Annotated in this window: 46 protein-coding genes and 1 tRNA gene (1 of these 47 running past the window's edge); 26 read left to right on the plus strand and 21 right to left on the minus strand. The window is 63.5% G+C overall.

Features of this window, described 5'->3' with window-relative positions; all coding sequences use genetic code 11:
* The coding region (locus tag JSS27_12420; protein ID MBS0209746.1) for an FAD-dependent oxidoreductase at nucleotides 1-1,158 on the plus strand (1,158 nt) is incomplete at its 5' end.
* 24 nt (nucleotides 1,159-1,182) lie between these two features.
* Here the strand turns inward: JSS27_12420 and JSS27_12425 are convergent.
* Nucleotides 1,183-1,719 (minus strand): hypothetical protein, encoded by a 537-nt coding sequence (locus JSS27_12425; GenBank protein ID MBS0209747.1) that lies wholly within the window; start codon nucleotides 1,717-1,719, stop codon nucleotides 1,183-1,185.
* 433 nt (nucleotides 1,720-2,152) lie between these two features.
* Here JSS27_12425 and JSS27_12430 point away from each other — a divergent pair, with 433 nt between their 5' ends.
* The 3 genes from JSS27_12430 to JSS27_12440 all read left to right on the plus strand — a co-directional run bounded on the left by JSS27_12430 (nucleotide 2,153) and on the right by JSS27_12440 (nucleotide 5,930).
* Complete coding sequence (locus JSS27_12430; GenBank protein MBS0209748.1) at nucleotides 2,153-4,096, plus strand: adenylate/guanylate cyclase domain-containing protein; 1,944 nt, start codon at nucleotides 2,153-2,155, stop codon at nucleotides 4,094-4,096.
* Nucleotides 4,097-4,512: 416 nt separating this feature from the next.
* The gene (locus JSS27_12435) at nucleotides 4,513-5,265 is read left to right on the plus strand and encodes a TIM barrel protein (GenBank protein ID MBS0209749.1); all 753 of its coding nucleotides are present in this window, start codon (nucleotides 4,513-4,515) and stop codon (nucleotides 5,263-5,265) included.
* A gap of 83 nt (nucleotides 5,266-5,348) precedes the next feature.
* Nucleotides 5,349-5,930, plus strand: coding sequence for a hypothetical protein (locus JSS27_12440; protein ID MBS0209750.1), 582 nt, complete (start codon nucleotides 5,349-5,351; stop codon nucleotides 5,928-5,930).
* A 60-nt stretch (nucleotides 5,931-5,990) separates the two neighbouring features.
* On the opposite strand, the gene JSS27_12445 is transcribed toward JSS27_12440, so the two are convergent.
* Nucleotides 5,991-6,968: an SMP-30/gluconolactonase/LRE family protein gene (locus tag JSS27_12445; protein MBS0209751.1), complete on the minus strand. Its 978-nt coding sequence runs from the start codon at nucleotides 6,966-6,968 to the stop codon at nucleotides 5,991-5,993.
* A 476-nt stretch (nucleotides 6,969-7,444) separates the two neighbouring features.
* Here JSS27_12445 and JSS27_12450 point away from each other — a divergent pair, with 476 nt between their 5' ends.
* From JSS27_12450 to JSS27_12460, 3 genes are all read left to right on the plus strand, one after another.
* Nucleotides 7,445-8,422: a hypothetical protein gene (locus tag JSS27_12450; protein MBS0209752.1), complete on the plus strand. Its 978-nt coding sequence runs from the start codon at nucleotides 7,445-7,447 to the stop codon at nucleotides 8,420-8,422.
* A gap of 99 nt (nucleotides 8,423-8,521) precedes the next feature.
* Nucleotides 8,522-9,352: an NAD(+)/NADH kinase gene (locus tag JSS27_12455; protein ID MBS0209753.1), complete on the plus strand. Its 831-nt coding sequence runs from the start codon at nucleotides 8,522-8,524 to the stop codon at nucleotides 9,350-9,352.
* 73 nt (nucleotides 9,353-9,425) lie between these two features.
* Nucleotides 9,426-10,571 (plus strand): hypothetical protein, encoded by a 1,146-nt coding sequence (locus JSS27_12460; GenBank protein ID MBS0209754.1) that lies wholly within the window; start codon nucleotides 9,426-9,428, stop codon nucleotides 10,569-10,571.
* 242 nt (nucleotides 10,572-10,813) lie between these two features.
* Here the strand turns inward: JSS27_12460 and JSS27_12465 are convergent, their stop codons facing one another.
* Nucleotides 10,814-12,238, minus strand: a complete 1,425-nt coding sequence (locus tag JSS27_12465; protein MBS0209755.1) for a hypothetical protein — start codon at nucleotides 12,236-12,238, stop codon at nucleotides 10,814-10,816.
* The gene (locus JSS27_12470; GenBank protein MBS0209756.1) at nucleotides 12,235-13,542 is read right to left on the minus strand and encodes a hypothetical protein; all 1,308 of its coding nucleotides are present in this window, start codon (nucleotides 13,540-13,542) and stop codon (nucleotides 12,235-12,237) included. The genes JSS27_12465 and JSS27_12470 overlap by 4 nt, the downstream gene beginning before the upstream one ends.
* A 528-nt stretch (nucleotides 13,543-14,070) precedes the next feature.
* On the opposite strand from JSS27_12470, the gene JSS27_12475 reads away from it, so the two are divergent.
* From JSS27_12475 to JSS27_12495, 5 genes are all read left to right on the plus strand, one after another.
* Nucleotides 14,071-17,259: a hypothetical protein gene (locus JSS27_12475; GenBank protein ID MBS0209757.1), complete on the plus strand. Its 3,189-nt coding sequence runs from the start codon at nucleotides 14,071-14,073 to the stop codon at nucleotides 17,257-17,259.
* A 140-nt stretch (nucleotides 17,260-17,399) separates the two neighbouring features.
* The gene (locus tag JSS27_12480) at nucleotides 17,400-18,419 is read left to right on the plus strand and encodes a tetratricopeptide repeat protein (protein ID MBS0209758.1); all 1,020 of its coding nucleotides are present in this window, start codon (nucleotides 17,400-17,402) and stop codon (nucleotides 18,417-18,419) included.
* A 465-nt stretch (nucleotides 18,420-18,884) separates the two neighbouring features.
* A complete protein-coding gene (locus tag JSS27_12485; GenBank protein ID MBS0209759.1) occupies nucleotides 18,885-19,700 on the plus strand; it encodes a MotA/TolQ/ExbB proton channel family protein in 816 nt (271 codons plus the stop codon).
* A gap of 120 nt (nucleotides 19,701-19,820) precedes the next feature.
* Nucleotides 19,821-20,348 (plus strand): biopolymer transporter ExbD, encoded by a 528-nt coding sequence (locus JSS27_12490; protein ID MBS0209760.1) that lies wholly within the window; start codon nucleotides 19,821-19,823, stop codon nucleotides 20,346-20,348.
* Nucleotides 20,349-20,410: 62 nt separating this feature from the next.
* Nucleotides 20,411-20,872, plus strand: coding sequence for a biopolymer transporter ExbD (locus tag JSS27_12495; protein ID MBS0209761.1), 462 nt, complete (start codon nucleotides 20,411-20,413; stop codon nucleotides 20,870-20,872).
* 123 nt (nucleotides 20,873-20,995) lie between these two features.
* Here the strand turns inward: JSS27_12495 and JSS27_12500 are convergent, their stop codons facing one another.
* Complete coding sequence (locus tag JSS27_12500; protein MBS0209762.1) at nucleotides 20,996-21,739, minus strand: SDR family oxidoreductase; 744 nt, start codon at nucleotides 21,737-21,739, stop codon at nucleotides 20,996-20,998.
* Nucleotides 21,740-22,127: 388 nt separating this feature from the next.
* Here JSS27_12500 and JSS27_12505 point away from each other — a divergent pair, with 388 nt between their 5' ends.
* Nucleotides 22,128-23,282 (plus strand): aldose 1-epimerase family protein, encoded by a 1,155-nt coding sequence (locus JSS27_12505; GenBank protein MBS0209763.1) that lies wholly within the window; start codon nucleotides 22,128-22,130, stop codon nucleotides 23,280-23,282.
* A 410-nt stretch (nucleotides 23,283-23,692) separates the two neighbouring features.
* On the opposite strand, the gene JSS27_12510 is transcribed toward JSS27_12505, so the two are convergent.
* From JSS27_12510 to JSS27_12525, 4 genes are all read right to left on the minus strand, one after another.
* A complete protein-coding gene (locus tag JSS27_12510; GenBank protein MBS0209764.1) occupies nucleotides 23,693-23,971 on the minus strand; it encodes a hypothetical protein in 279 nt (92 codons plus the stop codon).
* A 126-nt stretch (nucleotides 23,972-24,097) separates the two neighbouring features.
* Nucleotides 24,098-24,607, minus strand: coding sequence for an HYExAFE family protein (locus JSS27_12515; protein ID MBS0209765.1), 510 nt, complete (start codon nucleotides 24,605-24,607; stop codon nucleotides 24,098-24,100).
* 166 nt (nucleotides 24,608-24,773) lie between these two features.
* Nucleotides 24,774-26,102: a histidine--tRNA ligase gene (gene hisS, locus JSS27_12520; protein ID MBS0209766.1), complete on the minus strand. Its 1,329-nt coding sequence runs from the start codon at nucleotides 26,100-26,102 to the stop codon at nucleotides 24,774-24,776.
* 324 nt (nucleotides 26,103-26,426) lie between these two features.
* Nucleotides 26,427-26,864: a YkgJ family cysteine cluster protein gene (locus tag JSS27_12525; GenBank protein MBS0209767.1), complete on the minus strand. Its 438-nt coding sequence runs from the start codon at nucleotides 26,862-26,864 to the stop codon at nucleotides 26,427-26,429.
* 435 nt (nucleotides 26,865-27,299) lie between these two features.
* On the opposite strand from JSS27_12525, the gene JSS27_12530 reads away from it, so the two are divergent.
* The 6 genes from JSS27_12530 (at nucleotide 27,300) to JSS27_12555 (ending at nucleotide 37,233) form a co-directional block, all read left to right on the plus strand.
* Entirely contained in the window at nucleotides 27,300-29,258 is a 1,959-nt protein-coding gene (locus JSS27_12530) for an FAD-dependent oxidoreductase (GenBank protein MBS0209768.1), read from the plus strand.
* 1,141 nt (nucleotides 29,259-30,399) lie between these two features.
* Nucleotides 30,400-30,630 (plus strand): CDGSH iron-sulfur domain-containing protein, encoded by a 231-nt coding sequence (locus tag JSS27_12535; protein MBS0209769.1) that lies wholly within the window; start codon nucleotides 30,400-30,402, stop codon nucleotides 30,628-30,630.
* 355 nt (nucleotides 30,631-30,985) lie between these two features.
* A complete protein-coding gene (locus tag JSS27_12540) occupies nucleotides 30,986-31,819 on the plus strand; it encodes a hypothetical protein (protein ID MBS0209770.1) in 834 nt (277 codons plus the stop codon).
* Nucleotides 31,820-32,140: 321 nt separating this feature from the next.
* On the plus strand, nucleotides 32,141-34,867 hold the full coding sequence (gyrA, locus tag JSS27_12545; protein MBS0209771.1) for a DNA gyrase subunit A: 2,727 nt from the start codon (nucleotides 32,141-32,143) through the stop codon (nucleotides 34,865-34,867).
* A gap of 18 nt (nucleotides 34,868-34,885) precedes the next feature.
* A complete protein-coding gene (locus JSS27_12550) occupies nucleotides 34,886-35,920 on the plus strand; it encodes a GDP-mannose 4,6-dehydratase (GenBank protein ID MBS0209772.1) in 1,035 nt (344 codons plus the stop codon).
* Nucleotides 35,917-37,233 (plus strand): UDP-glucose/GDP-mannose dehydrogenase family protein, encoded by a 1,317-nt coding sequence (locus JSS27_12555; GenBank protein MBS0209773.1) that lies wholly within the window; start codon nucleotides 35,917-35,919, stop codon nucleotides 37,231-37,233. Before JSS27_12550 ends, JSS27_12555 begins: the two co-directional genes overlap by 4 nt.
* 199 nt (nucleotides 37,234-37,432) lie before the next feature.
* Here the strand turns inward: JSS27_12555 and JSS27_12560 are convergent, their stop codons facing one another.
* The 6 genes from JSS27_12560 to JSS27_12585 all read right to left on the minus strand — a co-directional run bounded on the left by JSS27_12560 (nucleotide 37,433) and on the right by JSS27_12585 (nucleotide 44,386).
* Nucleotides 37,433-38,641 (minus strand): hypothetical protein, encoded by a 1,209-nt coding sequence (locus tag JSS27_12560; protein ID MBS0209774.1) that lies wholly within the window; start codon nucleotides 38,639-38,641, stop codon nucleotides 37,433-37,435.
* A gap of 408 nt (nucleotides 38,642-39,049) precedes the next feature.
* Complete coding sequence (locus JSS27_12565) at nucleotides 39,050-39,658, minus strand: ATP-dependent Clp protease proteolytic subunit (GenBank protein ID MBS0209775.1); 609 nt, start codon at nucleotides 39,656-39,658, stop codon at nucleotides 39,050-39,052.
* A gap of 4 nt (nucleotides 39,659-39,662) precedes the next feature.
* Nucleotides 39,663-40,295, minus strand: coding sequence for an ATP-dependent Clp protease proteolytic subunit (locus JSS27_12570; GenBank protein MBS0209776.1), 633 nt, complete (start codon nucleotides 40,293-40,295; stop codon nucleotides 39,663-39,665).
* Nucleotides 40,296-40,618: 323 nt separating this feature from the next.
* Nucleotides 40,619-42,067, minus strand: coding sequence for a trigger factor (tig, locus tag JSS27_12575; GenBank protein ID MBS0209777.1), 1,449 nt, complete (start codon nucleotides 42,065-42,067; stop codon nucleotides 40,619-40,621).
* 314 nt (nucleotides 42,068-42,381) lie between these two features.
* Nucleotides 42,382-42,453: transfer RNA gene (locus JSS27_12580), tRNA-Gly, on the minus strand.
* A gap of 373 nt (nucleotides 42,454-42,826) precedes the next feature.
* A complete protein-coding gene (locus JSS27_12585; GenBank protein MBS0209778.1) occupies nucleotides 42,827-44,386 on the minus strand; it encodes a GGDEF domain-containing protein in 1,560 nt (519 codons plus the stop codon).
* A gap of 296 nt (nucleotides 44,387-44,682) precedes the next feature.
* Here JSS27_12585 and JSS27_12590 point away from each other — a divergent pair, with 296 nt between their 5' ends.
* Together JSS27_12590 and JSS27_12595 are read left to right on the plus strand one after the other, a co-directional pair.
* A complete protein-coding gene (locus tag JSS27_12590; protein MBS0209779.1) occupies nucleotides 44,683-45,900 on the plus strand; it encodes a class I SAM-dependent rRNA methyltransferase in 1,218 nt (405 codons plus the stop codon).
* An 85-nt stretch (nucleotides 45,901-45,985) separates the two neighbouring features.
* Nucleotides 45,986-47,137 carry a lactonase family protein gene (locus tag JSS27_12595; GenBank protein ID MBS0209780.1) on the plus strand — a complete coding sequence of 384 codons (1,152 nt, stop codon included), beginning with the start codon at nucleotides 45,986-45,988 and terminating at the stop codon, nucleotides 47,135-47,137.
* 54 nt (nucleotides 47,138-47,191) lie between these two features.
* Here the strand turns inward: JSS27_12595 and JSS27_12600 are convergent, their stop codons facing one another.
* Nucleotides 47,192-47,911 (minus strand): glycosyltransferase, encoded by a 720-nt coding sequence (locus JSS27_12600; GenBank protein ID MBS0209781.1) that lies wholly within the window; start codon nucleotides 47,909-47,911, stop codon nucleotides 47,192-47,194.
* Between the two features lie 400 nt (nucleotides 47,912-48,311).
* On the opposite strand from JSS27_12600, the gene hisI reads away from it, so the two are divergent.
* The 3 genes from hisI to JSS27_12615 all read left to right on the plus strand — a co-directional run bounded on the left by hisI (nucleotide 48,312) and on the right by JSS27_12615 (nucleotide 50,637).
* Complete coding sequence (gene hisI, locus JSS27_12605; protein ID MBS0209782.1) at nucleotides 48,312-48,704, plus strand: phosphoribosyl-AMP cyclohydrolase; 393 nt, start codon at nucleotides 48,312-48,314, stop codon at nucleotides 48,702-48,704.
* Nucleotides 48,705-48,836: 132 nt separating this feature from the next.
* Nucleotides 48,837-49,307 carry a RidA family protein gene (locus JSS27_12610; GenBank protein ID MBS0209783.1) on the plus strand — a complete coding sequence of 157 codons (471 nt, stop codon included), beginning with the start codon at nucleotides 48,837-48,839 and terminating at the stop codon, nucleotides 49,305-49,307.
* A 94-nt stretch (nucleotides 49,308-49,401) separates the two neighbouring features.
* Nucleotides 49,402-50,637 carry an LL-diaminopimelate aminotransferase gene (locus tag JSS27_12615; GenBank protein MBS0209784.1) on the plus strand — a complete coding sequence of 412 codons (1,236 nt, stop codon included), beginning with the start codon at nucleotides 49,402-49,404 and terminating at the stop codon, nucleotides 50,635-50,637.
* Between the two features lie 16 nt (nucleotides 50,638-50,653).
* Here JSS27_12615 and JSS27_12620 read toward each other — a convergent pair whose 3' ends face one another.
* The 3 genes from JSS27_12620 to JSS27_12630 form a co-directional block, all read right to left on the minus strand.
* A complete protein-coding gene (locus JSS27_12620; GenBank protein MBS0209785.1) occupies nucleotides 50,654-51,073 on the minus strand; it encodes a type II toxin-antitoxin system VapC family toxin in 420 nt (139 codons plus the stop codon).
* On the minus strand, nucleotides 51,070-51,246 hold the full coding sequence (locus tag JSS27_12625; protein MBS0209786.1) for a hypothetical protein: 177 nt from the start codon (nucleotides 51,244-51,246) through the stop codon (nucleotides 51,070-51,072). The genes JSS27_12620 and JSS27_12625 overlap by 4 nt, the downstream gene beginning before the upstream one ends.
* A 156-nt stretch (nucleotides 51,247-51,402) precedes the next feature.
* Entirely contained in the window at nucleotides 51,403-51,594 is a 192-nt protein-coding gene (locus tag JSS27_12630) for a hypothetical protein (GenBank protein ID MBS0209787.1), read from the minus strand.
* A 397-nt stretch (nucleotides 51,595-51,991) separates the two neighbouring features.
* Here JSS27_12630 and JSS27_12635 point away from each other — a divergent pair, with 397 nt between their 5' ends.
* The gene (locus tag JSS27_12635; GenBank protein ID MBS0209788.1) at nucleotides 51,992-52,927 is read left to right on the plus strand and encodes a formylglycine-generating enzyme family protein; all 936 of its coding nucleotides are present in this window, start codon (nucleotides 51,992-51,994) and stop codon (nucleotides 52,925-52,927) included.
* Nucleotides 52,928-53,253: 326 nt separating this feature from the next.
* Here JSS27_12635 and JSS27_12640 read toward each other — a convergent pair whose 3' ends face one another.
* Together JSS27_12640 and JSS27_12645 are read right to left on the minus strand one after the other, a co-directional pair.
* Nucleotides 53,254-54,711, minus strand: coding sequence for a sodium:proton antiporter (locus JSS27_12640; GenBank protein ID MBS0209789.1), 1,458 nt, complete (start codon nucleotides 54,709-54,711; stop codon nucleotides 53,254-53,256).
* 192 nt (nucleotides 54,712-54,903) lie between these two features.
* Complete coding sequence (locus JSS27_12645) at nucleotides 54,904-56,670, minus strand: Nramp family divalent metal transporter (GenBank protein ID MBS0209790.1); 1,767 nt, start codon at nucleotides 56,668-56,670, stop codon at nucleotides 54,904-54,906.
* 614 nt (nucleotides 56,671-57,284) lie between these two features.
* On the opposite strand from JSS27_12645, the gene glgP reads away from it, so the two are divergent.
* On the plus strand, nucleotides 57,285-57,671 hold the 5' portion of the coding sequence (glgP, locus tag JSS27_12650) for an alpha-glucan family phosphorylase (GenBank protein MBS0209791.1). 1,767 nt of this gene lie beyond the right edge of the window; 387 of the gene's 2,154 nt are visible here — the first part of the coding sequence; it begins with the start codon at nucleotides 57,285-57,287; its stop codon lies off the right edge, out of view.

Raw genomic sequence — 57,671 nt, forward strand, 5'->3', positions numbered from 1 at the left:
GAGAACTTCGTCCATCGCGGCATCGCCACCACGTTGGTCGAACTGCAAGATCAAATCCTGCCGCCGCTCGACCGGGAAATGACCACGCCGCTGCGCCAGGCGCTGGCCGCCCGTGGGGTGACGCTGCTGTTGAACGAAGCGGCGGAAAGCTTCGCGGCCACCGACGGCGGGATCGCGGTTCGATTGAAGTCGGGGCGCGAGCTGGCGGCGCAGCTTGTCGTCTTGGGCATCGGCGTCCGCCCCGAGAACCAGTTGGCCGTGGCGGCCGGGCTCAAGGTGGGACCGCGCGGCGGTATTCGTGTGAACGAGTATTTGCAGACCAGCGATTCCAACATCTACGCCGCCGGCGACGCGATTGAAACGCGCGACATCATCTCGGGCAACGCCACGCAAGTGCCGCTGGCCGGGCCGGCCAATCGCCAGGGGCGGATCGCGGCCGACAACATCTTGGGCCGTTCGGTCAAGTTTCGCGGCGTGCAAGGGACCGCCATCGTCGGCGTGTTCGACAAGACGGCGGCCATGACCGGCGCGACCGAAAAGGTTCTCCGCCGCGACAACCGGCCGTTCCGCAAGATTTACATCCACCCGGCGCACCATGCCGGTTACTATCCCGGCGCCGAGCCGATGGCGCTCAAGCTGCTGTTCGCGCCCGACTCGGGCCAGATTCTCGGCGCGCAAGCCGTCGGCGGCGCGGGGGTCGACAAACGCATCGACGTGCTGGCCGTGGCCATTCAGGCAGGCCTGACGGTCTACGACCTGGAAGAGACCGAACTCTGCTACGCACCGCAATACGGCTCGGCCAAGGATCCGATCAACATGGCCGGCTTTGTGGCGGCGGGCTTGCTGCGCGGCGATCATCCGCAAACCGAGGTCGAGGCGGTGCTGGCCCAGCCGGCGGCCGAGCGGCCGCTGTTGCTCGACGTGCGAACCGTGCCAGAGTTCTCGCAAGGGCACTTACCCGGGGCGATCAATCTGCCGGTCGACGAGTTGCGCGGGCGGTTGAACGAATTGCCGCGCGACAAGCCGATTGCCGTTTATTGCCAAGTCGGCCAGCGTGGCTACCTGGCCACGCGCATTTTGCGACAGAACAACTTCGACGCATCGAACATCGCCGGCGGGTACAAGACGTACCAACTGTTCGCCGATTACTTGAAGTAACGCGGCAACACCTCGCGCGGTAGGTTACTTGGATTGCGGCCGAAGGGACGTTCGCTCGAGCGGGCGGTCGTCGTGGTTCTGTGGGGGCTGGGGCTGCACCGGCTGCTGGGGCGCGTCGGGGATTTTCAGGAATCCCTGGGCGGGTTGCCCGGGCGGGCAGATTTCGCCCACCTTGTTTGTGACACTACCCAGCGGGCAAACGTCCCCCATTTCTGAAACGTCGCGGCGTTGGCAGCCGACGAACGACGCGATGCCCAGCCAGGACATCGCCGCCAACAACACACGGCCTACTCGGGCGCGCACGCGCGCCAGTTGTCCCACCGGGCAATCCTTGGTCAGCACGCGGCCGTCGGCGCGGCGGTAGACGCGCCCACAGACCCGACCTTCGGACTGGGTCAGTAGCTCGACAGCTTCATCGCTCGACAACTGGGAGAAGTCGTACACCTTCAGGTCGCATTGCGCGCAGTGACGCACTCGCTCGTCGCCGGTCATCGCTTCCCAGCGAGCGGTGCAACGGCTAGCCACGCGGACTTGGTACAACACGTCGAGTTCGGTCTTCATCGCTGGTTCCTGGCGGTTGATGAGTCATGTCTGGCCAGAACCTTGGACGAACGCTAGCGACAAGAAGTTCCTGGGTGTCGCATTCACGGGCCAAAAGCCGCCTTGGGTAGCCCCGGTTGCTCGTCAACCGGGGCGGGCGCAGCCCGCAAGAGGCATTGGATAGGGATGCCGGAAAGCTTGGGCCATCATTTCCGTTGACGGCCGCTCCCGTGCCTCTTGTCGCTGCGCGACACCGATTGACGAGCAATCGGTGCTACCCGATCGGCGACGTACCAGCTCGCGCCCCCTCATCCCTAGCCTCTAGTCCCTAACCCCGCTTCTTGCCCAGCCCGGTTTGTCAACCAGTGGGCCGTGGCCGCGCCGGTCGCTTACAATGGCCGACGCCGATTCGACGCGCACTGAATCCGACGCGCACCGGGGACGAGAACTCGCCATGTCACGAAAGTTGGGGCCGCTGCTGGTGCCGCTGTTGCTGGGTCTGACCGTGGGGCTGGCGGCGGTGGCGATCTTGCGCCTGGGGGGCGCGGCAATGGCCCGCGTGCAAGTCGCGGCATCGGACCTGTTGTTCCTGCGCGCGGGAGGACCGCGGCTCGGGGCGCGGCACCCGACGGGCGAGATCGTGCTGGTCCAGTTCGACCCGCGCTCGGCCAGCGAGATGAAGAGCGCGCCGAGCTATGAGCAGGATCTGGCCATTTACCGAGCGCTGCTCGCGGCCGGGGCCGCGGTCGTGGCTGACACGCGGATGATCGCCGATGCGTCCGGGGCCGAGGCGTCAACCGCGCGGCCACTACTTGACGCCATGCTCGCGATCAACGGCGAGGGGCGACTGCTGCGCGATATTTGGCTGGCGGGGAATTGGCCGGCCGAAATGCTCGCGCGGTATCGGCCGCTGGTCGCTCACAACATCATCAACATGCACGCCAATGCCGACAGCTTCTTCGACACGCGCGTCTACCCGCTGGTCGTCGCCGAGGCTACGGGCACGTACGAGACGCTGCCGCTGCTTTTGGCGCGGCGGGCCGCCAAGCTGCCACCCGCCGAGCCGCAAGAGACGCTGGCCGAGATGAAACGCTCGGGGGTCATTGCCGCCTGGCGGGCCAGCTTGCCTGGCAATGTCCATTTACCAGCGGCCATGTTTGTCGACGCCGCTGATGCGCCGAGCGATTACCAATTGGGCGAGCTCCGCCTCCCCTGGTATCCGTTCCGCGCCACGACGCCGACCGTGCCGCCGGCGGGCTATTGGATCAGTTACGCCAGCGTGCCCGAGCGCTACCAGCGCATCTCGTACGTCGACGCCACGCGGCCCGAGTCGTTGGCCAAGGTGAAAGGCAAGATCGTGCTGATCGGCTTCGCGGCCGCGACGGATCCAACCTCCGAGACGTACACCGTGCCAACCTCGCATGATCGCGCGCCGGGGGTCGAGGTGGCGGCCGCGGCGCTCGAAACCTTGCTGGCACCGCGGCTCACACGGGCGCTGCCGCGCTGGCTGCTGCTGGGGACGGTCGTGCTGTTGCCGATCGTGGCGGCCTTGGCGGGTGGGCTATTGCGGCCGTTGCCGGCCTCGGGGGCCGTGGCCAGCTTGTTGCTCCTGTTCCTGTTCGTCTCGGTCGTGGCCTATCAGTCGGGTTGGCTGGTCGATGTGATTGTCGCGCCGGTGGCGGCGCTGGCGGCGGCCACACTGAGCGGCGCCGAGCGTTACTGGCGCGAAGTGCGGGCTAAGTCGCGGATCGTCGACCTGTTCGGCCGCTACGTCCCCAAGGCGGTCGTCAACCAGTTGATCCAACAGCGCCAGGCCGACGCGCTGGCCCTGGGGGGTGAGAACCGGGACGTCACCGTGCTGTTCGCCGACATTCGCGGGTTCACGTCCTACGCCGAGCGGATCGCGCCGGAGGAAGTCCTGAGGCAGCTCAATTCATTGTTGAAAATCATGGTCGATTGCACCTTCGCCCACGAAGGGACGGTCGACAAGTTTATTGGCGATTGCGTGCTGGTGTTGTTCAACGCGCCGCTCGACCAGCCCGATCATGTGCTGCGCGCGGCGCGCACGGCCTGGGCCATGCAGCAAGGGCTGGCGAATCACGCCAGCGGGCTGGCCGTGGGGATCGGCGTTCATCGGGGCATCGCGGTCGTCGGCCGCGTGGGGACGCCCGAGCGGATGGAGTACACCGCCATCGGCAGCACGGTGAACGTGGCGTCGCGACTGTGCGGCGTGGCGCCGAGCGGCAAGATCATTGTCTCGGACGACGTGGCGCGGGAACTGGGAGAGCACTTCCTGCTCGAACCGCAACCACCTGTCCACGTGAAAGGGGTCGAAGCAGCGCTGGCGACGAGCATTATTTCCGGCCCGCTTAAGGCAGGAATGATGAAGGGGATATGACCACGACGACACGACGGGCACGACGTCGGAAAGACAGACGTAGAAGTTTTGAACCGCAAAGACGCAAAGGGCGCAAAGAAGGACAGACAGGAATTGAATCGCAGAGGGCGCAGAGAGACGCGGAGCATGGATTTCAAGACGGTTTTCCCCTGTCAGCGTCCTTCTGCGATTAACCGAATTTGGATTTGCTTTTCGTTGACACGTTGGCAGCGCACAATAACGTCAGGCCCAGGCCTGACCTACAAATAATGAGGAATCAAATCATGTCCGCGCCGATCACTCGTCGAGTTGCTTTGCAGACTGCCGCTGGGGCCGCGGCGCTGGCGGTGGGGGCTGGCCGCGCGCCGGTTGCTGCCGCCGAGCCGGACACTTCGGCCGACTTTACCATTCACAACCGGCGGATTCGCCAGTCGGTGATGGGCTGGTGCTTCAAGCCCATGCCGATCGACGAGTTGGCCCGGCATTGCCGCGCGATTGGCCTGGAAGCCATCGAAGGGATCGGCGCCGAGCATTACCCAATGGTGCGCGAACTGGGACTGAAGATTTCACTGGTCGGCAGTCACGGCTTTGCCCGTGGTCCGTTCAACCCGGCCAATCACGAGTTCTGCCGCACCAAGCTGCGCGAGTCGATCGATCTGGCCGTCGCCAACCAGTGCCAGAACGTGATCACCTTCACCGGCATGCGCGAGCCGGGCATCTCGGAGGAGCAAGGAGCGGCAAACTGCGTCGCGCTGTGGAAAGAAGCTATCGGGTACGCCGAGGACAAGGGGGTGAATCTGTGCCTGGAACATCTCAACTCGCGCGATAACACGCACCCGATGAAGGGACATCCCGGCTACTTTGGCGACAACGTCGACTTTTGCGTCGAGTTGATCCGGCGCGTCGATTCGCCGCGAATGAAGCTGCTGTTCGACATCTATCATGTCCAGATCATGAACGGCGACGTGATTCGCCGCCTGCGCCAGTACCAGGACGTGATCGCCCACTATCACACGGCGGGCAACCCGGGCCGAGGCGAGCTCGACAACAAGCAGGAGATCAATTACCCGGCCGTGATGCAGGCGATCGTCGACACCGGCTACCGGGGTTACGTGGCCCAGGAGTTCATCCCGACTTGGGATGACAAGGTCGCGGCGCTGCGCCATGCGGCGCAAGTGTGCGACGTGTGAGGTGCAATTGCTCACGCAACCCAAATCCACCCGCCTGCAGTGGCACCCTGGTGATCGTCCTCTGGGATTGAAGCATTGTTTTCATGACGAGAGTTCTCGACTTCGTTGCTCCCCGCATTGCCTGGCGGCTGTGGCCGAGGATGATCGGCATTGCCTTGTTGGGGGCGGTGATTGCCGGGGCGTACGGGATCGTTCACGACCAGATCACCTATGCGATCGGGCCCGAGTATTACACGCGGCTGAAGTTCAACCAGTTCAAGATTCGCCCCGACGCCCTGCCCGTCTGGATTCACGTGGCCCAGGTCGGCTTTCTGGCCACCTGGTGGGTCGGTTTCTTCTCGGCCTGGTTCCTGGCCCGGATGGCCGTGCCGACCTGGCCGGGGAAGAGAGCCCTGGTCGAGTGCCTGAAAGGTTTCGCCGTGATCTTCGCCGCGGCATTGGCGGCCGGCGTGATCGGTTACCTTTATGGAGTCTTCACGCGCGACTTCTCGGCGTGGAACGAGGAGTGTCATCTGCTGCGCGTGAAGGACGTGCCGGCCTTCGTCCGCGTGGCATACATCCACAACGCCGGCTACCTGGGGGGCCTGGTGGGGCTAATCGCGGCACTACTGCTGATGCGCCGCGCCAAGCGGCGCACGCTCAATGAGCACAAAACCAGCTCATGAAAAAACCCAGGGGGTGGAACCCCTGGGCTTGGGTGATTGTCTCGGCGTGATCCAATCGTGTTACCAACTGGCGGCTTTGGTGGCGGTCTTGATGCGGCAGAGGAACATGTCGGCGCAGATGTAGAGCACCGTGCCGTCCTCGCCCCAGCCACAATTCGCCGTCCGCTCGTCGGTGTCGATCGAGCCCAGCAAGGTTCCGTCCGGCGCGAACACATGCACGCCCCCCGGCCCGGTGGCGAAGACATTCCCCTCGCGGTCCACCTTCAAGCCGTCGGGCAGCCCCTTCTTGCCCGCCTTGACCCAGGCGGTGGCGTCGTACAGCAGCTTGCCCGGCTCGAGCGTCCCGTCGCTTTTCACGGCAAACTTCTTCCACAAGGCCGCGGCCGGGTCCGATTGCGCGACATACAGGGTCTTCTCATCGGGCGAGAAGCCAATGCCGTTGGGGCGCGTCATCTCGGTGGTCAACAACGTCAGCTTGCCATCGGTCCCCAAGCGGTAGACGCCGCAGAAATCAAGTTCACGCGGAGGCATTTGGTCCATGAGCTTCCGCGGCAACCCATACGGCGGATCGGTGAAATACAAATCGCCGCTCGAATGATAGACCGCGTCGTTGGGGCTATTCAGCCGCTTCCCTTCATAGCGGTCGATCAGAGTCTCGAAGTTGCCGTCGGGCAAGCGCCGCGCCACGCGCCGGTCGCCGTGCTGACACAGGATCAACTGTTGGTTCCGGTCGAACAGCAAGCCGTTGCTCCCCGGTTCTTCGCCGGTGAACGGTTCGAGCCCGGTGTACCCGCTGGGCTTGAAGAAGACGCTGACGCCGTCCTCTTCCTTCCAGCGCATGACGCTGTTGCGCGGGATGTCGCTGAACAGCAGATAGCCGCCGTCGCGCACCCAGACCGGGCCTTCGGACCAATCGAAGCCAGCGGCCAGCTTTTCGAGCTTGGCCCCCGGCGGAATCAACTTGTCGAACCGCGGGTCGTGCCGATCGATCACACCAAAGCGGGGGCCCGGCTCGGAATGCTCGGCTGCCTGAGTCATGGTCGCGACACTCCCCGCGAGGAACGAAACCAACACCAGCCAAGCCGCCGGACGCGCGAGCCGACGCGCGGTTTGCTCGGTCTCCTGGTGTGAATACCCCGTGGTCGAAACTGTCCGCAACATGCTGTGCGCTCCGTGGATGGTTGTGCGATGGGGGCCAGTGGACGCCCCCTTGGCCCCTATCTTGTGCGTCCCACGCGGCAAAAGCAACGCAGGTCCAAGCCCAGGGGTCACACCCCCTGGGTTCATCCCAGCGTCGCCGGTTTGCCCCCGGGCCGGCTGTAGCGGTCGCTCCAAGTTTCCCGCCCGGCGCGACGCTGGTTTCCGCCCGTTTTGCATGCGAATCGTGGCAAAACGATCTCTTGCTTGGGTATGATGGATCGATTCGCCTGCCGGCTGAGCGTAGGACACGTTCGACCGTGCCGCCGACCCGCACCAGTTCACGCGCCGCAGGAATTGCGCGCGGAAAGACCCTCATGAATCGGCTGATGCTCATCCTGTTGGCGGCGCTGTTGGCCGCGCCATTGGGCTGCGGTTCCCAGGCGGCGGCCCCCACGTCCCAGGCCAAAGCGGTCGACATCGAGACCCAGCCGCTGCTGAGCGTGGTCGAAAGCGCGGCCCGGCAAAATTCCATCTTTCAAAGCTACACTTCCGGCGCGACGTCGTTGTTGATCCGCAACGCCTACCGCGACGTGCTGCCGGCGACCGAGAAGCCCGTCTCGCGCTGGGTCGGTGTCGACGTCGAGTTGCAAAGCTGGGAGCCCTCGACCTCGCCACTCGAACTGCAACAGATCGAGCTATGCGACGCCGACGGACTGCGCCCGTTGTCGGCGCCGATGACCATTCAACGTCTGACCGACCTGGGCGAGCCCGCCAGCGATGACGACCCGATCTTCGCCGGCCAGAATCGGTTCCGCTGCCTGCTGATGTATCGGGTGCCTGAGTTACCCGCGGCAGTGATCTTGCGCACGCAAGGGTCTCCGCTCAACGAGACCGGCTTGCGACTCCAGTCATCGACGGTCGCCTTGCCCAAGCCGGACATCGTGCCCGTCAGTTGGTTCACGCGGCCGACGTCCGATCCGCGCTATCAAAGCTGTGTCGCCCTGGTCGAGTGTCACCACTGGTCGCGGGTGGCGAAGCCGGGGCGCTTGAAGCTGCGATGCTTGAGAAACGAAGCCGGCGTGATCGCCGAGGCCGACGCGTTTCTGGAAGCGAACGCGCAAGGGGAGCCGAGCAGCCCCCTGGTGGCCGAGCAACCATTTTACGTCAGCAAGCGCTGGTTCTTGGTTGACTTCTGGTATCCCACCGGCGCGATCGTGGTCGACTTGATTGGGGCCGATCAATCGCGCGCGCCGATGCCCAAGGCCATGACGTTGGAACTGGCGCCGGGCACGCTCGAGGAGCTCGACGCGACCCCCCGGTTCGAACTGGCCCGGCACCGCCGCGATCCGTAACGGGCCGGCAGCCTCCGTTCGGTAGAAGGCCCCACACTCATGGCGCAACCGCTTCCCCCTCAACCCAGCAGGCTCGTCGCCGGCCGCAAGGTCCGGATGATGGTCCTGGGCAATGGCGCGCACGAGGCCGTCCGCGCCGCGGCCGACGATATCCGCCGCAGCATCGAGCAGCACGCCGAGATCGTGCTGTGGGATCTGGGCAGCCAGGCCGACCTGGGGCACGTGGACGCCGATCTGGCCGTGGTCCTCGGTGGCGATGGCTCGATCTTGCACGCGGCGCGGCAGATGGGCTACCGACAAACGCCCGTGGTGGGAGTCAATCTCGGCCGGCTGGGGTTTCTGGCCGATTTGCAGCCCGCCGAGTTTTGCCGGTTGCTCCCCGAGATTTGCGCTGGCCAGTTTCGCGTGGTCGAGCACCTGATGTTCACGTGCGAGCACTCGCGCGACGGCCAGGTGATAGCACGCGACCTGGGGCTGAACGAGGCGGCTGTGCTATCGGGGCCGCCGTTCGCGATGCTCAGCCTGCATCTCTACGTTGACGCGGAATTGGTCACTACTTATAGTTCCGACGGTTTGATTGTCAGCACTCCGGTCGGCTCGACGGCGCACAGCTTGTCGGCCGGCGGACCGATCTTGCGCAAGGATTTGCAAGCCTTCGTCGTGCTGCCCATCAGCCCGCACACGCTCACGAACCGACCGGTGGTCGAATCGGCCGATCGAGTCTATGAGTTGACCCTGGCGGTGCCCAGCGACAAGGCCTGTGTGGTCGTCGATGGGCGCGAGTTCGGACACTTGCAGGTCGGCGACCGGCTGCGGATTGCCCGGGCCGAGCCGCGGTTCAAGCTGGTCGAGCCGCCGGGGCACAACTACTACCGGACGTTGCGCGAAAAACTTGGGTGGGGGGGCAGCCTGCGGCGCGGCGATCGCTAACGCGACACGCGACCGAAGCCCTGCGACACCCCACACGTCGAACATTCACGCGAATCGAAAGGATGCGATTCTCATGCGGCACGCTGCACGTTCCTGGTTTCAGCCGCGCTCTGTTGGTTTGATCTGCGTTGCGCTGGCCGCAGTGCTGGTCAGCCTGGCCAACATCGGCGCCGAGGCGCAACAGTCGAACCGTTCGAAGCGCGGCCCGGTCGTCACCAAGCCGGCCCTGCCGAAGGTTCCCGCCGACGTGCCGTCGGCCGAGTCGAAATCGAACGAGCCGGCGAAGCTCTCCGAGACCAAGGCCGAGGCGAACGCCAAGCCGATTGAAGCGGCGAAACCCGCTGAAGAAGCGAAGCCCGCCAAGGAAGCCCCGCCCGCTGACGCGAAGCCAGACGAGAAGTACACCCTGCGCTACAAGTTCAAGCCGGGCTCGACGCTGCGCTGGAACATCGAGCACCGCTCGCAAATCCGCACCACGGTTTCGGGCACGACGCAGACCGCCGAGACGACCAGCGAGTCGGTCAAACTGTGGCGGGTGAAGGAAGTCGGCCCCTCGGGGAGCGCCGTGTTCGTCCACAGCGTCGAGAGCATCGACATGCGGCAGAAGCTGTCGGGGCGCCAAGAGGTTCACTACAACAGCCAGACCGACAAGGAAGTCCCCCCCGGCTTCCAGGACGCGGCTAAGAGCGTCGGCGTGCCGTTGACCACGTTCACCGTCGACGCCACCGGCAAGGTGGTCGACCGGGTTGACCATGCGCAGCGCAACTCGGGGCAGACTTCGTACCCCAGCATTCCGCTGCCGGCTGAACCGGTGGCCATCGGCGAGACCTGGGAACACACGTACGAAGTGACCGCCACGAACAAGGAACAGGCGGTCAAGAAAATCCAGATGCGCCAGCGGATGAAGCTGGAATCGGTGGCCAACGGCGTGGCGGTGATTACGATCGACACGCACATTCTGTCGCCGGTCCGGCACGACCCGACGATTGAAGCCCAATTGATCCAAAGCGAGTCGACCGGCACTGTCCGGTTCGACATCGAGGCGGGCCAGGTTTTGAGCCAGCAGGCCGATCTCGACAAGCATGTGGTCGGGTTCCAGGGGCCGACCAGCAGCCTGCATTGCGTGACCCGCTTCACCGAACGGCTGAGCGTCGATCAGGCGTCGACCGCCGCCCGCCCCGCCGGCCCCGCGGCGCCCAAGAAGCGCCCAGCGCGGTAAAACGAGCGTGGAATTTGGCAGGTGCGACCAGCCATCAGTCCAGCCTCGCGAGCGCAGCGAAGCTGGTGAGGGTAAACGCGTTCACTGCCGATTGATATCGCGCCCAGTGAATTGCCCTGAGCGCGATCGTATTTGGCCTGCGACGCCTTTACCCTCCCCCGGCCCCTCCCTGAAAGGGAGGGGTGTTCATTGCTAGCGATTGATGACCGCAACGCGGCTCAGCGCCGTTTTGGTTGCGCACTCTACGGCTTGATGTCCGGCAAGTCATCAAGCTGCATGGGCGCGGTCGCTGACCGGGTGAGTCGTTTCCGCGCTTGGCGGTCGCCGCGGCTCATCAGCCACAGCCCCAGCACCGCCACCGCCAGCACGACCCCCACAACCACCGTCATGGCGCGGCCAAAGTTGTTCGAGAACTTCACCGGCTCCAGCAACACCGGCGCGCGACCCACCAGGGCCGGAGCAAATTGCCAACTCGTCTGACCCCCGGGCAGCAAGACTGGATACTTCCAGGTCTTGAAGAAGAAGCCCGCCACGCGGATGTCGATATCCAACCGCTCGCCCGTCCACATTTGGTCCGGCAATTCACGCACGCACCAGGTGACGGGATTCTTGAGCGAGTCGATCGTGAACATCTCGAGCTGATAGTAATGGTCGTAGCCCAGCACCTTGACCACGTCGGGGTTATCGATCGTCAGCTTGGTGCAACGCCGGCAAGTGCCTGACAGGGCCATCAGCTTGCCGAACTGCTCGTCGGGGCGATTGAACAGCGGCTCGACCGGATAGCGGGGGTGCAAGGGGTCTTCATCGTGCGTCAGGCGCAGCAGCTCGCCATTGCTGGCCCGGCCCACCGCGGCCAGCAGTTCGTAAAAGCACGGCCCGTCGCTCGGCTCGAAGCGGACGCGATTCTGCAACCCCTCGAACAGCCCCACGTCCATGCCAAGCTGGCCCAGTTCGGTGTCGGGAAACCAGGCCAGCCGCTGGGCGATGAAGATCGGGTGCAGCGGCCGCGGCGCCGCGTCGGCCAGCTTCAAAAAGAACCCCGCCGCCGAGCTGCGCACGTCGAGCGGCTCGTCGAGCTGCCACTGGTGCGGAATGGTCAAGGCATAAACCGTCGCCGGCTGATTCTCGTCGACCGTGACTTCACACTGATAATACTGTTGCAAGTCGAACCGCTCGGCCAGGTCCGGGGGGAGCTTGATCCGCGTGGCGCGATTCACCTTGAGTTTCAGCGCGATCACCTCGCCGCGCTCCTGATAGGCGTCTTCGGTCCAGCGGCTCCAAGGGATCTCTTTCAGTTGCCAGCGCAGCAGTTCGCCATAGCTGAACCGCCGCACGGCAATCAGCACGCGCAGCAGCGACTCGTTCTCGGCCGCCTGAATCGGTTGACCGTCGTTGAAGAAGCCCAGCCGCGAGCCGTCCACGCCGTACATCGCGATCAGGTCGCGGGCGCTTTTCAACTCGGGTATGGCCGCGCCGCCGACGCCGGTTTGCACCGTGGGGCCCGCCGCGGCGGCAGGGGCTGCAACTGCGGGAGGGGTGCTGGCTGCCGGCGCGCTGGCCGGGGGCGCAGTGGCCGGCGGCTCGTCGGCGCGCAAGGTCGAGCACGACGCGCACAGCAAACCTAAGGCAACCCAGCCCAGCATCCGCGTCGTCGCCACACAACTCACGATGGATGTTGCTCCGCGTCGGGACCGGGCTTGGGCTGGTCGATATTCTTCAGCGCCTCGAGCACCGTGGGATCGACCTCCAAGTCGTGCAACTTTTGAAACTCGTGATGCCCGCGACCCGTGGCCGTGGGAAAAGCGCTGTACGGGTTCTTGGGCGCTTTGCCTTGCCGCATCGCCCAAAAGCCGATCAGCACGGCAATCGGCAATCCAATCACCACCACCGCCGTGGTGATCAGCTTGCGATGCGCGGCTTCGTTGACTTTGGCGTCGTTCGCAGCCACGGGGTTGGCTTTCGGCAGCCAGCGCAACGGCCCCGCCACCATCAACGGCGCGGTTCGCCAAGTGCGGTCCTTCTCGGCCATGTAGGCCAGGCGCTTGACCAGAATGGCCTCCGCCTCGAACGACTCTTCGACTTGCTTGCCGAGCGGAATCGAGTCGGGCACGTTCAGCGCGTACAGGCAAATCAAATCGTGCGTCGGACGATCGCTGGGCGTAAACCACAGCTCATAGTACGCCGTCAGCCCGTTCTCGTTGGCCGCCGCTTCGGTGCGGCCGACAATGCGCACCGTGCCGCGCACCGTCACCACCCGGCCACGATAGATGTTCAGCTCGTTGTACAACTGGATCCAAGTCGTGGGGCCGATCGACAGTTTCTTGAGCGCCGTGGCGTCGTAGGTGGCCAGCCGGCTGAGCAGCTGGTAGATCACGCGCTTCTCGGGCGCGCGCAGCTTGGCGTCGTCTTCGACCTCGCGGTAGGCCTCGGCCTTCATGCCCGGCAGCCAGCCCGGGGCATCTTCACCCGAGGTGGCAACCACCGCGGGTTTCCCCTGGACGACGGGTACATCGACCGCGCCGGGCTCGCCAGCCGCTGGTTGCGCCTGCAACTCGGCGGCGGGGGCCGCGGGAGGATTCACTGGTGGGGGATTTGCTGCCGGAGGATTCGCCACCGCGGCGGGGGACGCTGCCGGAGCGATGGCCGCCGCGACTGCCGCTTCATTGTCAGTTGGTCCTTTTGGCGGGGGCGACTGCTCGGGCTCGGCGGGTTCAGCAGCGGCCAGAACCTCAATTCGCGGCTCCCCCTCGAACTCGGCGGCCCGTTCGGGGGCCAAGCGCGTATCAACCTTGCGGCGGTCGATCTGGGGCTGTCCCATTTCGGCGAACCAGTTCCAGTGGCGCGGATCGGCCACGTGCTCGATCAGGATCACGCTCATACCCAACAGCATCACCAGCCCAAGCAGCCGGTATTGCGTACCGCGCGCCTGGTAATTGGGCATTCGTTGTCGCGGCCGGTAGTCGATCGCCATGGAGTCGGTTCGCAGCGTCCTTGGATATGAGAGTGTCCGCTGGTTGAGAGCGTCGGTCGGTTCAGCGAGTTCCCGACTTTTTGTCGCCCCCACGGGGTGCGACGCCTCGCTAGCGAAATCGCCCGGCCGGACGAGCCGGGCAAGGGCTTTAGACGCCTGGTTCGATTCTACTGTGCCGCCAGTCGCGCGGACAGCAAAAACCTCGGAGCCGCGCGCTTGCTCCCCCCAGTTTCCGGTTATAAGCTGAGTACCAGTCTTCGGGTCAGGAGACGAACGTACGGGGCCAGCGCGGCGCAGAGCCCAACGGTTGTGGCGGCAACCAGGGGAAGCGCCGCGGTGCGTGTGCCAACTCGTCCAACTTCTCATGCCGGCCCCCCGGCCCGCATGCCGTAATCGTCAGAACCAGAACCACTCCGCAGTTGGCTCCCAACTGTTGCAAGGATTTATTGCATGTCGCGCCCTTGTCGTCGTTCGCTGGTGGGTATTGGTCGTTTCACTGCCTGTGTCGACCATTTGCATCGACCGGTAATGAGCCGCGTCGGGTGCTGGCTAGCGCTTGCGCTATTGGGCTGGTGCCTGACCGCTTTGCCGGCCGCGGCCGAGGAGCCGTTCACCCAGTTCCTCGACGGCCTGCGCGATCGCGAGCTGTTCGACATGGCGCTCGAATACCTGGACATCATGTCCAAGAGCCCGCTGGTCTCGGATGAGCTGAAAACGGGCATCCCGTACGAGCGCGGCAAGACGCTGATCGATTCGAGTCGCAACGACCGTGATCCCAAGAGCAAGGGGCGGACCCTCGATCAGGCCACCGAGCAGTTGCAAGCATTCCTCAAGAACCAGCCCAACAGCCGCGTGGCCGGCGCCGCCTCGATGGCCTTGGGGAGCGTGATCTTCGAGCGGGGGCGGATGTTCCTTGAACAAGCCGGCCAGCCCAAGAACGTCAAGAGCAAGGACGCGCTCAATAAGCAGGCTCGCGATCACTTCAACCAGGCGCTCAAGGTCTTTACCGACGCCGAGACCAAGTTTGACAAGCGACTGAACGAACTGCCCAAGGGGGCCATCGACCCCAAGGAAAAGGCCGTCAAGGAAGAGCGCGACCAGGTGCGAACCGATTTCCTGGCCGCCAACGTCTATTCGTCGGCCGTGCTGCAGGAAATCGCCAAGACCCACGCCGAGGGGAGCAAGGAATACAAGGATTCGTTGCTGGCCGCGGCCAACAAGAACAAGAAAATCTACGAACGCTTCCGGCTGTTGATGGCCGGCCAGTATGCCCACATCAAGCAAGGGGAATGTTTGCAGTTGATGGGGGACCACAAGGCGGCCATCGGCATTTACAACGATATTCTCGGCCAGCCCGAGGATGCCGCCGAGTTCCGCAAGCTGCAAGCCGCCGCGCTCTATCGCAAGCTGCAATGCCACCTGGCGATGAAGGACACCGAGTTGGCGGCCAAGGGGGGCGAGGAATGGATCGGCAAGATCGCCGGCAACGAAGAGTCAATGCCCGACTGGCTGGCGGTGTTCTACTTTACCGCGACGGCGGAAAAGATGCTGAGTGACGCCTTGCCCGAGAAAGACAAGCAGAAGGCGGCCTATCTGAAGTCGGCGCGCGAAAATTTGCTGCGCGTGGTCAAGTATCCCGGACCCTATCGCGACGACGCCCGGCAGTTGCTGTCGAAGGTGACGGGCAAGGACGAGCTGCAAAAGGAGCCGGTCAACTTTGCCGAAGCCTTCGAGCGCGTCGGCGGGCTGCTCGAGGAGATTCAGGCCAAGCAGAGCGATCTGCAATCGAAGCAAAATGTTCCTGGCGGCGGCGACAAGGCGGAAGTGGCCGCGCTGACCAAGGAAATCGACGAGATGCGCGAGCAGATCATCAAGTACTGTCACGTGGCGCTGAAGCTGCGCGATCGCGAAACGCCGCTCGACCAGATTTTGGAGATTCGCTACTTCCTCTGCTACATGGCGTACCAGCAGGAGAAGTTCTACGAAGCGGCCGTGATGGGCGACTTTATCGCCACGCGCTACGCCGACAAGCAGCGCGCCAAGTCGGCGGCCATGCTCACCCTGGCGTCGTTCCTCAAGACCTACAGCGACACCACGCAGCAGATGAAGGACACGCGGCAGTTCGACCATGACAAGATGACCGCCATGGCCCGCTACATCAGCACTCGCTGGAAGGGTGAGCCCGAGTCGGACGAAGCCTGGAACATCATGTTGTCGGTCGCGGTGCAAGAGCGCGACACCAAGTCGGCCCTCGAGGCGTTGAGCTATATTCCCGAAACCAGCGCGAACCGCGGCGACGCCGAGGTGAAGCTCTCGAAGGCGCTGTGGAGCAAATATCGGCACGATTCGATCAAGCCCGAGGGGGAGCGCCCGCCGCAAACGGAACTCGACGCGATGGGCAAGCAGGCCCGCACCATGTTGGAAACCGGGCTCGGTCGGCTGCGGAAGCTCGACAACGTGGTGGTCACGGCGGAAATCTTCCTGGGCATGTTGACCGACGTCGAAATGTGTCTGGCGGCCAATCAACCGGACCAGGCGATCAAGCTCTTGAATGATCCGAAGCTCGGGCCGTTGACCCTCTTGGGCAAGGGGGAGCAGGTCGCGTTGACCGAAGTCGGCACGACGTCCTTTCCGGTCGAGACTTACAAGTCGGCCCTCCGCGCCTACATCGGCAACAAGGACGTCGACAACGCCCAGAAGATGATGGCCGAACTCGACAAGCTGATGGCCAACCGGGGCCCGCAGGGGCAAGCCCAATTGACGCTGGTGTACGTCTCGATGGGCAAAGCGCTGGAAGAGCAGATCAAGCTGCTGCGCGAGCAAGGCAAGAATGATGACGTCAAGAAAGTGACCAGTGCCTTCGAGGTGTTCCTCGACAAGATCAGTAGCGCGGCGCAGGGGACCACGTTCGGTTCGCTGACCTGGGTGGCCGAGACGTTCTACAGTCTGGGCGTGAGCTTCGACGAGGGGATCGATAAACCGGCCCAGGGCGAAGCGGCCACCTACTATGGCAAGTCGCTGGCCACCGAACAGAAGATTCTGGCCGAAGGGGCGAAGAACCCCGGGTTCATGCCCAGCCCTCATGCCGCCAATGCTGTCAAGCTGCGGATCGCCCGCGACATGCGCCGGCTGGGCCAGTTCGATGGGGCGCTCAAGGAGGTTGGCGACATCTTGAAGCAGCAGCAGATGTTGGTCGACGCCCAGATCGAAGGCTGCCGCATCCTGATGTACAAGGGGGCCGACAAAAAGGACGCCAACGACATCGCCCGCTCGATCGTCGGCGGCCTGCCCGACGCCAATAAGAAGAACCTGGTGATGGGTTGGACCAAGCTGATCGGGGTGTTGCAGCAGGCGATCACCCAGAACGCCGCCAACCAGCAGGCCCGCGAGCGATTCATGGCCTGGCTGTTTGATTGCAACGAGTACGCGGTTGACGCGCGAATGAAACACGCCGAGATCCAGGCCGACCCTCAGCAGAAAAAGGCCGGCCGTCAACGCGCCCAGCGCCAGATCAACATCCTGGTCCAGACTTATCCGGACCTGACCACCGACCCCAAGTGGGCCGATCACTTGGCCCGCTTCAATAGCCAGATGAAAACGCTACAGAAGCTGCTCGCCGAGCCGCCGGTCGGCATCGTGCCGCCAAAGATTGAACCCGCCGCCACCGAAGGACAGCCGGCCAACGCGCAAGCCGCCGCCCCGGCGGCGGCGCAATAATAACGATGATCCGATTCCCGTAGGTCAGGTACCCCGTACCTGACAATTGTGGACACAACGCAGAACAGATGTCAGGTACGGGGTACCTGACCTACATAAAAAACCACCCGCACACGATTCATCCTTTTCGGGAGTTACTGATGAGCATCCGATTCGCACTCGTCGCCTTGGCCGTCGCGCTGGTGGCCGGCTCGGCTGGGGCCGCCGACGCCGTCAAGCGCGTCAGCGGTTCGGCCGTCAACGGCAACATCACCAAGATGTCGGCCACCGACGTCACCATCGAAAAGCCGGGCGGAGCCGCCGAGACGATCCCCGTCTCGGACATCGAGGAAATCGTCTTCGACAAAGAGCCAGGCACGTTGCGGGCGGTGCGCAACAACGCCGCCGACGGCAACTTTGACGCGGCCTTGGCCACCCTGGAAAAGGTCAAGACCGACACGATTTCGCGCCCCGAGTTGCTCGACGACATTCAGTTCTACCGCGTGCTGTGCGAGGCCCGGCTGGCTCTGGCCGGCAGCGGCGACTTGCAGAAGGCGGGCGGCGCGGCATTCAACTATGTCTCGGCGCACCCTTCCAGCTTTCACTTCCTGCAGGCCAACGAGCTGCTGGGCGATCTGTTCGCCGCCACGGGCAAGTACACCGAGGCGCGGCAGTACTACGGCGTGCTCGAAAAGTCGACCTTCCCCGAGTACAAGGCCCGCGGCCTGATCGCCCAGGGACGCGTCTACGTCCGGGACGGCAAGTTCGACGAAGCCCTCAAGGCGTTTGACGGCGTGTTGGCGATGGGGAACCAGAAGGGGGCCCTGAACGATTCGCAGCGCTACTCGGCCACCCTGGGCAAGGCGTTGTGTCTGGCCGAGACGGGCAAGGTCGACGACGGTATTAAGCAGATCGAGGAAGTCATCAAGCTGGCCAACGTGGAAGACGCCCAGTTGATGGGCGAGGCCTACGTCACGCTGGGCAAGGCGTTACTGAAGAAGGGAAATAAAAAGGAAGCCCTGCTGGCGTTCCTGCACGTCGACGTGCTGTTCTTCTCGAACGCCTCGGCCCACGCCGAATCGCTGAAGGCCCTGGTCGCGTTGTGGAACGAGCTGGGCAAGCCCGAGCGCGCCACCCTGGCGGCCCAGACCTTGCAAAGCCGATATTCGGGGGGGCGCTAGGGCAATTCTCGGGAGCATGTATCGTCTGCCCATCCAAGCCGGCGGCTCTGCCGCCGATCTCGGTGGCAAAGCCACCGGCTTGGTAGATGCGCACGCTACATTACATTTAATTGAGAACCGCTCTAGCCGGTCGTTCGAGGGCCAATGGGCCGGGAGCTGGTGGGACGCTGTGGGCTTCAAACGAGGTTACCCGGCGCGTGAAGCGCTGGGGCGGTTCGCGCCGAAAACCGCCAAATCGGCCGGGTCAATTTCCTTTAATTTCAATGAGCTGCCGGTTAGACTGAGGAGGTCCGACGCCCGCGCGCCTGGAGTGTGTTCACTCGAGCAGCGCGACTTCTTCACGGTCAGCGGAGTCTGGCCGTTCCCGTCCGAGCTGGTGGAACCGGCGTCTGGTCCGTTAACGTGATCGATTCCGATCGAACTTTTCCAATCAACCTACGTTTTCATTGTCTGCTGGAGGCCGTCATGCGAGGGATTTTTGTGCGCTCGAAGCTGCTCGGGGCATTCGCCGCGCTGGGTTTGATGTTCACGGCGTGGACCGCGATGCCGATCGCAGCGTTCGCACAAGAGGAACCCGCGGCGGCCGCGCCTGCCGCTGCCGCGCCGGCCGCGGCTCCGGCTGGCGCCGCCACACCCGCCCCCGAGGTCGAGGAACGATCGTACCTGGGCTTCTTGGCCAAGGCGCTCGGCACCAAGTACATCATCATCTTCTTGCTGTTGTCGTTCATCTTTGTCGCTTACCTGGTGATGAACACGCTGGCGCTGCGCCGCGCGTCGATCGTGCCGGCTAGTCTGGTCGAAGGCTTTGAAGCCCTGTTGAACGAAAAGAAGTTCCAGGACGCTTACGAGTTGGCCAAGAGCGACGACTCGTACCTGGGGCGCGTGCTGGCCGCCGGCATGGGCAAGTTGCAGCAAGGCTTCGGCGCGGCCGAAGGGGCCATGCAGGAAGTCAGCGACGAAGAAGGGATGCGACTCGAGCATCGACTGAGCTTTGTCGCTTTGATCGGCACCCTGGCGCCGATGTTCGGGCTGCTGGGCACGGTCGACGGGATGGTCGACAGCTTTACGGTCATCGCCACCAGCCCGACGCAACCCAAGCCATCGCAGTTGGCCGAAGGTATTTCGATGGCTCTGGTGACGACGCTGGTCGGGCTGTGGCTGGCGATTCCGGCCATCGGCTACTTTGGCGCCATGCGTAACCGGCTGGCCAAGCTAACCATGGAAGCCGCCGTGCTGAGCGAAGGGCTGATGAGCCGGTTTGCCGGCGTTGGCAAGAAGTAAGCGGCAAGAAGTAAGCGGTCAGCAGCAATTCGCCGCCGTGGCACGACGCGGACACCCGTAACCTGACACTTTTCCCTCTGACGGCCGCCGCTGGGCGGCTGGTCAGGGACCGAGCTTTTCATGGCATCCCGGCGCAAAGCAGCGGACATCTCGGCCGAAGCCGACATGACGCCCATGATCGACATGACCTTCCAGTTGATCGCCTTCTTCATGGTGTTGATCAACTTTTCGGAAGACAACCAGAACGAACTGGTCAAGCTGCCGTCGAGCGAGTTGGCCAAGGTGCCCGAGGCGCCGGTCCCCATGCCGATCGTGCTGCAGGTGTCGCGGCACGGCAAGGTGTTCTTCAACGGCGACGAGTTGGGCGTGGCGAGCAAGGCCATGGACCAGGCCCTGCGCCAGGAAGCCCAGGTGTTGGCGCGCAAGCCGGGCAATCCCGGCCCCGGCGCGGCCCACGTGATCATTCGCGCGCACGGCCTGACGCGGATGGGGGACGTGCAGCAACTGATTGCCGTGTGTCAGAAGCACAAGTTCGAGAAGTTCGCCCTCCGCGCCGAGGCGGGGAAGGCCACGACCGATACGGCATTGAAAGCCTATACCGACAAGCAAGAGGCGAATTTGCAGCGGGCCAAGGCGCAAGGCAAATGAGCCCGCCGCCGTTCCTGGCCCCCGTCCCTAATTCCTAGCACCCGTCAGCAAGAGTTCCGGTTATGGCCAAGCGTCGCGCCCCCAGCGGTCCCGACAAAGTCGAACAGCAGATGACGCCGATGATCGACATCGTGTTTCAGTTGCTGACATTCTTCGTCATGAGCTTCAAGATCGCCACCGAGGAAGGGGACTTCAACGTCAAGATGCCGATCGGCGTCGGTCAGGCCACCAACGCCGACCAGATCCAACCGGTGCGGGTCAAGCTGGCGGCGCTGCCCGATGGGCAGTTGCGCGAAATCAAGCTCGGCGACCGCTCGCTGGGTCGCAGCATGGACGACCTGCAAAAGCAGATCGCGGCCGTGGCCAATGACGACTTGGAAGTCGAGTTCGACTGCGACTACAACCTGCACTACAACAACGTGATCAACGCCATCAGCGCCGTCAGCGGCAAGCTGACACCCGAAGGGAAGACGATCCGCTACGTCGAGAAGATCAAGTTCACGCCGCCCAAGGCGCCGCAGTAATGGCGGGGTCAGTTGTCCGTGGTCAGTAGTCAGTTGTTGCCGCACGCTCCTCAAGGCGGCGGCGCAACTCGATGTCTTTCGCAACTGACAACGGACCACTGACAACGGACAAATCTAGTCACCTCAAACCAGTGAACGGCCGCCATCGACGGTCACGCAATCTCCCGTGACGAAGTCGTTCTCGACCAGGTACAGCACCGCCTGGACCACGTTCTCGGGCTTTCCCTCGCGGCGCAGCAGCGTGCCGTCGATCGACTGTTGCCGCTCGGCCGGCGGCAAGTCGGGGGGCAGCATCACCGGCCCCGGCAGCACCGCGTTGACTCGCACGCGGGGATTGCGGTGGGCCAACTCGACGGCCAGCGCGCGGGTCAGCGTCGGAATCGCCCCCTTCGAGGCGAAGTAGGCGGCATAGTTCAGGTACGGCCGCCGCGTGGCCCAATCGCCGATGTTCACGATCGCGCCCCCCGACTCTTGCCGGCACATCGCCAGCCCGACGCGCTGGCCCAGCAGGAACGTGGCCAGGCTGTTGATCGTGAAATGCTCGCGGACGTCTTCGGCCGTCACGTCCTCGAGCGGCTTCGGCCGCCAGATGGCCGCCGCGTTGACCAGCACGTCGATTCGCCCAAAGCGCGCCAACACGTCGTCGACCAGCCGCGCCACTTCGTCCGCGTTGGCCAGATCGGCCGGCCAGGCTTCGGCCGTGGCGCCGCTGGCCCGCAAGGCGTCGACCCGCGCGTGGGCGTCCTGGCCCGAGCTGCGATAGTGCAGCGCCATGGCGTAGCCCCGCGCGGCCAAGGCCTCGGCCACGTGGGAACCAATGCGGCGCTTGCCGCTGCCGGTAATCAAAGCCACGGGTTGGGTTGTCATGGTATCTGCTTCTTATTAGCCACGGAGGCACAGAGACGCGGAGGTGAGCACGGAGGAGAAACCAGAATGACGAAGCACGAATGGCGAATGTCTAAGCGGAAATTGCCAAGCACCAAAGCATCGTTTGTCCCTTTCCTTCTTGCCGTCCTCTCTGCGCCCTCTGCGTCTCTGCGGTTCAAAATTTATGCCGCACCGCTCCGTGTCTTCCTCTGTGCCCTCTGTGTCTCCGTGGTGAAATTGTCTTACGTCGTGTCCGTCGTGCCGTCGTGGTCGGTATCATCCGCCATTTCTGAGCAGGTACGCTCGCACGTCGCCAGCCCCAGTAGTAGTATAAAAGCGCAACGCGCGTTCTCCCTAGCCCCTCACCCCTAGCCCCTAGCCCCTCTTCATGCACACCTGGACGCTGACCGATACGGCTCGCGATTTGCACCTGGACGAGTTCACCCTCTCGGCGGCCGAGTTGGGCCAGGCCGGCAGCTTTGGCATCCGCAAGCGAACGCTGCACGGGGGTTTGCGCGAAGGGGTCGACGTCGTCGAACTCGACAACGGACTGCTGCGGGCCACGATCGTGCCGACCCGCGGCATGGGCCTCTGGCGCGTGGCCGCCGGCGAGTTGGCCCTCGGCTGGCAAAGCCCCGTGGCCGGGCCGGTCCATCCCCATTGGGTGCCGGTCTGGGAGCCGAGCGGCATCGGCTGGCTATCGGGCTTTGACGAGTTGCTGGTCCGCTGCGGACTGGCGAGCAACGGCGCGCCGCAATTCGACGAGCAAGGGCGACTGCAATATCCGCTGCACGGGCAGATTGCCAACCTGCCGGCCTGGCATGTCGAGGCCTCGTACCACGCGGCGACGCACACCTTGTCGGTCACCGGCGTGGTGGACGAAGCCCGGCTGTTCGGCCACAAGCTGCGGTTGCGGACGACTTACTCGGCGCGGCTCAAGCAGCCCCACTTGAACATCGTCGACGAGGTGACGAACTTGTCGGCCGAGTCGAGCGACATGCAGTTGCTCTATCACATCAACTTCGGCGCGCCCCTGGCCACGCCCGGCGCGCGGGCGCACCTGCCGGTCGAAACGCTGGCCCCGCGCGACGCGCATTCGGCCAGCGACGTCGACACCTGGCAGACGTACGCGCCACCGCAGGCAGGCTGGGGCGAGTTCGCTCACTTCGCCGAATTGCTCGCCGACCGTGACGGGCGGACCCGGGCCATGCTCGTGGCCGCCGACGGCGCGCGCGCGGCTAGCGTCGTGTTCAGCCGCCGGCAGTTGCCCTGCTTCACGCTCTGGAAAAGCCAGCGCTTGCCGGCCGATGGCTATGTGACCGGGCTGGAACCGGGGACCAACTATCCGAACACCCGGGCCTTCGAGCAGTCGCAAGGTCGCGTGCCCAAGCTCGAGCCGGGCCAGACGCGGCGGTTCGAACTGGAACTGTGCGCCCACCTGAGCGAAGAAAGCGTCCGCCGCGCCAGCCACGAAGTCGAGCAATTGGCCAGTGGCGTCGAACCGACGATCCACCGCAAACCCATGCCCGGCTGGTCAGCCTAGCCGGCCCGGAGGTCCATTTACCACGGAGACACAGAGAGCACGGAGGAAGGCACGGAGCAGCGAGAGAGGAAGGGAGGGAGAGTAGTGAGGGGCAGTAGGTGTTCTCGTTTAGCCGCAGGGCCAGAGGCCCGCGCGCTGCCGCTCCACGTCAGAAGTTGAACCGCAAAGACGCAAAGGTCGCCAAGGAAAAGGCGAAGGCAATTTGAATCGCGGAGTTAGATTTCTAGAATTCCTGCTCTGCGCTGCTCAGTGTCCTCTGCGTTTCCACTTTTGTCTTCCTTCGCGTCCTTTGCGTCTTTGCGGTTCAAATCCTTCGTCTCTTGCCTTTTCCTACGTCGTGTCCGTCGTGGTCGAATTCCTTCGTCATCCGGGCTTCGTCATTCTGATTTCAGCGACGAAGTCGCGCGACGCTACTCTTCGTTCTTCTTGACCTCGCCGGTGCGCATGGACGGCATCAGGGCGGCCGTCAGTCCCAGCACGACCATCATCACGGTCACGACATACGACAGGGTGTAGGTCCGCTCTTCCATCGGCACGCCACCCGCGCCCGGCTGTTGCGCGAACGCCTCACTAGCCAGCAGGCCCACCACGCCAACAACCAAGCTTGTCAACCGTGCGACCTCGCGAAGCTGCTTGTTTAACCACGACGACACGACGTCACGACGCAAATACCAATCGATATGATTCATATTCCTTGCCTTTTCTTCGTCGTGTCGTTGTGTCGTCGTGGTTAAGTCTTCTTGAATCGCCAACAGATGTCGTGGTTGGTCTGCTTGAATCGCCAACAGCCATCGTGCTAGGCCAACTGGCCGGCGTCAAGCGCCGCACAGTTCCTGCCACGGCGCGGCCAATTGCCGGAACTCGCGAACCGGCATCGAGACCGTTCCCCAGCGGGGCGAAAGCTGTCGGGCGTGGGCCGCGTAGTGGGCCAGCGGAATCGCCACGAACCCGTACCATTGCTCGCGGAAGCAATACAACTGTTCAAGCGGCAGCGGCGCCCGGTCCCCCACGACCAGGTAGGCGAACACGAACAGGCCCCGCGATTGCTGGCCAAAGACATGTTCCCAGCGGGTCAAGCTGGCCAGATCGTCCTGCGTCGACCAGTTGCGCCAGTACTGTTTCTGGCGACCCGAGGGGAAGCGACGCCCTTTGACGTCGACCAACCAGGACCAGCCTTGCACGGTCGAGACGATGAAGTCGAGACTCTTCATCGAGGCGTCGCCGAGCTTCGCGCGGCGGGCCTCGTCGACCGCCACGTAGGGAATCCGCTGCTCGCGCAGCAGCGCCTCGAACGCGGCCTCGTAATGATTGTCCCGATTGGCCATGCGGGCCCCCGGCCTGAACAAGTGTGCGCCAGTATCTTAAGGCCGTGGGGGGAAAGTTGCTAGTTGCTGGTTCCTAGTTGCGAGAGAGGAGGCCGTCTGCGCCTCTTGCCGCCGGTGTCTTTGCTTTTCCTCGCAACTAGGAACTAGCAACCAGCAACTTCCCTCTTCAACTAGCGAGCACCCGGCGAATCTCGTCCAGCAACTCGGTCCCCGTGGCGGTCCAGGGGACTTTCACACTGTCGCCGGTGCGCAAATCCTTGACCTGGCACTGGGCGGCGTTCAGTTCGTCGTCACCGGCGATCAATGCCACGCGAAAGCCGCGCTTGTCGGCGTATTGCAGTTGCTTGCCCACGCGCTTGGCCTCGGGGTACAGTTCGACGCCGATGCCGGCCGCGCGGACCTGCGAGGCCAAGCGCAGGTAATCGTTCAACCGGTTCTCGACAAAGTAGGCGACGAACACCGGCGCCGGCGTGGTCACCTTGTCGATCATGCCCAGCTCTTCCATCGCCGCCAGCAGCCGATCGAGCCCTAGCGACGCGCCGATGCCCGGCAGTTGTTGATTGGTGTAGAGCCCGGCCAGGTTGTCGTAACGTCCGCCGGAGCAGACGCTGCCAATGCCCGGCAAGGCGCTCAGGAATGTTTCAAAGATCGTGCCGGTGTAGTAATCGAGCCCGCGGGCGATCGAGACGTCGAGCTTCACTCGCTCCCCTTCGACGCCAGCGGCCGAGACGGCCGACAGCAACTGGGCCAGCTTCTCGACCCCCGCTTCGCCGGTCTCGCTGCCGGCGACCAACGGGCGAAGCTGCGCAAGCACGTCGTCGTTCGAGCCTTCGAGCGCCGCCATTTTCAGCACGTCGGCTGACTGCGCGGCGCTTGCCCCGGCGGTGGCGGCCATTTCCGCGGCCACTTTCTCGGGCCCGATTTTGGCCAGCTTGTCGAGCGCGCGCAAGACGTGTGTCGACTGCTCGCTCAGGCCCAGCTTCTGCAGCAGTCCGTTCAGCACCATCCGGTTGTTGAGCTTGATGGTGAACTCGCGAAAGCCGAGCGCCTGGAACAAGTCGTGAATCACTAGGGCGGTTTCGATGTCGGCGGCCAGCGACAAGGTGCCGATCGTGTCGAAGTCGCACTGCATGAACTCGCGGTAGCGTCCGCGCTGGGTGTTCTCGCCGCGCCAGACGCTGGCGATGTGATACCGCTTGAACGGAGTGCCCAGCGTGCCGACGTGTTGGGCCACGAACCGCGCCAGGGGAACCGTCAAGTCGAACCGCAGGCCGACCATCCGCCCGCCATGATCCTCGAACTTGTAAAGCTGCTTGTCGGTCTCATCGCTCCCCTTGCCGGTCAAGATTTCCAAGTATTCGAGCGCCGGGGTGTCGATTGGGCTGAATCCGTACGAGCGATAGACGCGCCGCGCCGTCTCGATCAGCCGCTCGCGCGGGATCATCGCCTCGGGCAGGTAATCGCGAAAACCTTTGAGCGTGCGGGGCTCGATCAGCGTGGGCTTCGACATAGCGCCTTCATTTTCCTAATCAACCGTTCAAACTGACTACCTTCAAAACATGAATGTTGCGATGGAGTACCGGCATTCGGCAAGCTTTTAAAATCATTGAACCGCAAAGACGCAAAGATCGCAAAGGAAGATAAAAAGAGCGGAGTCGCAGAGGACGCTGAGTAGCGCAGAGAAAGGACTTCTAGAAATCTAACTCTGCGATCCTCTGCGCTCTCTGCGATTCAAAATGCCTTCTCAGTTTTCTTAGCGTCCTTTGCGTCTTTGCGGTTCAAATCCTTCCGGTCGCCAGTACAAACTATGAGTCTTGGCTTAGCCAATCACCGGTAACAGCGCCGGCCGCGGCGTACGCACTGCTTGTTCTTCAGCCGGCCACATCGCGTCGGTGAATTCGTCCAACTGCTCGGGCGTTTCAAAGTACCGTTCATAGACGTAGTTGTTGTCGTACTCGCAGTTGTCGGTCGAGTACTCGCGGCAAATCTGCGGCCGCGTCATGTAAATGCCACAGCGATGGTCGGCCTGCAAATGCCGGCAGGTGGTGTGGACCAGCAAGTACCACTCCCCCTCCTCGGTAAAGATGCTGGTCTGGCCGTGGATCATGTACCAGCGCAGATAGTCCATATCGGCCCGACACTCGGGCGTGTCGATTTGCAGCGCGTAGTAGCGACAGCACTTGGCCGTGCAGTGATCGCACAGGCACTCGCCCGGCTGGAGCGCCTCGGGCTTGATCTGGGGCAGCTTGGGATGCATGGCAAGGGGTCCGGTGCTTCACGGCTAAAAGGCCATATTGTGCATAGAAATCAAGCGCAGACAACCGGCGAGCCGCTAAGGCAAATGACCAATGTCCAAGTCCCAATGACCAACGAATTCGACCACGACGGCACGACGCACACGACGTCGGAAAGAGAAGATTTGAACCGCAAAGACGCAAAGATCGCAAAGCAAGGCTAAAAGCATGGAATCGCAGAGGACGCAGGGCAGCGCAGAGAGAAGGATTCCAGCATTCTCGCTCCGTGCTGCCCTGCGTCCTCTGCGATTCAAACTATCTTCCCCCTTTGCGATCTTTGCGTCTTTGCGGTTCAATCCTCCCTTCCCGAATCTGGCCACATGGCTGCGTGCATGGGGCACTCCGACCAAGTAAGATAAAACGCTCCTTTGGCCCGCTTTCCTGGAAAGGCTCCGACCATGAAACGCCGTGATTTTCTCAACTCGCTCCCCTGGGCTGGCTACAGCCTGATGGTGCTGGCCGACGACCTGCCGGCCGCGCCCGGGTCGCTGGAAGCCTCGGGTGACGAGATCCGCGCCACGATCAAGCAACTGGCCCCGCCCGACGGCGCGCGCCAGCCGGCCAAGGCCGAGCCGAACATGACGCAGGTCGACTTGGAGTGCGACTTGCTGGTGGCCGGCGGCGGGTTGGCGGGCGTGCTGGCCGCCGTCTCGGCCGCGCGTCACGGCGCGCGGGTCGTGCTGGTCCAGGACCGTTCACGCCTTGGCGGCAATTCGAGCAGCGAAGTCAAAATGCACGTCGTCGGCGCGAACCATCACAAGGGCCGTCCCGGCTGGCGCGAAGGGGGCCTGCTCGAGGAGTTCCGCCTGGAAGACGCCGTCAACAATCCGCAGCGAACCTGGGAGCTGTGGGATCTGCTGCTGTATGACAAGCTGGTCAGCGAGCCGCGAGCCAAGGTGTTGCTCGACACGTCGATCTACGCCGTCGAAAAGACTGGCGACAAGATCACCGCCGCCTGGTGTCGGTGCGACAAGACCGAGCACCTGTATCGCGTGACCGCCAAGCTGTACATGGACTGCACGGGCGACTCGCGGCTGGGTCTGGAAGCGGGCGCCGAGCTGCGCTATGGCCGCGAATCGCGCAGCGAGTTCAACGAGCCCCTCGCCCCCGAGACGCCCGATAAAGAGACGATGGGTTCGAGCATTCTGTTCACCTCGCGCAAGTTCGACCGGCCCATGCCGTTCAAGCCGCCCCATTGGGCCCGCAAGGTCGAGAAACAGCATCTCGTCAAACGCTCGGTCAAGTCGTGGGAATATGGCTATTGGTGGATCGAGTGGGGTGGCCAGCTCAACACCATCAACGACAACGAGCGGATTCGCTTCGAGCTGCTGTCGATCGTGCTGGGCGTGTGGGACTACATCAAGAACAGCGGCAATCATCCCGACAGCGCCAATTGGGCGCTCGATTGGGTGGGCATGATCCCTGGCAAGCGCGAAAGCCGCCGCTTGATGGGGGAACACGTGCTGACGCAGTTCGATCTGGTGAACGCGGGCAGCGGGCTCGACGACGCGGTCTGCATTGGCGGCTGGCCGATGGACGATCACCCGCCGGGGGGCTTCGATCGGGCCGACTTGCCCCCGACCGTGATGGTCAAGACGCCGATCTTCAACATTCCGCTCCGTTCGCTCTACAGCAAGAACGTCAGCAATCTGATGATGGCGGGCCGGAACATCAGCGCCACGCACGCGGCGTTTACCTCGACGCGCGTGATGGCCACCTGCGCTGTCATCGGCCAGGCCGCCGGCACCGCGGCCGCGCTTTGCATTGCCAACAACATCTTGCCCAAGGAACTGTATCAGGACAAAAAGCGACTGGCCGAGCTGCAGCAAACGCTGCTGCGCGACGATCAATCGATCGCCGGGCTCAAAAACGACGACGCGGCCGACCTGGCCCGCACGGCCAAGGTAACCGCCTCGGGCGAGACCGAGGACGCGCCGGCCAAGAACGTGATCAACGGCTTTGTCCGCGACGTGCCCGGGCAGTATGTCAACCGCTGGAGCACGGAACTTGGCGAGGGGGCCTGGCTCGAACTCGATTGGGACAAGCCGGCCCAGGTTGGCGAAGTGCAGGTGACGTTCGACTCGGGCTTTCAGCGCGAGCTGACCCTTTCGTCGCAAGACGGCGTCAATCACGGGATCATCCGCGCGCCCCAGCCCGAGACGGTTCGCGACTACACGCTGGAATACCGCGACTCAGCCTCGGGCGATTGGAAGCCGCTGGCCGCGGTCACCGGCAACTATCAGCGTCTGGTCCGCCACCGCTTCGACCCCGTCACGGCGCAAGCGATTCGCTTGAAGATCACAGCCACGAACGGTGACCGACTGGCCCGGGTGTTTGAGGTCCGGTGTTATGGGTGAGGGAAGAAGTTGCTGGTTGCGAGTTGAGAGTTACTAGGAAAATGCGTCCACTAGGTTGCCGCCACTCGCCACCAGCAACTTTTCCGAATGCCGCCAAAGTTGCGTGTCGTTAATCCGCTGCCTAGCGCCGATGCAGCCAAAGCACGAATCGCGCGCATCGGTCGCCGTGGCCCTCTGAGCCACGTTCTCATCGCATCTTATTGATGCCATTCAACTTAAGGCAATCAGAATCGCTTCAAAAGCCGCTGGCACGCAATATGCGACACGGTAACGCACGATTCGGGTCGGCCGTTACAAGTCGTCCAGAATGCGGCTGCCGGTGTGCGGCAGTCGATAACATCAAACCATTGCCAGTCCCAGTGTTTTTTGGCAAAGGGTGGTGCTGGCAAGGTCTGGACGACTAGTTCGGCAGGCCAGTCACGTCAGGCGGTTTGTCGAGTTTAGTAGTCAGAATGTTTGGGGTTGGGAGATCGTTGCCATGATTGCCTGCGTGATTGTTGGTTCGGTGTGTTTGGCGTTAATCGCCGGGGTGATGGCTGTTTCCGCCTGCTGCTAACGAGTGATCGTCTGCCGCTGCCGATTCGCGTTGCGGCAACCTGTTGCCAACTTCCGGCGCGGGTTACCACCCTTCTTTGGGTCGCGCTTGCTGCCGACCGTCTTTCCGTGGTTAAGTGTGATCCTGATGCGCACACGCCACGCTTCGGTCAAATCCGAATGACGAAGGGGTTCGACCACAACGGCACGACGGACACGACGTAGGAAAAAGGCAAGAGATAAAGGTTTTGAACCGCAAAGACGCAAAGTTCGCCAAGGAAGACCAAGAGAAAAGAAGGAGTTCTGCTCCGCATCTCTCCGCGCGCTCTGCGATTCAAAATGTTTTCTCTGTTTCCTTTGCGTCTTTGCGGTTCAAATTCTGTCCTGGAGCGGCAGCGCGCGGGCCTTTGGCCCCACGGCTTAACGGTGGCACGTTTTCGATGTTTCTCTCCTTACAACTCCCCGCCTTTACCCCCCGCTGCTCCGTGTCTTCCTCCGTGCCCTCTGTGTCTCCGTGGTTAATCAGCCGCGTGACAAGCCGGGCTGTGCGCGCTACACTTTCGGGCCGCTGACTAACTCGCGTCGCATTCCCGCAAGGAAACCAAACATGTCCGAAGTGATCATCCGTCTCCGTGCCAATGGCTCGATGGCCGTCGAAGGCCCGTTTACGCTCTTGGACCACGAAGGGAATAAGTTCACGCTGCCGGCGAACAAGCCGGCCGTGGCGCTGTGCCGCTGCGGCCATTCGGCCCGCAAGCCGTTCTGCGACGGGGCCCACAAGACCTGCGGCTTCGTGGCCCAGGAACTCGCGCCGCCTCCGCCGCCGGCGACCGCGTGACGCTCCAAGGCCCCCGGCGACTCGCCGGGGGCTAACGGCCATTTTGCGCGGCAGAATCGCTACAGATTCGCCCACTTGTCGCGGCGATTTAGCGCCCCGCGTGGCCGCTAACAGCTTTTCCCCAGCGGCGACCTGCGACCCTCGAAATTCCCCGCCGCGCTTAAGCGTGGTCGCGGCCGTCACTTCCGCCGCTTGGCGTCGGTGGCATCCCGCGTCGATTCGACCGCGCTATCACGTCGGTTAGTCGGGCATCCTAGAATCGTTCGCTTCCCATGAGCGAAAGGGACGCGCCCAGGAAGGCGCGGGCCCCTCGCTCGCCCCCGCCTGGACTGTCACCCCCAAGGAAGCAGAGCCCGTGGAATTCGATTCGCAGGAAGCAGGTCTCGACGTCGAAACGCTCGACAACACCAGTCAGGAATACTTGGGTCGCTGGCATTCGCTGGTCAGCACCACCAACTGGGAAAAGGGACGCATTATCCACCAGTGGCGCGAGGCCCTGAAGGCCTCGCGCGCGGCTCCCCAGCAATTCTCCGACGAGTCCTGGAGCCGCCGGATCGGCTCGGTCAGCGGCCAGCATACCGGCCGCCTGCGCCGCGTGTTTGAACGCTTCGACGCGGTTCGCGAATCGTACCCCGGCTTGTATTGGAGCCACTTCTGCGCGGCCACTGAATGGGACGACGCCGAGTTGTGGCTCGAAGGGGCGGTGCAGAACGAGTGGTCGATCTCCGAGATGCGGGGCCAGCGGGCCGAAGCCTTTGGCCAGACGGCCACGCCTGAGATGCAGGACGACCCGGCCAGCGAGTTCGACGAGGACTTTGCCCCGATCGAGGCCGAGAACCAGGCCGAAGTCCGTATCCCCGGCGAGGCGTCGGGCGAAATGCGCCGCGATGTCGACCGCCATGAAAGCGACGCTGGCGAACCAGCCGATGACGAAGCGCACAGTGCCGAAGCCGGCGATTCCTGGGACTTTGAGCAGCGCGACGCCTCGGGCGAACACGCCGACGCGCTGGCTGGCGGCGCTTCGCACGCCATTCCGCTGGCGCTCCCCGCGGACCTGGCCGAAGCGTTCGACACGCTCAAGTTGGCCATCTTGCGGCACAAGCTGAGCGGCTGGCGGGAGGCCTCGCGCGAGGACGTTTTGAGTGGACTTTCGGCCCTGATGGCGATGGCGCAGGCCCCCTCGGAATAGACGCTCGCGCGACCTCAAAAACGTCGCTTCTAAACCGTCGTGGAGCTGCCACTATAAACCACGATGGCACGGCCACTTAGAACCACGCCCGCGAAGCGCCGCTTGGTTGTGAAACCGCGGCAAAACCGGTATATTTGACGGTTTCCCACACGCTTCGCCATGCACGCCTGTCAGGGGACTTTCCCGCGGCCTTGCCGCCCCTGAACGCCGCTGCCGAAAGGACTCCTGGTTTTGTCTTCCGACGACAACGATTCGAACGATCTGCCCGAGTCGCCAGCCCCCAATCCCGGTGAGGACAGCCTGGGGGGGAAGCTGGTTCCGCTGGCCATCGAAGATGAGCTCAAAAACAGCTACCTGACGTACGCCATGAGCGTGATTGTCAGCCGCGCTCTGCCCGACGTGCGCGACGGGCTCAAGCCTTCGCAGCGCCGCATTCTGGTGGCGATGAATGACTTGAACCTGACGCCCGGCGCGGCGCGGGTCAAATGCGCCAAAATCTCCGGCGACACCTCGGGTAACTATCACCCGCACGGCGAAAGCGTGATCTATCCCACGCTGGTCCGCATGGCCCAAGAGTGGAACATGCGCCACGTGCTGGTCGACAAGCAAGGGAACTTCGGCTCGGTCGCCGGGCTGCCGCCGGCCGCCATGCGGTACACCGAAGCTCGTATGTCGACCATCGCGTCGATGATGATGGACGATCTGAAGCTCGACACGGTCGACTTCGTCCCCACCTACGACGAGCGCCGCGACGAGCCGACGGTGCTGCCGGCCAAGTTTCCCAATCTGTTGGTCAACGGCGCACAGGGCATCGCCGTCGGCATGGCCACCAGCATTCCGCCGCACAATTTGGGCGAAATCTGCCGCTGCCTGATCCGGCTGATCGACCAGCCCGACGTGTCGATCGACGAGTTGCTGGAAATTTGCCCGGGGCCCGACTTCCCGACCGGCGGCATCATCTGCGGCCGCAGCGGCATCCGTCGCGGCTATCACACCGGCCGCGGCAATATCACGCTGCGAGCCCGGGCCCATATCGAAGAGTTCGGCAAGAACCGCCAGCGGATCGTCGTCACCGAGATTCCTTACCAGCGGTCGCGCGACCCGATTGTCGAGCGAATTGCCGAGTTGGTGAACGAAGACAAAATCAAGGGCATTTCGGCCATCCGCGATGAGAGCGACCTGAAAGAGCCGGTTCGCCTGATCCTCGAGATCAAGCGCGACGCCGACGCCGAGGTGGTGCTCAACCAACTCTACGAATTCTCGCCGCTGCAAGACACCTTCTCGATCATCTTCCTGGCGCTGGTCGACGGCAAGCCGCGAACGTCGACGCTCAAGGAGTTGCTGACCGAGTTCCTGCGTCACCGGGTGACGGTGATTCGCCGGCGGACTCAGTTTCTGCTGGCCCGCGCGCGACAGCGCAAGCACACGGTCGAAGGGCTGTTGCTGGCGCACGCGAACATCGACGAAGTGATCCGCGTCATTCGGACCAGCAAGACTCAGCCCGAGGCCAAGGGCCGCTTGATGGAAATCGAGTGCCCCTCGGCGCTGATGCGCCGGGCGTTGGGCGAGCGGGGCTACGAGGCGTTCACGGGCGAGCGGGGCGCGCGCGAGGCGTACACGCTAACGCCCGTCCAGGCCGACGCCATCTTGAAGATGACGCTCGGGCAGTTGGTCAATCTGGAACAAGAGAAGCTGGCCGAAGAATATCAGTCGCTGTTGGACGACATTGCCGAGTACCTGCGCATTTTGTCGGACGACGCCAACATTCGGGCGATCATTCGCGCCGACTTGACCGAGCTTTTGAACAAGCACGCCGACGAGCGGCGAACCGAAATCAGCGGCGAGGAAATCGGCTCGATCGACCTCGAAGACTTGATCGCCGAAGAGAACATGGTGGTCACGATCAGCCACCAGGGTTACATCAAGCGGACGGCTTCCAGCACCTATCGCGCGCAGCGCCGCGGCGGCAAGGGGCTGAAGGGAGCCAAAACCGAGGAAGAAGATCCGATCGAGCATTTGTTCGTGGCCAGCACGCACGACTATCTGCTGTTCTTCACCAACCTGGGGAAGGTCTACTGGCAAAAGGTCTACGATCTGCCGCAACTGGCCCGCGAAAGCCGCGGCCGCGCGGTGGTCAACCTGCTGAACCTGACCGAGGGTGAAAAGATCGCGAGCTGTCTGGCAATCCGCGATTTCTCGAACCCGGAACAGTACCTGATCATGGCCACGCGCCGCGGCCAGGTGAAAAAGACGGTCATCGAGCAATACAGCCGGCCCAAGCGGACGGGCATCATCGCCATCGCCCTGCGCGAAGGGGACGAGCTGGTGGCCGTGTCGGTCACGCAGACCGGCGACGAAATCCTGCTGGCCTCGGCCCGCGGCCAGGCGACCCGCTTCCGCCAATCGGCGGTTCGAGCCATGGGACGCGATTCAAGCGGCGTGCGCGGCATCAAGCTGCGCAGCGGAGATAGTGTCGTTGGCATGGTGGTCGCCGATCCGACGGCGACGCTGCTGACGGTCTGTGAAAAGGGCTACGGCAAGCGAACGCCGTTTGGTCCGAACAGCCCCGAACTGGGCGGCGCGACCGAGGACAATGACGAAGCTGGGACCACCGCGGCCGAGCCGGAAGAAACCGAAGAAGGGGAAGAGACCGGCTCGTCGGCCCGTTACCCGACCAAGGGGCGCGGCACGATGGGCGTGCGCGACATCAAGACCACCGACCGGAACGGGCCGGTGATCGGCATCGCCTCGGTGCGCGACACGGACGAGTTGCTGATGATGACGGCGCGCGGCAAGATTCAGCGCATCGTCGCCAGCGATGTCAGCGTGGTCGGCCGCAACACGCAAGGCGTGCGGATCATGACCTTGGACGAGGCCGACACCCTGGCCGCCGTGGTCCGCGTGCCGCCGGAAGAAGTGGTCGACAGCACGACACCTGGCGACAGCACGACACCGGGCGGCAATGCGCCGGCCGCGCCGACGTCGCCGGAAACAGATAGTAGTGAATCGGGCGGAAGCGAACCGAGCGGCGACGAGTCAGCCCAATAGCGTAACTGGCAACTCGACGTGAAGGCATTCATCACCGGCATTACCGGCTTTGCGGGAAGTTGGCTGGCCGAGCATCTGCTGGCTTGCGGCGATGAAGTCCTCGGCGCCAGTCGCTCGGCCCAGTGGGGCGGCGAGGTGCCCGACGAGCTGCGCCGCCGCGTACGAGTGGTCCCCTGCGACATCGCCGAAGTTGGCGACGACGCGGCGCTGCGCGCGACCCTGGCCGAGTTTCAGCCTGACGTGGTCTATCACCTGGCCGCGTTGGCCGTGCCGGACGACTGTGGGGACGAATGGCCGTCGGTTCGCGCCGGGCGCGTGAACGTCGGCGGCACGCTGCGCGTGGCCGAGCTGGCGGCCCAGTTGCCCGCGCGGCCGCGATTCCTGCTGGCCAGCACGTCGCACGTCTATGCGCCGGTCACCGCCGAACAGTTCATTGTCGACGAGCACGCGCCGCTCGAACCCCAGGCCGGCTATGGCGCCAGCAAGCTGGCCGCCGAGGAAGCGGCCATGCGCGTGATGCGCGAGACGGGCTTGCCCGTGGTGATCGCCCGGGCCTTCCAGCACACCGGGCCGCGGCAAGAGTCGCGGCTGATGCTGCCGTCGTGGGCGCGGCAGTTCGCCGCGGGGGTGAACCCGGTGCAGGTCCACAACCTGCAAACCCACCTGGACCTAACCGACGTGCGCGACGTGGTCCGCTGTTATCGGCTGTTGGCGACGCGCGGCGAGCCCGGAGTGTGCTACAACGTCGGCTCGGGGCGCTCGACGCGGAATGGCGAGCTGTTCGAGCAGCTCCAACAACTGGCCGACCCGGCCCGGCAGGTGGTTGAATTATCGCCGGGAAAAAAACAGAATTGCGTGGCTGACCTGACTCGGTTGACCGCCCACACGGGCTGGCGGCCGCTGATTCCGCTTTCGCAGACCGTCGCCGACACTTGGCGCTACTGGCAACAGCAATCCGCATTGCCACATCAACCTGCTTCGCAACCGCGCACCGCATCGCCTGGCCGCTCGACCCTTGGTTCGAGCGCCGAGCCGCAAAGGAATGATTCATGAAACTCGCAGTGATTGGCACCGGCTACGTCGGCCTGGTGAGCGGAACCTGCTTTGCCGAAAGCGGCAACGACGTGGTTTGTGTCGACATCGACGCGGCCAAGGTCGAGCGCCTGCGCCGCGGCGAGATTCCGATCTATGAGCCCGGCCTGGCCGAAATGGTCCATGGCAACGCGGCGGCCGAACGACTGAGCTTTACCACGGACCTGACCACGGCGGTGCGCGCGGCCGACGTGATCTTTCTGGCCGTTGGTACGCCGCAGTCGCACGACGGCTCGGCCGATCTGACCGCGCTGCGCAAGGTCGTCGACTCGCTGGCGCCCCATCTGCGTCCCGAGGCGATCGTCGTCACCAAGAGCACCGTGCCGGTCGGCACCAATCGGCAGATTTACAACCGGTTGCACGAGCTATTGAAGCGCCCGTGTCACGTGGCCAGCAACCCCGAGTTCCTCAAGGAAGGGGCGGCGATCGAGGACTTCATGCGCCCTGACCGCGTGGTGGTCGGTGTCCGCGAGGAGCGCGTGGCGGACGTGATGCGCGAGTTGTACAAGCCGTTCCTGAGGACCGAGCACCCGTTCCTGGTGATGTCCCCCGAGAGCGCCGAGATGACTAAGTACGTGGCCAACGCTTTGTTGGCCACGAAGATCAGCTTTATCAACGAAGTCGCCAACCTGTGCGGACATCTCGAAGCCGACATCAACGACGTCCGCCGCGGCATTGGCCACGACCGGCGAATCGGCTTTCAGTTCCTGTTCCCCGGCTTGGGCTACGGCGGCAGTTGCTTCCCCAAGGACGTGAGGGCGCTGGAATCAATGGCCCATCGCGTGGGCGTCGAGCCGCATATCTTGCTGGCCATCGACAAAGTGAACAATCATCAAAAAACGATCTTGTTGGACCGGATCGTCGAGCATTTCCACGGCGATTTGTCGGGCAAGACGATTGCCGTATGGGGACTGGCGTTCAAGCCGCGCACCGACGACATTCGCGAAGCGCCGGCCTTGGCGCTGATCGACAAGCTGCTGGCCCTGGGCGCCAAGATTCACGTCCACGATCCCGAGGCCATCGAAAACGTCCGCCACGAGTACGGCGACAAGCTGGTCTATGCCGAGCGGCCCTACGACGCCCTGCCGGGGGCCGACGCGCTGGTGATTGCCACCGAGTGGAAAGAGTTCCTGAACCCGGACTTCAAGCGGATGAAAACGCTGATGCGCGGGTCGGTGATCTTCGACGGGCGAAACGTCTACGAGCCCGAGCAGATGCGCCACGCTGGCTTCACGTACCACTCAATCGGCCGCGCGAGCGTGAAAGCGAAATGAACGCGGGTTAACCACGGAGACACGGAGTCGTGGAGATTTGCACGGAGAAGGCAGAGAACAAATGTCCAATAACCAAAGGCAAACGACCGGAACGAAACTCCTTGGTCATTGGGATTTGGTCATTGGTCATTCATTCAGAAGTCTTGCTGATCCCTCCGTGCCCAACTCCGTGTCTCAGTGTCTCCGTGGCAAATGAGGCTTACCGGTACGGCTTCCAGCCGGTGCGGTCTTCGCGCGGGTCGCGGGCGGTGCGCGGCTCGCGGTCGGCCGGAGGAGTTTCGGGGGGCTCGATCACGATCATCGGCCGATCGTTGTTGAGTGACGTCGTCTGCGGCTCGCGCTCGCGATGAGCCGGGCGAATTGGCCGCGTCCAGCCGCCGCGCGATGAAGCGCCTCCGGTCATTGGACCGCCGGAAGCTGTGCCACCGGAAAACGCGCCGCCCGTCATCGGTCCCGTGTGCGTTGTTGATTGCTGCATTCCGGGCGATTGCGACGAACGGGCCATCGGGCCGGCGTTGGGCAGTTCGATTTCGACCGGCAGCGACGCGTCGAGCTTGCGCCCGTCGGTCGTCGTGTAGCGGACGTTCAGTGACAGGTGCTTGTGGCGCGGCGGCGGCCCGGTCCAGCGCATCGAGAACTTGTAACCTGCGGTCGGCTCGTTGCCCGGCGGCGCGTCGCCGGTGGACTCAGCCAGTTTGCTCCATCGCTTGGCCACGTCGGCCGCGGCAAAGTCCCAGCGCGCCAGCCGCGCCTCGGGACCATGATTGGTCGGGTCCAGCAGCACGATCGAAATCGACGCCGGCTTGTCGACCAGTTGACCGTCGACCGCGCGCGGCTCGACCAGGACCGCGATCCCGTCGTCGCCGGGGCGGCCGTCGAGGTTCACGCCGCCACTTTGTTGCTGATGGAGCGTGATCGCCATCACTTCGGCGGTGCTGTTCAGCTTGGGGCCGTGCTCGTGCTGGGCTCCTTGCGGAACCTCGGGCAAGTCGACCTGGGGAGCGTTCAGCGGAGCGGGCGACGGCCGCGGGGCCTCGCCTTCGGGCGTTTTGGCGTTGGGGGCGCGGATTTCCGGCGGACCCTCGAAGGCCTGCGCAGGCTCGGGCAACTTGACCGACGGCGGCAGCAAGCGGCCACCCTCGCCGCGCGGACGCCACCCGCCGTTGCCGCGGCGCGGCGTGTCGTCGCTGGGCGAAGTGGCCTCGCGGCCGACCTGGGCCCGCAGGGCGTCGTTCTCGCGGCGGGTCGCTTCGACCAGATCGCACTGATCCTGCAGCTTGTCCTCGAGCTCGTAAATCCGGTCTTCCTGCCGGCGCAGGTCGCGTTCGAGCAATTCCTGCGTGGCGCCGTTGCGACAGCCAGCCGTCACAACGGCCAACACGAACAAAATGACAAGGCGCAGGGTCATGAAGCGACTGCCGGGAGGAAAAGCGGAGAGGAGCCTGTTTGTGGGGGCCATTCCAATACGCGGAATCGCCACGGGGAGCAAGAGCAGTTGCTCGTGCTAGCAAGTTGCCGGGAGATAGCAGGACGACAGGATACAGGCAAAGCAAAGGCGGGAATTTGAACCGCAAAGACGCAAAGGGCGCAAAAAATAGTGAATCTGAAACGCAGAGGGCGCTGAGGAACGCAGAGAGGAAGAGGAGTTAAAACCCCTCCTCTATGCTCCTCCGCGCCCTCTGCGATTTAATTCTTTCTGTATTTCTTTGCGATCTTTGCGTCTTTGCGGTTCAGAATCCCTTGCTGCGCAAGAAAAAGCCCAGGGGGTGAAACCCCTGGGCTTGAATGACGCCGTGTGGAATGAACCAGGCGCGCGTTACGTCGTGGCGGCCGGGGCCGCCGGCGTGGCCCGATCGACCACCCGGTCGATCAACCGGTACTCCAGCGCCTCTTCGGCCGACATGAACCGGTCGCGGTCGGTGTCGGCTTCGATCTTGTCCAGCGGATGGCCGGTGTGCTTGAGCAGGATGCGGTTGAGCTTTTCCTTGATCTTCTTGAATTCCTTGGCGTGAATCATGATCTCCTCGGCGGTTCCTTCCATGCCGGCCAGCGGCTGGTGGATCATGATCCGCGAGTTGGGCAGCGCGTGCCGCTTGCCGGCCGTGCCCGCGGTGAGCAGCACGGCGCCCATCGACGCGCACTGGCCAATGCAGTAGGTCGCCACGTCGCAGGTGACGAACTGCATGGTGTCGTAAATGGCCAAGCCCGCCGTGACGCTGCCGCCCGGCGAGTTGATGTACAGATGGATGTCGGCCTTGGGGTCTTCCGATTGCAGGAACAACATCTGGGCCACGATGATGTTGGCCACTTCGTCGTTGACCTGCGAACCGAGGAAGACGATCCGGTCCTTGAGCAACCGGCTATAGATGTCCATCGACCGCTCTTCGCGGCCGTTCTTCTCGATGACAAAAGGAACCAAAGGCATGGCGTTATTCGTCCTCGTCTTCCTTGCCTGAGACAGGCGGGCGGGTCAGGATTTCGTCGACCAGGCCGTACGTGACGGCCTCCTTGGCGTGAATGTAGAAATCGCGGTCAGTGTCGTGGGCGATCTTCTCGATCGACTGGCCGGTGTGGTGCGCCAGGATGTGGTTGATCCGGTCGCGCTCCTTCAGGATCTCGTCGGCCTGGATTTCAATGTCGGAAATCTGGCCGCCGACCTGGCCGGCGGGCTGATGGATCATGACCTTGGCGTTGGGCAGGGCGAACCGTTTCCCCTTGGAGCCGCCGGCAAGCAAGACCGCCGCGCCGCTGGCCGCCAGGCCCACACAGTAGGTCGACACCGGGCAGGTCAGAATCTGCATCGTGTCATACATGGCCAGCGTGGCCGAGACGCTGCCGCCGGGCGAGTTGATGTAGAAGTGGATGTCCTTGCGGCGGTTTTCGCTCTGCAGGAACAACAGCTTCATCACCACTTCGTTGGCGTTGCCGTCGTAGATCTCTCCCTGCAGGAAGATGATCCGGTTTTCCAACAGCAGATCGCCCAGCGTCATCTGCCGCTGCCGCTGATAGTCGCGATAGTTGGCTGACGGAGCGACGGGACTGGTTGCCGAATGCCTGCTCATGACGGATCCTTACTGGTCCACAAAATCGTTCAGCCGGCCCAGCTTCCAAGGGCCGGCGAAGGTTCGCACGGCGTCGGAGCCAGTCCGGGGCACATGTATTCTAGGGGCCTCGCTCGATTGGGGTAGCCCTGTCTCGCGCTGCGAGGCACGACGACGACTACCAGCGAGCGAAATCCACTCGGGCGCTCAATCCAAACGGGCGCTTAACTCAATCAAGCGCTGCTGGCAAGAATGGCCGCCGGTCCCGCGGCCTGGGGCGAATCACATCCTTGCTTCGGTCGCGCTTGACTGTCTTGGGCTAGCCGCGTATGCGGTACCCGCTACTACGTGGCCGTTCCTTCGGTGGTCTCGGCTTCGCCGCCGCCGGCCGCTTCGTCCAGCGCCTCGGCTTCGGGGGCCTCGAACTCGAAGGGAACTTCCTTGAACTTGGCATCGGCCAGGATCAGTTCAATCACCTTGCGCTCGATCACCTGGTTGCGCAGGGTATCCATCAGGCCGCGCTTTTCCAATTGCGCCCGCACGCGCCGCACGCTTTCGCCGCTTTGGGCGGCGATCAGCTCGATTTCGGCGTCATAATCCTCGGGCAGCGCCTCGATCTTTTCTTCCTCGGCGATGCGCTCGAGCACGAAATGCTCTTTCAGCGAGCGGGCCGTCGACATGCGGCTGTTCTGGGTCAGCTCGTTGATCCGCAGCCGGATTTCCTGGTCGCTGAAGCCGCTGCGACGCAACTCGAGGACCGTCCGTTCCAACTCGCGGCGCGATTGCCGGTCGAGCAGGGACGGCGGCAAATCCCAGTCGGCCGCCACGGTCAACGAGGCCAGCACCTGCTGGCGGGCACGCTGTTGTTGTTCATACGAAACACGACGTGTCAGGCTGTCCTTGATCGCGTCGCGCAGGGCCGCCTCGTCGGCAAAGCCGCCCAGTTCGTCCAGCAGGGCCGGCGTCACCTCGGGCAACTCCAGCCGCTTGACTTCCAGCACTTCGAACTCGGCCTTGATCTTCTTGCCGCGCAGGGCTTCGTTCGGCGCGTCGTCCGACAACTCGGCTTCGCCGGTGCGGGTTTCGCCACCCTTGACCCCCTTCATCAACTTCTCGAAGCCGGCCACGTTGCCGTCGCGGAAGCTGAGGGTCGGGCGAATGCGCAGGGTTTGCTCTTGCAGCTTGGTGACTTCGGTGTCGCCATCCTTGAAGGTGACGTTGCAGACCAGGTAATCACCCTTGCCGGCGGCCCCGTCGACCGGGACCAGCTTGCCGCTCCGTTCAAGCACGTGGCGCAACTCGCGGTCGACGTCGGCGTCGCTGATCTGGCGCGTGGGCCGCTCAATCGACAGCCCCTTCCACTGGGGCAGGTCGAATTCGGGACGGACTTCGATATCGAACTCGAAGGTCATCGGCCCTTCGTCCGGCATCACGATCGCCTCGGCGTCGAAGTCGGGCTCGCTGATCGGCGTCAACTTCTGATCGTCCGACAACTGGCCCAGGCTATCGACCACCAGCGAGCCCTTGACCTGGTCGGCCACGTCCTTGCGGAACTTGGCTTCGACCAGCTTGCGCGGCGCGCGGCCGGCGCGAAAGCCCGGCACCGTGGCCTTGGGCATCATCTCGCTGAACGAGTTGTCAAAGTAACGATCGATGTCGGCTCGCGAGATCGTGATCGTCACGTGCCGTTCACAGGCGCTCTTGCGGTCGATCTTGACTTGCAGGTCAAGCTTCGGCGCCGCTTCGGCGGTTTCGGGAGTGGTGTCTTCGGATGTCGACTGCGAGGAAGTCATAACCGACCGCGTTCCATTCGTGTGAGCAAAAAAAGATTCGGCTTCGTTACTAGCTTGGATTCGCTGGACCAGCCAACTCGATGATCGCAGCTTAATCGCCCCAGGGCGTGAGAGCTTGGCGCTCGACAACACGTGGCCGCAACTCCGCGCGACGACCGACGGCAATTCGAGCGCAACGAACCCCCGAATCACCGCAAGTTCACTCGTGAGCCAGCAAGCCAGCCATTCGTGAACTAGCAAACTAGCCCTTCGTGAACCAGCAGACCAGCGCTGACGAGGACCGCTGGCCTTTGGCGACGATCGCCCCGGAAAAAAGCGGGTGATGGGAGTCGAACCCACGACAGCCACGTTGGCAACGTGACGCTCTACCACTGAGCTACACCCGCAATCGGTCGCCGGCGTCACTCGCCATCGGGCCCGGGGGCCTGAGACGAGCCGTCGCACACTGACCCGGCCGAGCACGCTCGGCCAGCGGGTCTGCGCAACCTGCGCCGGAACACAGGATTATAAGTTTACCCTGGTCCCTTGCAAGGGTCTGGTAAACCGCCGCCGCCGCCCCCGACGGGGCAAAATGCTGGCGTTTCCTGGGCGTGGCACGTGGTCGATCCGGGGCGAAAAGGGGCCTGGAAACGTGCCGCCAGAATACTGCTATCGGCCGGAGGGCGGGGAAAACTGAGGCCAGACTTCCAGCCGCCGCCGGGTTTGATGTCCGGCCGGCCTGGCAATCGTCGAGCGGTTCCGCGGTTCGGCGGGGGGCGATTACTCGATCGCCGTCACCAGCGTTTCGCTTTCCAGATCGGTGAACATCGCGTCGGCCGCCACGCATTGCGGGCCGTCGGTCACGAAGGTCAGGTTCTGGCCGGCCGCCTTGGCCGCTTCGAGCGTCTTGATCGCGCGCCGCATCAGGGCCGGCAGCGCCTCTTTCGACTCGGCAATCACCACGCCGGTGCTGATGGTGAACTGCACGTCGGTGTCGCCGACACGCAGCTTGCACAGCGAGATCGCCCGCCGCAGTCGTTCGGCCGTCTCGGTCGTCGAGCGGAGATCAGAATCAGTCACCAGCATGGCGAACCGGTCGGCGTCGTAGCGCGCCGACAGATCGTGATGGTCCGACGGACGCATGGCGGCGTTCAGGAACTGCGACGTGGCTCGCAGCACCATGTCGCCGAGCTTGTGGCCGTACTTGTCGTTGATGTCACTCAGATTGTCGACGTCGGCCAACAGCACGCAGGCACGCTGGCCGGCGGACTGGGCGCCGGCCAACCGCTTGGCAGCCTCTTCGTCAAAGACTTCCCGCGTGCTCAAGCCGGTCAACGCGTCGATCGGCGAAACACCGTGCTCGGCCTTGGCAAGCGGCTTCGTCTCGGGCTTGGCTTGTGGTGCGTGGTGATCGTTGCCAAAGCGGACTCGCTCGCAGCGGACCCCGTCGTTCAGGTGGATGCAATTGCGGCCGGCTTGCTTCGAGGCGTACAGCGCTTCGTCGGCGCGCTTGATGATCTCGGCCGGCGTCAAACCTTCTTGAATCTCGGCCAGGCCGCAACTGATCGTGACTCGCAAGGTTTGGCCATCGAAATCGAAAGCATTGGCTTCGATTGACGCGCGGGCCTTCTCGGACACGCGGCGGGCTTCGTTCATCAGCGTGCTGGGCATGACGATGGCGAACTCCTCGCCACCATAGCGGGCCACCAGGTCGACGCCGCGGGCGCTGTCGAACAGCGTCGACGCCACTTGCTTCAGGGTGGCGTCCCCCGCCAGGTGACCGTAGGTATCGTTGAACTTCTTGAAGTGATCGACGTCCATCAGCAGCAAGCAGGCCGGAATCCGCGCCTCGGCGTACTGCTGGAAGCGGTGGGCCAATTCCAGGTCGAACGCCCGGCGATTGGCAATCCCGGTCAGCGCGTCGGTTCGCGCTTCAACCATCTTGGTTTCAAGCTGCTGGGCCTGATCTTGCAGCTTCTGCTCGGCCTGACGGAGTTGGCCCTGTAAATGTTCGTTCGAGGCGGCAATCTTGGCCACGGCCGACAACACCATTGATTCAACCTCGGTGTCGCCGCGATCGCGAGCATCGTTCAATTCCTTGCTGATCCCTTCCATCCGCGACGCGTGTTGACCGACGTTCTGGCCGATGCTGTTGGCCAACGAGTGCAACCGCTGCAGCATCTCCTGGGCCTGCTTGGCCGAGTCATCCGACGCACCGGCCTCATCCGCCTTGTGTTGGCGTCCGCCGCGCAACAGCCAGCCAAAGAAGCCGCCCAGGGCCAACTGAATGGCCGAGGCAGCCAAAAACAATTCCAAACCAATGGCAATGTCGGTGAACACGGCTAACACCCCTGGTAATAGGACGCTCCGGGCGATTGGTCGCGCGCCGCGGAACATCCTGCTGGCAATACTACGCTCATCTTAGAGTCGCACTGATTCGCTCACCAAAATTACGCCACGGTTTTGTCGACGCGACGCCGGAACGCATTTGTTCTCACACTTCTCCAAATGTTACAATCGAACCTATCGGCGCCACGCGACTGGGCCGGGGCAACGGCGACGATCGTAGCGATTGAACCCCGGTTTCTTTCATAAACCGAAACATCAGTCAGATTTGATCTTAGGTAATTCCACCCATGACAGCCCCGTCGGCCCCCTCCGCCACGCAAACCGCCACCGTCTTTGTGAAGCCACGCCAGGCCCGCCCCTTCTTTGGCCGGCATCCCTGGGTGCTGGCCTCGTCGGTCGATCGGGTGGAAGGCCCGGCCGCCGACGGCGACGTGGTGCGATTGGTCAGCGACCGGGGCCAATTCATCGCCCACGGCATCTACAACAGCCACAGCCGCATCCGCGTTCGGCTTTACGACTGGAACGAGTCGGCCATGCTGGACGACGCCTGGCTGGCCGAGCGATTGCGCGGAGCACTGGCGCTGCGGCACAACCTGGGCCTCGCCGATCCGGCCGGCGCGACGCGGCTGGTGTCGAGCGAGGCTGACGGGCTGAGCGGGCTGATCGTCGAGCGCTTTGCCGGGCACCTGGTCGTGCAGATCACGTCGTTGGGCATGTGTCAGCGCTTGTCGAAAATCGTAGCACTGCTCGGCGAATTGCTACAGCCGGCGAGTATCACCGTCAAAACCGATCGCGAGATGAACAAGGCCGAAGGGATCGTCCTCGAAGATGGCCCCATCGCCGGCACGCGCGCCGAGGGTCCGGTCTTCATCACCGAGCACGGCGTCCGCTACGGCGTCGACCTCGACGCGGGTCAAAAGACCGGCTTCTATCTGGACCAGCGCGACAATCGACTGGCGGCGGCGCGACTGGCCCGCGGGCGGCGCGTGCTCGATGTCTGTTGCTACACGGGCGGGTTCAGTCTGGCGGCCCTCGTCGCCGGCGGCGCGCGCGAAGCCCTGGGCATCGATTCCTCGGCCCGAGCCATCGCCACGGCCCAGGCCAACGCGCAATTGAACGAAGTGACCAACGCTCACTTCGAAACCGGCGACAGTTTCACCCGGCTCGAGGCGCTGGCCGCGGCCGAGTCGCGGTTCGGCATGGTCGTCTTGGACCCCCCCAAGTTTGCCCGCGGGCCGAAGGACGTCCCCCAGGCGTTGCGCGCTTATCATCATTTGAACCGGCTGGCGGTCGCCATCTTGGAGCCGAACGGCTGGCTAGTGACGTGCAGTTGCTCGGGCAGTGTGACACGCGAGGACTTGATGATGAACCTGGCCGACGTGGCCCGGCAGACGGGGCGCGAGATTCAGGTTGCCGAGTCGCGCGGGGCGGCGCCGGACCACCCGGTGAACGTGGCTTGCCTGGAAAGCGAGTATTTGAAGTGCCTGGTCTGCCGCGTGGCATGAGCCCCGTGGGGCAGGTAAGATGTGCGACATGAACGGCCCGCCGGGTCGTTCCCCCCCTCCCCGTCGCACACAAGGTGCCCTCGCCATGCGTTCGCACGTCGCTCGTTCGCTGCTGTTGATTGGTGCGTTCTGCTCACTCGCATTTCTGATGGGAGGCGAAGTGAACGCTGAAACCTTCCGCGTCTATTTCGGTACCTACACACGCGCCGGTGCGAGCCAAGGCATTTACACCGCGACCTTCGACAGCCAGACCGGCGCCATCAGCGCGCCCGAGTTGGCCGCCGAAACCAAGAACCCTTCGTTCCTGGCCATTCACCCCAGCCGGCGCTGGCTCTATTCGGTCGGCGAGTTGGACAAGGCCGGCGCGGTCAATGCGTTTGCCATCGACTCGGCCAGCGGCAAGCTGACCCTGCTGAACCAGCAATCGTCCTACGGCGCGGGGCCGTGCCACGTGTCGGTCGATCCGTCGGGGCGCGCGGCGCTGGTGGCGAACTACGGCGGCGGTAGCTGCGGCGCTTTGGCGATCGAGTCGAACGGCAAGCTCGGGCCGATCACAGCGCCCATGCAGCACACCGGTTCAAGCGTGAACAAAGGCCGGCAAGAAAAGCCCCACGCCCATTCGATCAATGTCGACGCGGCGGGCAAGTTCGCCTTTTGCGCCGACCTGGGACTCGACAAGGTGATGATCTATCGGCTCGATGCGGCCGGCGGCAAGCTCGCGCCGAACGATCCCCCGTCGGCCAGCGTGGCCCCCGGCGCCGGTCCCCGGCACTTTGCGTTTCATCCCACCGGGCGCTGGGCCTATGTGATCAATGAAATGGGGATGACGATCACGGCCTTTGATTACGACGCCGCAGCCGGCCGGTTGACCGAGATTCAGACCGTGACGACCTTGCCGGCCGGGACCGAGATGAGCCCCAAGTACAGCACGGCCGAGGTGGTGGTCCATCCGTCCGGCAAGTTCGCCTATGGTTCCAACCGGGGGCACAACACCATCGCGTCGTTCGCCATCGACACGTCAACCGGCAAGCTAACGCCGACCGGTCACCAGGGGGCGGGCGTGAAGACCCCGCGAAACTTCAACGTCGACCCGACGGGGAACTTCGTGCTGGTCGGCAACCAGGACGGCGATTCGGTGGTGGTGTTCCGCGTGAACCCCGCGGACGGCACGCTGCAGCCGACCGAGCACAGCGCCAAAGTCGGCGCGCCGGTGTGCATCAAGTTCATGCCGCTGTAAGCGTCACACATTTAGCCCCCGGTCAATGACCGGGGGCTAAAGAAGATCGCTCTGTTACTCGCCCAGCGCCAAATCGCGTAGACGGGCCAATACGCCCGTGTGCTTGGGGCGCGGCACGGTCGACTTGGGCGTCGCCGCGGCCGGCTTGGCAGTGCGGCTGGCGTTGCTGGGGAGCTTGCCGGCAATCTGGTCGGCCAGTTCATCAATGCGGACCATCGGCCGCCGATCGCGGATGTCGACTTCGTACAGCTTGTGACCGTGGCGGACCAGGAACGACAGCAAGTCTTCCGAGCCGATTCCCCATTGCCAACCCGAGACCAGCGGACGGCGGACGATCATCAACCCGGCGCGCTCGACGCTGGGCGAAGCGCCCGGCAGGCGCGGAATCCAACCGGCGATGGCTCGCGAGCCCAGCCGGCCGGTCACCACGTCGTGCGTGGCGGCGGCCTGGTACAGCTTGCCAATGTCCAGCAGATTGGCCGCCAGTGGATCGGTGCAGATCATCACCAGCTCGCCCGTCGTGCGTTCCAAACCGGCGCGGATGGCCGAGGCCAACCCTTGCTGCGTCGGCAAGTGGGCGACCGACACTTGCGGGTACTGGCCGGTGATTTCGTGAATCAGTTCGCCGGTCGCGTCGACCGAACCGTCGTCAACGACGACCAGGTCGAATTGCGGCGAGACTTCGGGCAACACTTCCAACAATTCGCCGATCATCGACCCGACGATCGACTGCGCATTGCAGACCGGAACGATAACGCTCAGCGTGGCTCGCATGGCCGACGCTCCTTGCCGTGGAGAGGGAGATGTGAGAGGCGTGCGGCGGTCACCGCGCCGGGGAGAGCGGCGACCACCGAGGGACATTGCTCGTTCATCGACCGGCTGCGCACGCGAAAAATAAAGACAGGAAAAGATTATGCTTCTTGCCGTCGGTGCCGCCTTGGCCGCGGCTGCGGAGCGGGGGGCTTAATCGGCGTGTGGCAGGCGATCGGCCCGGGCCGGGCGCGTTGCGCCCGGCAAAACCCGGTTAAAACGTGCGCCGAACCGATCCGTTGCGCGATCGCGGCAGTGCGGGGGTGGCTCGCCCCGGGGCAGTCGGGCCGGTATCCTTAAATGACGAATAACCGACCGGTAACGACCCTGCGGCCGACGACCGCCGATGAACGCCAGCAACACGATGAACGCCAGCGAAGCACCGATCCCCGATTTTGCCAAAGCAGGTGGCCTGTTGCCGGCCATTGCCCAGGACGCCACGTCGGGCGAAGTGCTGATGATGGCTTGGATGAACGCCGAAAGTTTCGCCGAGACCCTGGCCACCGGTCGGGCGGTTTATTACAGTCGCAGTCGCGGTCGACTGTGGCGCAAAGGGGAAGAAAGCGGCCACCAGCAAACCGTCCGCGAGATTCTGGTCGACTGCGACGCCGACACCATTTTGATCAAGGTTGACCAGACCGGCGCGGCCTGCCACACCGGCTTTCGTAGTTGCTTCTATCGCCGCGTCGGACCCAACGGGGTCGAGGAAGTCGGCACGCGGCTGGTCGATCCCAAGCAGGTTTACCGCCAGGGCTGACGACTGATAGAGCTGACGGCGGGCGAACTTGATGGCGGCCGAACCTGACGGCCGGTAGATCGCGAACCCGCCATTCGCTCGTCCCTCCTGATTGAATCGTTTCACCCTCTCAAGCTACGCATCAAAAACACCATGAGCGCTGAACAACAACTCAAAGATCACAACCTCGTCCTCCCCCCCGCGCCCAAGCCGGCCGGCGTCTACAAGCCGGTCGTGTACATCGGCAATCTGGCCTATGTGTCGGGGCACGGCCCCTTGAAGAACGATGGTTCGATGCACACCGGCCGCGTCGGCGGCGACTTAACCCAGCAGCAAGGCTACGATGCCGCGCGGCAGACGGGCCTGGCCATCCTGGCCACGCTGCGAGCCAGCCTGGGGAGCCTGGACCGCGTGAAGCGCGTGATCAAGGTGCTGGGCATGGTGCAGTGCACCCCCGAGTTCGCCGCCCAGCCGGCCGTGATCAACGGCTGCAGCGAGCTGTTCGCCCAGGTATTCGGCAGCGACAACGGCGTGGGTGCCCGCAGCGCGGTCGGCATGAACGCCCTGCCCTCGAACATCGCGGTCGAAATCGAAGTGATCTTTGAAGTCGATCCGCCCAAGTAAGTCGGTGACAGCAAAAACGTAAGCGTCGTGCAGGCGACGCGCAAGTGTCCTATTTCCCAACTGAGTTGAGTTTCACGAGTACGAGCGACGATTCATGAGCGACCCTTATTTTCAGCCCAAGTTCGCGGAGCGCATTGGCGGCATCAACTACGGCAAGGGAACCGAGATCTACAAGTTCGAGAAGATCAAGCGCGCCAAGCGCAAGGCGCTGGCCGAGCATCCCGACCGCTCACTGATCGACTTTGGCATTGGCGAAAACGACGAGCTGGCCCCCGAGAGCGTCCGTCGCGTGATGAACGCCGAGGTCAACCAGCCGGCCAACCGCGGCTATGCCGACAATGGCATCGCCGCCTACAAGGAAGCGGCCGCCCGGTTCATGCAACGGCAACTGGGCGTCACGCTCGACCCGGCGACCGAAGTCAATCACTGCATTGGCTCGAAGACCGCGCTGGCCATGTTGCCCTCGTGCTTCATCAACCCGGGCGACGTCACGTTGATGACGGTGCCGGGCTACCCCGTGGCCGGCACACACACGCGCTATTGCGGCGGGACGGTTCATCGGTTGCCGCTACTGGCTGAGCACGATTTCTTTCCCGACTTGAAGTCGATTCCGGCCGACGTGCTGGCCAAGACCAAGTTGCTGGTCCTGAACTATCCGAACAGCCCGACCGGCAAGCTGGCCACGCGCGAGTTCTACGAGCGGGTCGTGGAGTTCGCCCAGGAGCACAAGATTGTCGTCGTGCAAGACGCGGCCCACATGATGCTCAGCTACGACGCCAAGCCGCTCAGCTTCTTGTCGGTGCCGGGGGGCAAGGACGTCGGCGTCGAGATCCACTCGATGAGCAAGGGCTGGCATATGATCGGCTGGCGGCTGGGCTTTGTCTGTGGCCATCCGAAAATCGTCCAGGCCTTTGCCGACGTCAAGGACAACAACGACAGCGGCCAGTTCATGGCCATTCAAAAGGCCGGCGCGGCCGCGCTGGACGACGACGCCATCACCACCCAGGTTCGCGCCAAGTATCGCCGCCGGCTCACGAAGCTGGTCGAGGTGTTGAAGCGGTGCGGGTTCGATTGTCGGATGCCCGGCGGGACGTACTTCCTGTACACCCCGTCGCCGAAGGGTCTGCAAGACGGCACGCGGTTCGAGAACGCCGAAGCGGCCAGCCAGTATCTGATTAACGATCACTCGATTGTCACGGTGCCGTGGGACGACGCCGGGGCGTTCTTGCGATTCTCGGTCACGTACGAAGCGGCCGACGAAGCGGCGGAAGACGCGCTGATGCGCGCCACCGAGCAACGACTGAACAAAATCGGCCCGGTGTTTAAGTAGGCGAATCGCTTGCTGGTCAAAGCACCGACAGGTGGATGATATTCGGCGCGTCAGGAAAGGCCCGGATCAATCGCTCGTCGGCTGTGAGCAAATCGCAGCCTTCTCGGTTTGCCAGCGCCAGATAGAGGCAGTCGTAAATCCCAACCCGGGCATGTAACGCCAATTCAAAGCCCTCGATGAGCAATGGCTCCGAAGCAAACAGTCGCGGAGCAGTGGTTAGAATCTCGCCAAAGAAAACACGAGCATCAGCTTCGTTCATCTTGCGCGTACGTTGCAGCTTTGAAATGGCGTGCGCGATTTCGACCGGGAAGACGTCCGGTGCAATGAAGTCGTGCTGGCCTTGTTGATGCTCCTGACGCAGCCTGCGAGCAATGTCGAGATGGGGCTCTGTCAGAACCCACTTAAGAGCGACCGAGGCGTCGAGTACGTACTTCATTCGTCACGAATGGCACGTATGAGTTCAACGGAAGCCTCGTAATCGAACTTCACTTGCACGCGAGCAGCTCGCTCGTGAATTCGCTTTGCCACCTCGGGGTCAACCGGGCGCTTTTCGACCATCGCGCGGACGACTTCTTCGAGGTCGGCCTTGGTGTCGCTGGTGGTACTCATACTGCTATTCTCGGCCACGTCCCCGTCGAGTCAACGCTGAAATACGCCAGTTCCACCCGGAAAGCGCCTTTCGAGTACCAGAGGTTTCACCTCAGTAAGTCCCATGTGCGGTACAAACCGAGGACTTGCGCCCCAGTCTCTCGGTGCGCGCTGCATTCAGTGCCTCCCCGTCAGCGTAATCAGCCCGATCACGATCCATTCGAGCGTCTTGGAGCGGTTCGCGTCGACTTCGTCGCTGACCACGGTGCGGTCGCCTGGTTGCTGTCGGTTGCTCGCCCGGCTCAGAATACTCTCCCCCGCGGCAGCGAGCGAGCCTGTCGAAGTCTCCGATAGCAGCTCAGTTTGCATCGAGGACGTTGGGTGGCGGGGTCAGAGCGCAGCGATGGCCCCGTGGTGACGGTTCGGGGCCATCACTTCGTTCTGACCCCGCCACCCCGCTTCAGCAAACTGACCCGCTACCGCGGTTCTCGCCAAACGCTCATCATCCGCAAAAATCTTTGCGCGTGCCGTAACCTTTTCAGCGGCGCGGACAATTCTTGTCGAAGGCTCGTGACGAGCCTGCTTTTCTGGATGGTTCTGTTCGGGCGGCTCCGCAATCGGCGCGCAGGTTCCCCGGGAGTGAAACACCCGCGGCTGGTGTCGCGCCGTGTGTGTTTCCTGACCACAGTCAGCAACTGTCCGACACTGCGCGCACACCATGCGCCGGCTCACGCACGAGACCGGTGGCGAGAAAGCAGAGGATGCCATGCAACGATCCCACCCAGCGCACGACCGCGCGGCAAGCGCCCAGGTCGCCACCAATTCGCTCGGTATTCGGCTGGTCCGCATTGCGGCCGGCGAGTTCCAGATGGGGTCGGGCGAACCGCTCGAACGACTGGCGTCGGCCTTCCCGGGCTATGAACCCGAGCGGATTGCCGGCCTGGTCGACGAGTACCCGGCGCATGGCGTGACGATCTCGCGGCCGTTCTGGCTCGGCGCGTTTCAGGTGACGATCGCCCAGTTCGCCCGATTCGTGGCGGCGACCGGCTATCGGACGCAAGCCGAGCACGATGGCACCGGCGGCTGGGGCTATAACCCCGGGCTCGGCGATTTCGAAGGGCGGCGGTTCGAGTTCACCTGGCGCAACCCCGGCTTTCGCCAGGAAACCAATCATCCGGTGGTGAACGTCACCTGGCACGACGCGGCGGCGTTCTGCTTATGGTTGAGCAGCGTCGAGGAGCAGCACTATCGCTTGCCGACCGAGGCCGAATGGGAATACGCCTGTCGCGCCGGCAGCGGCACGCGCTATCACTGCGGCGATGATCCCGAGTCGCTGGTCAGCGCGGCCAACTTGTTCGACGCGTCGAGCGGTCGGGTGCTGCCGGCCTGGCAACGGTACGCGCTGCGGGCCAACGACGGGCATCCATTCACAGCGCCGGTCGGCAGCTTTGCCGCCAATGACTTTGGCGTCCACGACATGCACGGCAACGTCTGGGAATGGTGCGGCGACTGGTACGCGGCCGATTATTACGCCGGCAGCCCGGCGAGCGACCCCGCCGGTCCCCCGCGGGGCGAGCTGCGCGTGCGGCGGGGCGGGGCCTGGCACAGTTGGGCGCTGTACGCGCGATCGTCGTTCCGCAACTACAACACGCCGTCCAGCCGGTACGTGAACTTGGGCTTCCGCGTCGTGTGCGATGAATGAAGCGGAAGGGAACGTGCAGCGGATTTGAACCGCAAAGACGCAAAGATCGCCAAGAAATGTCGAAGAGAAATCGACCACGACGACACGACGGGCACGACGTCGGAAAGATGGAGAATATGAACGTGGAAACGAGACGCGCGAACCGGCGGCCCCACGGCTAACCCGCAAGCGCGCTTCGCGCTTTCACCCTCTACTCGAAGTTCTTCTTTGCGCCCTTTGCGCCCTTTGCGGTTCAATTATTCTGTCTTCTTTTTAGCGCATGAAAAAAGCCCAGGGACGTGGCCCCTGGGCTTTTGGATGGCGTTGAACGACTTGCTGCGTACGTGTTACTTGAAGAACACGAACGTCACGGCGATGAACAGCGGGATCAGGATGCCGCACGAGTAGACCATATACCCGAAGAAGCCGGGCATCTTCACGCCGTTCTCTTCGGCGATGGCCTTGACCATGAAGTTCGGGCCGTTGCCGATGTAGGTGTTGGCGCCCATGAAGACCGCGCCGCAGGAAATGGCCGCCAGAATCTTCAGCGGTACGCCGCTCGGGTCCTTGGCCCCCGCCGCCAGGTATTCGGCCAGGTAACGTCCTTCGGTCGAAATGTGTTCCATCCCCGCCGCCGTGGCGGCAAAGGTCAAGTACGTGGGGGCGTTATCTAAGAAGCTCGACAGAATGCCCGCGGCCCAGAAGAAGTGCCACTCCTGGTCGCGACTCAGGCCCAGCGACTCGCCCTTGACGTTCAGGATTTCCAACGCCGGAATCATCGTCACGAAGATGCCGGCAAATAGCACGGCCACTTCGATGATCGGCCCGAAGGTGAACTTGTTTTTGGCGCGATTCTCGCCCGACGTCGTAAAGTACGCGGCCAGGGCCAGCGCGACCATGATCCCTTCCTGCATGCCCTTCGGCCAGGTCGAGTGCCCGTCCTGATCGACGGCCTGACCGGCGAAGATGATCGTGGCCACGATGCCCAGCAGGAACAGAATGTTGTGCAGGCCGAGCACGCGCAGCGGCTCGTGCTGCATGACTTCTTCGTACTGGTCGCCCGGGCGTTCCCGTTCTTCCTTGTTCATGACCATCTGGTCCCAAACATTGAAGATTACCAGCAGCGCCCCGTTGACCATCAACCATTGCGGCCAAAGCTGCAACGTCCACTCGAACGGCACGCCGCGCAAGAAGCCGAGGAACAACGGGGGATCCCCCAGCGGAGTCAGCAACCCGCCGCAGTTCGAGACCACGAAGATGAAGAACACGACGATGTGCGCTTTGTTTTGCCGAGCCTTATTGGCCCGCAACAGCGGGCGAATCAACAGCACCGAGGCGCCGGTCGTGCCGACCAGGTTGGCAATCACCGCCCCCAGGGCGAGCATCAGCGTATTGATCAGCGGCGTGCCCGACAGCGAACCTTGCATGTAGATGCCGCCCGAAATCACGAACAGCGAGCCCAAGAGCGCGATGAACGAAACGTATTCATGGGCCGACTCGAGCAACCGGTGAGTGCCCGAGCCGTCGTTGAACTTCATGACCAGGTAAATGGCCAACGGCGCGGCCAACACGGCGGCCACGATCCCTTTGCTCTTGTTGTGCTCCCACCAGTGGGGCGCGGCCAAGGGAAAGACGGCAATCGACAATAGCAAGGCCGCGAACGGCAGCAGAGTCGCATAGCCGCTCGAGTCGTACAGCGCCTGACCCATCTTGGGGCCGGCGGCGTGTCCATCGGCCAGGGCGGTCGTCGCGCCGGCCGCCAGAAAAGTTACTGCCACGGCCACGCTCAATACGATTCGCTGCATGGTCAACGAGATCCTTGGGAGGCAACGATCAGAATGCGCGAGATTTCAAGAGCCGCCGCGCGTCGGCCGGCATGGCGAGGCGTCCGCTGACGCGTCGAAATGACCCGCTGAGATTATGACACCAGATAGACGGCTGGCGTCCGAAACGCGCGGCCAGCGGCGGCGCAGTGCGGGCGGCGACGATTGTAGCAATTAAACGCGGGCAGGTGGCCACCCACCCAGGTCAGCGATGGGTGCGCGCTCTGTAATTATTACAGCAGCCAACCGCGTCTCGGGGACCGGCGCGTGCAGGCTCATCTTGGTCGGACCAGTCGGCGTGGGCGTTTTTTCCTTGGGAGTCAGCAGGTCGATCGTGGTGATCGTGGCGAAGAACAAGAAGAACGCCCCGCCCAAGGCCAGGCACGTGCGCTGGAACCAATTGGGGCGAATCGCCGGCGGCAACAGCAACGTGTTCACGGCCAGCACGTGCCAACAACTGATACCAAAGGCAAAGTTGTACAGGTTCGCCGCCCAGGTCATCAGCTTTTCGGCATCGACGAACATCAGATTGAACAGCCCCAGCGCCGTATAGCCGCACAGCACGCCAAAGTACAAATAGCGAATCTTGCTGGGGTCTTGCCGCCGCATGAAGGGCAGGCCCGTCCAGACCAGATCGACCCACCGGCGCATGGCGCCGTCGGCCGTCGTAATCAAACTGGTCGAAAGGACCAAAAAGCCGCACAACAGCGTCAGATACCAGAACACGTGCCCCAGCGAGCCGCCGATGGCGTTTTCGACGCCGCGGGCCGTCTCGCCGGCGGCGGTCCAGCTTGAAGCCGACGTGCCGCGCGGCAGGAACTGCATCGACAACATGCTCGGCAAAGCGAGGCCGATGAAGCAGGCCGGCAACCAGACGAGAAACTGCTCGCGTCCCACGTGACGCAACCAGCGCCGCCAGCGGGGCAGGTTCTCGGCGCTGGGAATGAACACCGCGCCAACGTGGGCCAGCTTGATTCCCTTGCCGCCGACCACGCTGGGAATGGCGCCGACATGGGCGCCCATGCCCCAGCCCTGATCGCGCGTGTAGGCGCTGATGGTTGTGTTGGTCAATCCGCCCGATCCCGAGATGGCAACCATCAGGGCAATGAAGCCCAGGTAGCGCAGATGAACTGGCGGAACGCCCCGCCCCTCCCACAACGACACGAAGATGTTGTCGATGTTGCTGCCCGGCTCGGTCAGCCCGTCGGGGCCCTGAACGCCTTCGACCGGCACGTTGCCGAACTTGAAGAACCCGGTGGTGATTTCCTTCCAAGTGTCGAACGTGGAATAGAAAACCGCCAAGTAGAGCAAGAAGCCGATCACCAACACCAGCTTGAACGACATCACCCACTTCAACGAGTTGAGCACCTTGCCGCCAAACGCCAACGGGGCGACGGCCAGCAGGAAGACGCCGCAACTCAGCAACTTCAGCATCAACCCTTCATCGGGGTTGTTCGCCGGGTCGGGCAGGCGCAGCAGATAGACCATCGCCAGCGGTGTCGCCGCCGAAACGGCCAGATAGGGCAACAGCGCGCCAAAGTCGGCGACCACGTAGACCCAGACCCAAAGCATGGGTCCAGGGGGGACGCGAAACTTGCCGGTGAAGATCGGCTCGCCGCAATAGAGCGTGTAGCGGCTGATCTCCATGTTGTACATGACTTGGGCCATGATGCTGATCGTGGCCAGCCAGAACAGCGCGCCCCCGTATTTGGCGGTCACCAAGGGACCGGTCAGCCATTCGCCCCCACCGATCGCCGCGGCCCCCATCACCATGCCTGGGCCGATCATGGCGGCCAGGTTGGTCCACTTAAAGTGGGGCGCGTCGGGCAGCCCGGCCACGTTCCAACGCGGCATGGTGTGCGAGCCAGGATAGGGCGCGACCTGGCCCGAGCCGTCGGCCGGCGCGTCGTGCGAGGGGACAGCGGCTGCGTCTGACTGCATTGTGAGGTCTGACCTAACGACAAATGAAGATTGGCTAATACAAGCCAGCAGAAGCATGGCAGCCGGGTAGGCCCGATGCAAGCCTCGGCCAACCCGTTCCGCGGCCCGGAGTTGCCATCAGGACAGAGTGGCAGAGTTTGCCCATTGCCCCACAACGGTTTGTGAAGCTCGGGTACTCGAAATCACGGGTGGCCTCCGCTACAATCCACGCCCGAGACATCGCTCGCCCACCGCAGCGTGGCGGAGCCACGTGCCAGCGACCAGGATCGACTGCCAGAGCCCCAGCGCTATACCGCGCCCCCCGGGGTGGTTGTCGTCCGTGTCGTGCTCGCGCGCTCTGTGTGCCAAATGGTTCTGGCACGGCGGTGTGGTTCTTTGGAGATGGTCTTGTCCGGTTGATTTCGCTCGTCTTGTTTTGTTCGCCTTGTTTCACTTGTCGATGCGGTTCCGCCGTGGCGAGCGGCAGAAGGCTCGACAAGCGAGTGCGCACGAATCGAGGCTAATCGAACGCACGACTGCCCATCTTTCCAGAGGCTCTGCTTCGGCCTGCTTCACAACCTGAGAGATGTACGATGAGCCAGATTGAAGAAGTCCCCCCCGCCGGTTTGGAACGCATGAATTTGTCGGGCCACGCGATCACGTTGTACGACAAGTGCTTGGCGCTGGCCCATAACCTGTGGTGGGCGTGGCAGCCGGAAGTGGTGAACCTGTTCCGCGATCTGGACCCGATTCGCTGGCGACAACTGGACCACAACCCGATCGCGCTACTCAGCGAGTTCACGCCCGAGCGCCTCGAGATGCGGGCCGCCGAGTTGGTGCTCTATAGCCGCATCAATCACAGCTACCGCCGGCTGAAAGAATACTTGGCCAGCGGGCAGACCTGGTCGACGACCCACGCCGGCGTGTTGGGCAGCAAGCCGGTCGCTTATTTCTCGGCCGAGTTCGGTCTGCACGAATCGGTGCCGATCTACTCGGGCGGTCTGGGCGTGTTGTCGGGCGAC

The organism is Planctomycetota bacterium, assembly GCA_018242585.1.
Lineage (GTDB): Bacteria > Planctomycetota > Planctomycetia > Pirellulales > PNKZ01 > JAFEBQ01.

Coding starts and splice junctions, on each gene's coding strand:
- JSS27_12425 (MBS0209747.1), bottom strand. CDS start 1,719: ATGAAGACCGAACTCGACGTGTTGTACCAAGTCCGCGTGGCTAGCCGT.
- JSS27_12430 (MBS0209748.1), top strand. CDS start 2,153: ATGTCACGAAAGTTGGGGCCGCTGCTGGTGCCGCTGTTGCTGGGTCTG.
- JSS27_12435 (MBS0209749.1), top strand. CDS start 4,513: ATGGGCTGGTGCTTCAAGCCCATGCCGATCGACGAGTTGGCCCGGCAT.
- JSS27_12440 (MBS0209750.1), top strand. CDS start 5,349: ATGACGAGAGTTCTCGACTTCGTTGCTCCCCGCATTGCCTGGCGGCTG.
- JSS27_12445 (MBS0209751.1), bottom strand. CDS start 6,968: ATGACTCAGGCAGCCGAGCATTCCGAGCCGGGCCCCCGCTTTGGTGTG.
- JSS27_12450 (MBS0209752.1), top strand. CDS start 7,445: ATGAATCGGCTGATGCTCATCCTGTTGGCGGCGCTGTTGGCCGCGCCA.
- JSS27_12455 (MBS0209753.1), top strand. CDS start 8,522: ATGGTCCTGGGCAATGGCGCGCACGAGGCCGTCCGCGCCGCGGCCGAC.
- JSS27_12460 (MBS0209754.1), top strand. CDS start 9,426: ATGCGGCACGCTGCACGTTCCTGGTTTCAGCCGCGCTCTGTTGGTTTG.
- JSS27_12470 (MBS0209756.1), bottom strand. CDS start 13,542: ATGGCGATCGACTACCGGCCGCGACAACGAATGCCCAATTACCAGGCG.
- JSS27_12475 (MBS0209757.1), top strand. CDS start 14,071: ATGAGCCGCGTCGGGTGCTGGCTAGCGCTTGCGCTATTGGGCTGGTGC.
- JSS27_12480 (MBS0209758.1), top strand. CDS start 17,400: ATGAGCATCCGATTCGCACTCGTCGCCTTGGCCGTCGCGCTGGTGGCC.
- JSS27_12485 (MBS0209759.1), top strand. CDS start 18,885: ATGCGAGGGATTTTTGTGCGCTCGAAGCTGCTCGGGGCATTCGCCGCG.
- JSS27_12490 (MBS0209760.1), top strand. CDS start 19,821: ATGGCATCCCGGCGCAAAGCAGCGGACATCTCGGCCGAAGCCGACATG.
- JSS27_12495 (MBS0209761.1), top strand. CDS start 20,411: ATGGCCAAGCGTCGCGCCCCCAGCGGTCCCGACAAAGTCGAACAGCAG.
- JSS27_12500 (MBS0209762.1), bottom strand. CDS start 21,739: ATGACAACCCAACCCGTGGCTTTGATTACCGGCAGCGGCAAGCGCCGC.
- JSS27_12505 (MBS0209763.1), top strand. CDS start 22,128: ATGCACACCTGGACGCTGACCGATACGGCTCGCGATTTGCACCTGGAC.
- JSS27_12510 (MBS0209764.1), bottom strand. CDS start 23,971: ATGAATCATATCGATTGGTATTTGCGTCGTGACGTCGTGTCGTCGTGG.
- JSS27_12515 (MBS0209765.1), bottom strand. CDS start 24,607: ATGGCCAATCGGGACAATCATTACGAGGCCGCGTTCGAGGCGCTGCTG.
- JSS27_12525 (MBS0209767.1), bottom strand. CDS start 26,864: ATGCATCCCAAGCTGCCCCAGATCAAGCCCGAGGCGCTCCAGCCGGGC.
- JSS27_12530 (MBS0209768.1), top strand. CDS start 27,300: ATGAAACGCCGTGATTTTCTCAACTCGCTCCCCTGGGCTGGCTACAGC.
- JSS27_12535 (MBS0209769.1), top strand. CDS start 30,400: ATGTCCGAAGTGATCATCCGTCTCCGTGCCAATGGCTCGATGGCCGTC.
- JSS27_12555 (MBS0209773.1), top strand. CDS start 35,917: ATGAAACTCGCAGTGATTGGCACCGGCTACGTCGGCCTGGTGAGCGGA.
- JSS27_12560 (MBS0209774.1), bottom strand. CDS start 38,641: ATGACCCTGCGCCTTGTCATTTTGTTCGTGTTGGCCGTTGTGACGGCT.
- JSS27_12565 (MBS0209775.1), bottom strand. CDS start 39,658: ATGCCTTTGGTTCCTTTTGTCATCGAGAAGAACGGCCGCGAAGAGCGG.
- JSS27_12570 (MBS0209776.1), bottom strand. CDS start 40,295: ATGAGCAGGCATTCGGCAACCAGTCCCGTCGCTCCGTCAGCCAACTAT.
- tig (MBS0209777.1), bottom strand. CDS start 42,067: ATGACTTCCTCGCAGTCGACATCCGAAGACACCACTCCCGAAACCGCC.
- JSS27_12590 (MBS0209779.1), top strand. CDS start 44,683: ATGACAGCCCCGTCGGCCCCCTCCGCCACGCAAACCGCCACCGTCTTT.
- JSS27_12595 (MBS0209780.1), top strand. CDS start 45,986: ATGCGTTCGCACGTCGCTCGTTCGCTGCTGTTGATTGGTGCGTTCTGC.
- JSS27_12600 (MBS0209781.1), bottom strand. CDS start 47,911: ATGCGAGCCACGCTGAGCGTTATCGTTCCGGTCTGCAATGCGCAGTCG.
- hisI (MBS0209782.1), top strand. CDS start 48,312: ATGAACGCCAGCGAAGCACCGATCCCCGATTTTGCCAAAGCAGGTGGC.
- JSS27_12610 (MBS0209783.1), top strand. CDS start 48,837: ATGAGCGCTGAACAACAACTCAAAGATCACAACCTCGTCCTCCCCCCC.
- JSS27_12615 (MBS0209784.1), top strand. CDS start 49,402: ATGAGCGACCCTTATTTTCAGCCCAAGTTCGCGGAGCGCATTGGCGGC.
- JSS27_12620 (MBS0209785.1), bottom strand. CDS start 51,073: ATGAAGTACGTACTCGACGCCTCGGTCGCTCTTAAGTGGGTTCTGACA.
- JSS27_12625 (MBS0209786.1), bottom strand. CDS start 51,246: ATGAGTACCACCAGCGACACCAAGGCCGACCTCGAAGAAGTCGTCCGC.
- JSS27_12630 (MBS0209787.1), bottom strand. CDS start 51,594: ATGCAAACTGAGCTGCTATCGGAGACTTCGACAGGCTCGCTCGCTGCC.
- JSS27_12635 (MBS0209788.1), top strand. CDS start 51,992: ATGCAACGATCCCACCCAGCGCACGACCGCGCGGCAAGCGCCCAGGTC.
- JSS27_12640 (MBS0209789.1), bottom strand. CDS start 54,711: ATGCAGCGAATCGTATTGAGCGTGGCCGTGGCAGTAACTTTTCTGGCG.
- JSS27_12645 (MBS0209790.1), bottom strand. CDS start 56,670: ATGCAGTCAGACGCAGCCGCTGTCCCCTCGCACGACGCGCCGGCCGAC.